The sequence below is a fragment of the Pseudomonas sp. NPDC089406 genome (assembly GCF_044900265.1).
GTDB lineage: Bacteria > Pseudomonadota > Gammaproteobacteria > Pseudomonadales > Pseudomonadaceae > Aquipseudomonas > Aquipseudomonas fakonensis.
On sequence record NZ_JBJDNC010000007.1, the window covers coordinates 56638 to 111244 of the forward strand.

Annotated in this window: 55 protein-coding genes, 2 tRNA genes and 1 pseudogene (1 of these 58 cut by a window edge); 41 read left to right on the forward strand and 17 right to left on the reverse strand. The window is 64.6% G+C overall.

Features of this window, described 5'->3' with window-relative positions; genetic code table 11:
• Positions 1–460, reverse strand: partial view of an NUDIX hydrolase gene (locus ACI2KK_RS07020; RefSeq protein ID WP_404668391.1) — the 5' portion only. It extends 242 nt beyond the left edge of the window; the window shows 460 of its 702 coding nt (coding positions 1–460); the start codon lies at positions 458–460; its stop codon lies beyond the left edge, outside the window.
• A gap of 144 nt (positions 461–604) precedes the next feature.
• On the opposite strand from ACI2KK_RS07020, the gene ACI2KK_RS07025 reads away from it, so the two are divergent.
• From ACI2KK_RS07025 to ACI2KK_RS07050, 6 genes are all read left to right on the forward strand, one after another.
• On the forward strand, positions 605–1255 hold the full coding sequence (locus ACI2KK_RS07025; RefSeq protein WP_404668392.1) for a nicotinamidase: 651 nt from the start codon (positions 605–607) through the stop codon (positions 1253–1255).
• Positions 1252–2451, forward strand: a complete 1200-nt coding sequence (gene pncB, locus ACI2KK_RS07030) for a nicotinate phosphoribosyltransferase (protein ID WP_404668393.1) — start codon at positions 1252–1254, stop codon at positions 2449–2451. Before ACI2KK_RS07025 ends, pncB begins: the two co-directional genes overlap by 4 nt.
• A 233-nt stretch (positions 2452–2684) precedes the next feature.
• Positions 2685–4058 (forward strand): nucleotide 5'-monophosphate nucleosidase PpnN, encoded by a 1374-nt coding sequence (ppnN, locus tag ACI2KK_RS07035; protein ID WP_217843057.1) that lies wholly within the window; start codon positions 2685–2687, stop codon positions 4056–4058.
• A gap of 405 nt (positions 4059–4463) precedes the next feature.
• Positions 4464–6299 (forward strand): diguanylate cyclase domain-containing protein, encoded by a 1836-nt coding sequence (locus ACI2KK_RS07040; protein ID WP_404668394.1) that lies wholly within the window; start codon positions 4464–4466, stop codon positions 6297–6299.
• Between the two features lie 103 nt (positions 6300–6402).
• Complete coding sequence (locus ACI2KK_RS07045) at positions 6403–7083, forward strand: response regulator transcription factor (protein ID WP_217843055.1); 681 nt, start codon at positions 6403–6405, stop codon at positions 7081–7083.
• A complete protein-coding gene (locus ACI2KK_RS07050; RefSeq protein ID WP_404668395.1) occupies positions 7061–8452 on the forward strand; it encodes a sensor histidine kinase in 1392 nt (463 codons plus the stop codon). Before ACI2KK_RS07045 ends, ACI2KK_RS07050 begins: the two co-directional genes overlap by 23 nt.
• Positions 8453–8592: 140 nt before the next feature.
• On the opposite strand, the gene cysS is transcribed toward ACI2KK_RS07050, so the two are convergent.
• Together cysS and ACI2KK_RS07060 are read right to left on the reverse strand one after the other, a co-directional pair.
• The gene (gene cysS / locus ACI2KK_RS07055; protein ID WP_217843053.1) at positions 8593–9975 is read right to left on the reverse strand and encodes a cysteine--tRNA ligase; all 1383 of its coding nucleotides are present in this window, start codon (positions 9973–9975) and stop codon (positions 8593–8595) included.
• 9 nt (positions 9976–9984) lie between these two features.
• Entirely contained in the window at positions 9985–11688 is a 1704-nt protein-coding gene (locus ACI2KK_RS07060; RefSeq protein WP_404668396.1) for a glutamine--tRNA ligase/YqeY domain fusion protein, read from the reverse strand.
• Positions 11689–11949: 261 nt separating this feature from the next.
• Here ACI2KK_RS07060 and ACI2KK_RS07065 point away from each other — a divergent pair, with 261 nt between their 5' ends.
• The 3 genes from ACI2KK_RS07065 (at position 11950) to ACI2KK_RS07075 (ending at position 13641) form a co-directional block, all read left to right on the forward strand.
• Positions 11950–12450, forward strand: a complete 501-nt coding sequence (locus ACI2KK_RS07065) for a peptidylprolyl isomerase (protein ID WP_404668397.1) — start codon at positions 11950–11952, stop codon at positions 12448–12450.
• Positions 12447–13169, forward strand: coding sequence for a UDP-2,3-diacylglucosamine diphosphatase (locus ACI2KK_RS07070; RefSeq protein WP_404668398.1), 723 nt, complete (start codon positions 12447–12449; stop codon positions 13167–13169). The genes ACI2KK_RS07065 and ACI2KK_RS07070 overlap by 4 nt, the downstream gene beginning before the upstream one ends.
• A 253-nt stretch (positions 13170–13422) precedes the next feature.
• Positions 13423–13641, forward strand: coding sequence for a DUF2970 domain-containing protein (locus tag ACI2KK_RS07075; protein WP_404668399.1), 219 nt, complete (start codon positions 13423–13425; stop codon positions 13639–13641).
• Positions 13642–14039: 398 nt separating this feature from the next.
• Here the strand turns inward: ACI2KK_RS07075 and ACI2KK_RS07080 are convergent, their stop codons facing one another.
• On the reverse strand, positions 14040–15116 hold the full coding sequence (locus tag ACI2KK_RS07080) for an ABC transporter substrate-binding protein (protein ID WP_404668400.1): 1077 nt from the start codon (positions 15114–15116) through the stop codon (positions 14040–14042).
• A 215-nt stretch (positions 15117–15331) separates the two neighbouring features.
• Between ACI2KK_RS07080 and ACI2KK_RS07085 the strand changes: the two genes are divergently transcribed.
• The 7 genes from ACI2KK_RS07085 (at position 15332) to ACI2KK_RS07115 (ending at position 25328) form a co-directional block, all read left to right on the forward strand.
• Positions 15332–16984: a nitrite/sulfite reductase gene (locus ACI2KK_RS07085; RefSeq protein ID WP_404668401.1), complete on the forward strand. Its 1653-nt coding sequence runs from the start codon at positions 15332–15334 to the stop codon at positions 16982–16984.
• Positions 16968–17462 carry a DUF934 domain-containing protein gene (locus ACI2KK_RS07090; protein WP_217843046.1) on the forward strand — a complete coding sequence of 165 codons (495 nt, stop codon included), beginning with the start codon at positions 16968–16970 and terminating at the stop codon, positions 17460–17462. The genes ACI2KK_RS07085 and ACI2KK_RS07090 overlap by 17 nt, the downstream gene beginning before the upstream one ends.
• A gap of 537 nt (positions 17463–17999) precedes the next feature.
• Positions 18000–19208: an alpha-xenorhabdolysin family binary toxin subunit A gene (locus ACI2KK_RS07095; RefSeq protein ID WP_404668402.1), complete on the forward strand. Its 1209-nt coding sequence runs from the start codon at positions 18000–18002 to the stop codon at positions 19206–19208.
• 77 nt (positions 19209–19285) lie between these two features.
• Positions 19286–21685: a hypothetical protein gene (locus ACI2KK_RS07100; protein ID WP_404668403.1), complete on the forward strand. Its 2400-nt coding sequence runs from the start codon at positions 19286–19288 to the stop codon at positions 21683–21685.
• Between the two features lie 56 nt (positions 21686–21741).
• Complete coding sequence (locus tag ACI2KK_RS07105) at positions 21742–22731, forward strand: hypothetical protein (protein ID WP_404668404.1); 990 nt, start codon at positions 21742–21744, stop codon at positions 22729–22731.
• A 29-nt stretch (positions 22732–22760) separates the two neighbouring features.
• Positions 22761–23654 carry a hypothetical protein gene (locus ACI2KK_RS07110; protein ID WP_404668405.1) on the forward strand — a complete coding sequence of 298 codons (894 nt, stop codon included), beginning with the start codon at positions 22761–22763 and terminating at the stop codon, positions 23652–23654.
• A 114-nt stretch (positions 23655–23768) separates the two neighbouring features.
• Positions 23769–25328, forward strand: coding sequence for a hypothetical protein (locus ACI2KK_RS07115; RefSeq protein ID WP_404668406.1), 1560 nt, complete (start codon positions 23769–23771; stop codon positions 25326–25328).
• Between the two features lie 46 nt (positions 25329–25374).
• Here the strand turns inward: ACI2KK_RS07115 and ACI2KK_RS07120 are convergent, their stop codons facing one another.
• The 3 genes from ACI2KK_RS07120 to ACI2KK_RS07130 all read right to left on the reverse strand — a co-directional run bounded on the left by ACI2KK_RS07120 (position 25375) and on the right by ACI2KK_RS07130 (position 27438).
• The gene (locus ACI2KK_RS07120; protein ID WP_404668407.1) at positions 25375–26286 is read right to left on the reverse strand and encodes a c-type cytochrome; all 912 of its coding nucleotides are present in this window, start codon (positions 26284–26286) and stop codon (positions 25375–25377) included.
• The gene (locus tag ACI2KK_RS07125; protein ID WP_404668408.1) at positions 26283–26933 is read right to left on the reverse strand and encodes a c-type cytochrome; all 651 of its coding nucleotides are present in this window, start codon (positions 26931–26933) and stop codon (positions 26283–26285) included. The genes ACI2KK_RS07120 and ACI2KK_RS07125 overlap by 4 nt, the downstream gene beginning before the upstream one ends.
• A 145-nt stretch (positions 26934–27078) precedes the next feature.
• Positions 27079–27438: a hypothetical protein gene (locus tag ACI2KK_RS07130; RefSeq protein WP_404668409.1), complete on the reverse strand. Its 360-nt coding sequence runs from the start codon at positions 27436–27438 to the stop codon at positions 27079–27081.
• A 161-nt stretch (positions 27439–27599) separates the two neighbouring features.
• Here ACI2KK_RS07130 and ACI2KK_RS07135 point away from each other — a divergent pair, with 161 nt between their 5' ends.
• The 8 genes from ACI2KK_RS07135 to csrA all read left to right on the forward strand — a co-directional run bounded on the left by ACI2KK_RS07135 (position 27600) and on the right by csrA (position 33358).
• A complete protein-coding gene (locus ACI2KK_RS07135) occupies positions 27600–27902 on the forward strand; it encodes a DUF1883 domain-containing protein (RefSeq protein ID WP_217884608.1) in 303 nt (100 codons plus the stop codon).
• Positions 27903–27909: 7 nt separating this feature from the next.
• Positions 27910–28080 carry a hypothetical protein gene (locus ACI2KK_RS07140; RefSeq protein ID WP_217843042.1) on the forward strand — a complete coding sequence of 57 codons (171 nt, stop codon included), beginning with the start codon at positions 27910–27912 and terminating at the stop codon, positions 28078–28080.
• 27 nt (positions 28081–28107) lie between these two features.
• On the forward strand, positions 28108–29205 hold the full coding sequence (locus tag ACI2KK_RS07145) for an NAD(P)H-dependent flavin oxidoreductase (protein ID WP_404668410.1): 1098 nt from the start codon (positions 28108–28110) through the stop codon (positions 29203–29205).
• 103 nt (positions 29206–29308) lie between these two features.
• Entirely contained in the window at positions 29309–30067 is a 759-nt protein-coding gene (modA, locus tag ACI2KK_RS07150; RefSeq protein WP_369990955.1) for a molybdate ABC transporter substrate-binding protein, read from the forward strand.
• Positions 30067–30747: a molybdate ABC transporter permease subunit gene (gene modB, locus ACI2KK_RS07155; protein WP_217884604.1), complete on the forward strand. Its 681-nt coding sequence runs from the start codon at positions 30067–30069 to the stop codon at positions 30745–30747. Before modA ends, modB begins: the two co-directional genes overlap by 1 nt.
• A 1-nt stretch (position 30748) precedes the next feature.
• Positions 30749–31840, forward strand: coding sequence for a molybdenum ABC transporter ATP-binding protein (gene modC, locus ACI2KK_RS07160; RefSeq protein WP_404668411.1), 1092 nt, complete (start codon positions 30749–30751; stop codon positions 31838–31840).
• A gap of 55 nt (positions 31841–31895) precedes the next feature.
• Complete coding sequence (locus ACI2KK_RS07165) at positions 31896–32906, forward strand: DNA topoisomerase IB (RefSeq protein ID WP_404668412.1); 1011 nt, start codon at positions 31896–31898, stop codon at positions 32904–32906.
• Positions 32907–33166: 260 nt separating this feature from the next.
• Positions 33167–33358 (forward strand): carbon storage regulator CsrA, encoded by a 192-nt coding sequence (gene csrA, locus ACI2KK_RS07170; RefSeq protein ID WP_217843036.1) that lies wholly within the window; start codon positions 33167–33169, stop codon positions 33356–33358.
• Between the two features lie 74 nt (positions 33359–33432).
• Here the strand turns inward: csrA and ACI2KK_RS07175 are convergent, their stop codons facing one another.
• Genes ACI2KK_RS07175 through ACI2KK_RS07185 form a run of 3 tightly spaced genes read right to left on the reverse strand, consistent with a single transcriptional unit; the run spans position 33433 to position 36405 of the window.
• On the reverse strand, positions 33433–33786 hold the full coding sequence (locus ACI2KK_RS07175; protein WP_404668413.1) for a response regulator: 354 nt from the start codon (positions 33784–33786) through the stop codon (positions 33433–33435).
• Between the two features lie 12 nt (positions 33787–33798).
• Complete coding sequence (locus ACI2KK_RS07180) at positions 33799–35244, reverse strand: ATPase domain-containing protein (RefSeq protein ID WP_404668414.1); 1446 nt, start codon at positions 35242–35244, stop codon at positions 33799–33801.
• 6 nt (positions 35245–35250) lie between these two features.
• Positions 35251–36405 (reverse strand): nitrogen regulation protein NR(II), encoded by a 1155-nt coding sequence (locus ACI2KK_RS07185; RefSeq protein ID WP_404668415.1) that lies wholly within the window; start codon positions 36403–36405, stop codon positions 35251–35253.
• 145 nt (positions 36406–36550) lie between these two features.
• On the opposite strand from ACI2KK_RS07185, the gene ACI2KK_RS07190 reads away from it, so the two are divergent.
• The 3 genes from ACI2KK_RS07190 to ACI2KK_RS07200 all read left to right on the forward strand — a co-directional run bounded on the left by ACI2KK_RS07190 (position 36551) and on the right by ACI2KK_RS07200 (position 37462).
• Positions 36551–36763 carry a hypothetical protein gene (locus ACI2KK_RS07190; RefSeq protein ID WP_404668416.1) on the forward strand — a complete coding sequence of 71 codons (213 nt, stop codon included), beginning with the start codon at positions 36551–36553 and terminating at the stop codon, positions 36761–36763.
• Positions 36764–36857: 94 nt separating this feature from the next.
• Positions 36858–36942, forward strand: a tRNA-Leu gene (locus tag ACI2KK_RS07195).
• A 106-nt stretch (positions 36943–37048) separates the two neighbouring features.
• Positions 37049–37462, forward strand: a complete 414-nt coding sequence (locus ACI2KK_RS07200) for a DoxX family protein (RefSeq protein WP_404668417.1) — start codon at positions 37049–37051, stop codon at positions 37460–37462.
• Between the two features lie 22 nt (positions 37463–37484).
• Here ACI2KK_RS07200 and ACI2KK_RS07205 read toward each other — a convergent pair whose 3' ends face one another.
• A complete protein-coding gene (locus ACI2KK_RS07205) occupies positions 37485–37673 on the reverse strand; it encodes a hypothetical protein (protein ID WP_404668418.1) in 189 nt (62 codons plus the stop codon).
• 243 nt (positions 37674–37916) lie between these two features.
• Between ACI2KK_RS07205 and ACI2KK_RS07210 the strand changes: the two genes are divergently transcribed.
• From ACI2KK_RS07210 to ACI2KK_RS07220, 3 genes and pseudogenes are all read left to right on the forward strand, one after another.
• The gene (locus ACI2KK_RS07210; RefSeq protein WP_404668419.1) at positions 37917–38591 is read left to right on the forward strand and encodes a polysaccharide lyase family 7 protein; all 675 of its coding nucleotides are present in this window, start codon (positions 37917–37919) and stop codon (positions 38589–38591) included.
• A 210-nt stretch (positions 38592–38801) separates the two neighbouring features.
• Positions 38802–39167, forward strand: a complete 366-nt coding sequence (locus ACI2KK_RS07215; protein ID WP_404668420.1) for a hypothetical protein — start codon at positions 38802–38804, stop codon at positions 39165–39167.
• 1465 nt (positions 39168–40632) lie between these two features.
• Positions 40633–40754: pseudogene (locus ACI2KK_RS07220) on the forward strand (integrase); the annotation flags it as partial.
• 105 nt (positions 40755–40859) lie between these two features.
• On the opposite strand, the gene ACI2KK_RS07225 reads toward ACI2KK_RS07220, so the two are convergent.
• Positions 40860–40933, reverse strand: a tRNA-Cys gene (locus ACI2KK_RS07225).
• A 145-nt stretch (positions 40934–41078) separates the two neighbouring features.
• The gene (gene sohB / locus ACI2KK_RS07230) at positions 41079–42095 is read right to left on the reverse strand and encodes a protease SohB (RefSeq protein ID WP_404668421.1); all 1017 of its coding nucleotides are present in this window, start codon (positions 42093–42095) and stop codon (positions 41079–41081) included.
• A 198-nt stretch (positions 42096–42293) separates the two neighbouring features.
• Here sohB and ACI2KK_RS07235 point away from each other — a divergent pair, with 198 nt between their 5' ends.
• The 4 genes from ACI2KK_RS07235 to ACI2KK_RS07250 all read left to right on the forward strand — a co-directional run bounded on the left by ACI2KK_RS07235 (position 42294) and on the right by ACI2KK_RS07250 (position 45565).
• Entirely contained in the window at positions 42294–43007 is a 714-nt protein-coding gene (locus ACI2KK_RS07235; protein ID WP_404668422.1) for a histidine phosphatase family protein, read from the forward strand.
• Between the two features lie 55 nt (positions 43008–43062).
• Positions 43063–43380, forward strand: coding sequence for an SCP2 sterol-binding domain-containing protein (locus ACI2KK_RS07240; protein ID WP_217843022.1), 318 nt, complete (start codon positions 43063–43065; stop codon positions 43378–43380).
• Between the two features lie 317 nt (positions 43381–43697).
• The gene (locus ACI2KK_RS07245; RefSeq protein WP_404668423.1) at positions 43698–44765 is read left to right on the forward strand and encodes a phosphotransferase family protein; all 1068 of its coding nucleotides are present in this window, start codon (positions 43698–43700) and stop codon (positions 44763–44765) included.
• Positions 44766–44797: 32 nt separating this feature from the next.
• Positions 44798–45565, forward strand: a complete 768-nt coding sequence (locus ACI2KK_RS07250; RefSeq protein ID WP_404668424.1) for an SDR family oxidoreductase — start codon at positions 44798–44800, stop codon at positions 45563–45565.
• 3 nt (positions 45566–45568) lie between these two features.
• Here ACI2KK_RS07250 and ACI2KK_RS07255 read toward each other — a convergent pair whose 3' ends face one another.
• Positions 45569–46393 (reverse strand): class I SAM-dependent methyltransferase, encoded by an 825-nt coding sequence (locus ACI2KK_RS07255; protein ID WP_404668425.1) that lies wholly within the window; start codon positions 46391–46393, stop codon positions 45569–45571.
• 101 nt (positions 46394–46494) lie between these two features.
• Positions 46495–46845 carry a hypothetical protein gene (locus ACI2KK_RS07260; protein ID WP_404668426.1) on the reverse strand — a complete coding sequence of 117 codons (351 nt, stop codon included), beginning with the start codon at positions 46843–46845 and terminating at the stop codon, positions 46495–46497.
• A gap of 168 nt (positions 46846–47013) precedes the next feature.
• Between ACI2KK_RS07260 and ACI2KK_RS07265 the strand changes: the two genes are divergently transcribed.
• The 6 genes from ACI2KK_RS07265 to ACI2KK_RS07290 all read left to right on the forward strand — a co-directional run bounded on the left by ACI2KK_RS07265 (position 47014) and on the right by ACI2KK_RS07290 (position 52078).
• Positions 47014–47259 (forward strand): RcnB family protein, encoded by a 246-nt coding sequence (locus ACI2KK_RS07265; protein ID WP_404668476.1) that lies wholly within the window; start codon positions 47014–47016, stop codon positions 47257–47259.
• A 118-nt stretch (positions 47260–47377) separates the two neighbouring features.
• A complete protein-coding gene (locus ACI2KK_RS07270; RefSeq protein WP_217884586.1) occupies positions 47378–47518 on the forward strand; it encodes a hypothetical protein in 141 nt (46 codons plus the stop codon).
• Positions 47519–47686: 168 nt separating this feature from the next.
• Entirely contained in the window at positions 47687–47869 is a 183-nt protein-coding gene (locus ACI2KK_RS07275; RefSeq protein ID WP_217884585.1) for a hypothetical protein, read from the forward strand.
• A gap of 73 nt (positions 47870–47942) precedes the next feature.
• A complete protein-coding gene (locus tag ACI2KK_RS07280) occupies positions 47943–48335 on the forward strand; it encodes a glycine zipper domain-containing protein (RefSeq protein WP_404668427.1) in 393 nt (130 codons plus the stop codon).
• 286 nt (positions 48336–48621) lie between these two features.
• Entirely contained in the window at positions 48622–50451 is a 1830-nt protein-coding gene (locus tag ACI2KK_RS07285) for an SLC13 family permease (RefSeq protein WP_404668428.1), read from the forward strand.
• Positions 50452–50653: 202 nt separating this feature from the next.
• Positions 50654–52078, forward strand: a complete 1425-nt coding sequence (locus tag ACI2KK_RS07290; protein ID WP_404668477.1) for a diguanylate cyclase — start codon at positions 50654–50656, stop codon at positions 52076–52078.
• Here the strand turns inward: ACI2KK_RS07290 and ACI2KK_RS07295 are convergent, their stop codons facing one another.
• Positions 52079–52840, reverse strand: a complete 762-nt coding sequence (locus tag ACI2KK_RS07295; RefSeq protein WP_404668429.1) for a sulfite exporter TauE/SafE family protein — start codon at positions 52838–52840, stop codon at positions 52079–52081.
• 98 nt (positions 52841–52938) lie between these two features.
• On the opposite strand from ACI2KK_RS07295, the gene ACI2KK_RS07300 reads away from it, so the two are divergent.
• Positions 52939–53844, forward strand: a complete 906-nt coding sequence (locus ACI2KK_RS07300) for a LysR substrate-binding domain-containing protein (RefSeq protein ID WP_404668430.1) — start codon at positions 52939–52941, stop codon at positions 53842–53844.
• Positions 53845–53977: 133 nt separating this feature from the next.
• On the opposite strand, the gene ACI2KK_RS07305 is transcribed toward ACI2KK_RS07300, so the two are convergent.
• A complete protein-coding gene (locus ACI2KK_RS07305; protein ID WP_217843010.1) occupies positions 53978–54169 on the reverse strand; it encodes a hypothetical protein in 192 nt (63 codons plus the stop codon).
• Positions 54170–54607 lie beyond the last annotated feature (438 nt).

A 54607-nucleotide genomic window follows, 5' to 3' on the forward strand; every position in this document is an offset into this window, starting at 1 on the left:
ACAGCGGCAGGCTGGTATACAAACTCTTGGCCGCCAGGCGCTCGACCGCCCGTTCCAGCAGCAAACGATGATCGAACGGCAGCGCCTGCTTGCCGGTCAACAGGCTGCCCAGGTCGTGAAAGGCCAACTGCGGCCCCTGCACCTGCGCGGCGGGGTCGAGCAAGGCCAGGTAGTAGGTGCTCAGCGACCAGCCCCGCGGGTCACGCACGGCATTGCCCTCGGTGCCCACCTGCTCCAGGTGCTGCGGCTGCACCTGCGCCTTCTCGGCCAACGCCCTGGCAGCGGCGGCATCAAGGCTGGCGTCGGCGCTGCGGCCATTGACGATGACACCCGGCAACGCCCACTGCCCGATATGGGGCTCACGCTCGCGCTGGTGCAGCAGTACCTGCAGGTGCTGGCTGCCTGGCGACAGGCGCAGGGCGATAATGTCCACGCTGGCCAAAACTTCTGCTGTGCTCACTTGGCGGCTCCCCTCTGAAAACTTGCATATATTCCACCAGGGCAAATAAATAGCGCAAGTAGCAAATCCATCACAGAATGGCGCTTGACACACTTAATGCACCAGGTGGATTATGTGCGCATTCCAGCCGAGGAGACGCCCCAGATGAAAATCGCCAGTTTTGACGTCGACGCCCAGAACGGCTTCACCTGCAACGCCGCGCAGGAGCTACCGGTACCCGGTGGCGAGCTGATCGCCCCGGCGCTCAACGTTATGGCCCGCCGCGCCCAACTGCGCCTGGGCAGCAAGGATGCGCACCCGGCCAACGCCGCCTGGGTGGTGGCCGAGCCCGGGCAGATGCTGCAGCCGCTGGCACTGGCCAACGCCGACCTGACCTGGGTCAGCCACTGCGTCCCCGGCACCCCGGGTTTCGAGCTGCTGCCCGGCCTGCCCGCCCCCATCGACTACGACTACTTCGTCTGGAAAGGTGTCGAGCCCGACCTGCACCCCTACGGCGCCTGCTACCACGACCTGGCCGAACGCCGCTCCACCGGCGCCATCGAATACCTCAAGGTGCAACAGGTGCAGGCGATCATCGTCGGCGGCCTGGCCCTGGACTACTGCGTCAAGACCACCGCCCTGCAACTGCGTCGCGCCGGCTTCGAGGTGCTGCTTTACTTGCCGGCCTGCGCCGCCCTCACAGCCGACGGCGCCCGCAGCGCTTGCGACGACATGCAGGCCGCCGGCATCCGCCTGTGCACCGACGAGCAGGCCCTGGACACCCAACTCACCGCCCTGAAGGAGGCTCGCCCATGAGCGACAGCGTTTTCGGCCCGAGAATCATCCAGAACCTGCTGGACACCGACTTCTACAAGATCACCATGATGCAGGCGGTGCTGCACAACTACCCCAACGCCGAGGTGGAGTGGGAATTCCGCTGCCGCAACAGCGAAGACCTGTCGCCGTACCTGGCCGAAATCCGCTACCAGGTGGAACAACTGGGCGAGGTGTCGGTGACCCTCGACCAGCTCGCCTACCTGGAGAAGATCCCCTTCATCAAGCCGGACTTCATCCGTTTTCTCAGCCTGTTCCGCTTCAACCTGCGCTACGTGCAGGTGGGCCTGGACGATGCCGGCCAGCTGGCGATCCGCGTGCGCGGGCCCTGGTTGCACGTGATCCTGTTCGAAATCCCGCTGCTGGCCATCGTCAGCGAGGTGCGCAACCGCTACCGCTATCGCGATGTGGTGATCGAACAGGTCGGCGAGCGCCTGTACCAGAAGCTCGACTGGCTCAGCGCCGAGGCCAGCGCCGATGAACTGGCCGGCCTGCAACTGGCCGACTTCGGTACCCGCCGGCGCTTCTCGTACCGGGTGCAGGAAGAAGTGGTGCACATCCTCAAGCGCGACTTCCCCGGGCGCTTCGTCGGCACCAGCAACGTGCACCTGGCCCGCGAGTACGAGCTCAAGCCCATCGGCACCATGGCCCACGAATGGTTCATGGCCCACCAGCAGCTCGGCCCGCGGCTGGTGGACAGCCAGGCGGCGGCGCTGGAGTGCTGGGTGCGCGAGTACCGCGGCCTGCTGGGCATCGCGCTGACCGACTGCATTGGCATGGACGCGTTCATGCAGGACTTCGACTTGTACTTCGCCAAGCTGTTCGATGGGTTGCGCCACGACTCGGGGGACCCGCTGGTGTGGGCCGAGAAAGCCATTGCCCACTACGAGCGGTTGGGTATCGACCCGCAAAGCAAAACGCTGATTTTCTCCGACGGCCTGGACTTTGCGAAAATGCTCGAGCTGTACCGGGCATTGAACGGGCGCATCCACGTAAGCTTCGGCATCGGCACCAACCTCACCTGCGACATCCCCGGGGTGGCGCCGATGAACATGGTGATCAAGATGACCGCCTGCAACGGCGCGCCGGTGGCCAAGATCAGCGACAGCCCGGGCAAGACCCAGTGCCGGGACGAGAATTTTGTCGCCTACCTGCGGCATGTGTTCAAGGTTGCCTGATAGCGCTTTGGCACATACAGCGTGGGAGCGGGCTTGCCCCGCGATGGCATCAGACCTGAACCGACGCCATCGCGGGGCAAGCCCGCTCCCACGCATCCCTTTGTAGCGCCAGTGTTGAGCGAAGGGATGCCAGCCCTCCCCCAGCCTTTTTCAAAGCCCCCCTCGTTACCCCGCACATTTGCTTGTATGGTGTTGTCAAAGAAGGATGTTTTACCCGCACAGGAAAGACTTAGATGCCCCAACGCAATGTCATCAACGCCTCCGTCAGCCCCAAGGGCAGCCTGGAGACGCTGTCGCAACGTGAAGTCCAGCAACTGAGCGAAGTCGGTACCGGCAGCCTCTACACCCTGTTCCGCCAGTGCGCCCTGGCCATCCTCAACACCGGCGCCCATGTCGACAATGCCAAGACCATCCTCGAGGCCTACAAGGACTTCGAGGTGCGTATCCATCAACAAGACCGCGGCGTACGCCTGGAACTGCTCAATGCCCCGGCCGACGCCTTCGTCGATGGCGAGATGATCGCCAGCACCCGCGAAATGCTGTTCAGCGCCCTGCGCGACATCGTCTATACCGAAAGCGAACTGGCCAGCCAGCGCATCGACCTGGAAAGCTCCCAGGGCCTCACCGACTACGTCTTCCACCTGCTGCGCAACGCCCGCACCCTGCGCCCGGGCGTGGAGCCGAAAATGGTCGTGTGCTGGGGCGGCCACTCGATCAGCACCGAGGAGTACCAGTACACCAAGAAGGTCGGCCACGAGCTGGGCCTGCGCAAGCTGGATATCTGCACCGGCTGCGGCCCGGGCGTAATGAAAGGCCCGATGAAGGGCGCCACCATCGCCCACGCCAAGCAGCGCATGCACGGCAGCCGCTACCTGGGCCTGACCGAGCCCGGCATCATCGCCGCCGAGGCGCCCAACCCGATCGTCAACGAGTTGGTGATCCTGCCAGACATCGAGAAGCGCCTTGAAGCCTTCGTGCGGGTCGGCCACGGCATCATCATCTTCCCGGGCGGTGCCGGTACCGCCGAAGAGTTCCTGTACCTGCTGGGCATTCTCATGCACCCGGACAACCAGGACCTACCGTTCCCGGTCATCCTCACAGGGCCGCGCAGCGCCGAGCCGTTCCTGCTGCAACTGCATGCCTTCGTCGGCGCAACCCTCGGCGAAGCCGCCCAGGCCCATTACCAGATCATCATCGACGACCCGGCCGAAGTGGCCCGACACATGGTCGAGGGGCTCAAGGCGGTCAAGCAGTTCCGCCGCGAGCGCAACGACGCCTTCCACTTCAACTGGCTGCTGAAGATCGCTGAAGGCTTCCAGCACCCCTTCGACCCCACCCACGAAAACATGGCCAACCTGGCCCTGCGCCGCGACCTGCCGCCCCACGAACTGGCCGCCAACCTGCGCCGGGCGTTTTCCGGCATCGTCGCCGGCAACGTCAAGGACAAGGGCATCCGCCTGATCGAGGAGCACGGGCCGTACCAGATCCGCGGCGACGCGGCGGTGCTCGACCCGCTGGGCCGGCTGCTGCAGGCCTTCGTCGACCAGCACCGGATGAAACTGCCAGGCGGTGCGGCCTATGTGCCGTGCTATCAGGTGGTCACCTGACCGGGTAAGCAGGCACACCCCCTGTAGGAGCCGGCTTGCCGGCGATCGGGCCGCAAACCCCGGCACGCTGCCCTAATGCTGTTCACTTAGAATTGCCGGGGCCGCTTTGCGGCCCATCGCGACACAAGGCCGCTTCCCACAGCTACTGTGCATGGCTTGGTAATGCAGCCTTGAGCAGTACCTGTGGGAAGCGGCCTTGTGTCGCGATGGGCTGCGTAGCAGCCCCAACCCAGGCGACGCCTCTCTTAAGTGAACAACATTACGGCGGCCCGGCCTGATCGCCGGCAAGCCGGCTCCTACAGGTCATTGCAGCGCCTTTGAGAGCCTCGCCCCGCGACACTGCGGTTGCACTGCCACACCAGGCCGCTATCGTTGCCTATCAGGATTTTCACGAGCGCGCGCCCCATGCAGATCGCCCCCTCCCCCCTCAACGAGGCCGAGCGGCTTTGCTTCTTGCAGAGCCTGGACATACTCGACACCCCGCCCGAGGAAGGTTTCGACCGCATTACCCGGCTGGCCAGCAGCCTGCTCGACGTACCCATGGCGCTGGTGTCGCTGGTGGACGTGAACCGCCAGTGGTTCAAGTCGCGCCACGGCCTGGACGCCGAACAGACCAGCCGTGACGTGGCGTTTTGCGCCCACGCACTGCACGCCGAAGACGCCCTGGTGATCCCCGATGCCCTGGCCGACGCGCGCTTTGCCGACAACCCGCTGGTGGTCGGCGCTCCGTTCATTCGCTTCTATGCCGGCATCCCGCTGCGCTTTGCCAACGACCTGACCCTGGGCACCCTGTGCGTGCTCGACACCCGCCCGCGCACCCTCAGCGGCGAGGCCCTCGAGCGCCTGAAAGACCTGGCCCGGCTGGTGGAGCAGCAAATGCTGCAACGCAGCCAGGCGCAAGGTGGGCCGAAGGTGCAGGCGGCCCAGCGCAATGCCCTGGCGAGCAGCGAATCGCGCTTTCGCCAGGTGTTCCGGCAAAGCCCCACCAGCAAGGCGCTGGTGGGTATCGACGGGCGCATCCTCGAACCCAACCGCGAATTCAGCCAGTTGCTCGGCGTGGCCCCGGAAGCCCTGGTGCTGCTGCACCTGCCCGAGCTGCTGGTGGCTGAGGACCGCGACAAGCTGCAGCAGCCCTGGCAGGCGCAACTGGACGGCCAGCAGCCGGCCAGCGTGCTGGAAGTGCGCATGGCCCGCCAGCTCAAGGGTGCGGTGTGGGTGGAACTGAGCCTGTCGGCGCTGCGCGGCGAAGACGGCCATGCCGAGCAGGTGGTGGTGTTCGCCCGCGACATCAGCGAACGCCGGCGCCGCCAGCACCTGCTGCAACGCTACCAGGCCACCCTGGAGCAACAGGTGGAACAGCGCACCGAAGCGCTCAAGCGCAGCCAGCAGACGCTGCAGGCGATTGCCGACAACCTGCCGGTGCTGATCGCACAGATTGGCAACGACCTGGAATACCGCTTCAACAATGCCGTGTACCGGGAGATCTTCGGCCTCGACCCCACCGCCCTCAAAGGCCGTAAGGTCGAGGACGTGCTGGCGCCGGAGGTTTACCAACAGCTGTTGCCCTGCTTCAACCAAGCCCTGGCCGGTGAGCGGGTAGAAGCCGACAACGTGCGCTACCGCCTGGACGACCCGCGCATCTGGCACGCCAGCTACGTGCCGGACGTACGCAATGGCGTGGTGGAGGGGTTTTTCGTCATGTCGCTGGATGTGACCGAGCGCAAGCGCCGCGAACAGACCCTGCTCGACCAGGCCACCCTCGACCCGCTGACCGCCCTGCCGAACCGCTCGGCGCTGTTCCAGGCGCTGGACTACCTGCTGCAGCAGCGCGCGCCCTTCGCCCTTTACTTCATCGACCTGGACGGCTTCAAGCAGGTCAACGACAGCCACGGCCACGAAACCGGCGACCTGTTGCTGCAAGCGGCCGCCGAGCGCATGCTGGCGGCCATGCGCGCCGATGACCTGGTGGCGCGCCTGGCCGGCGACGAGTTCGTGGTGATCGCCCGTGCCGTGGCCAGCGCCCCTGCGGCGCGGGAGATCGGGCGCAAATTGTGCGACGCCCTGGCCGCCTGCTTCACCCTGGAGGGCCGACAGTTGCAGATCGGCGCCAGCATCGGGGTGTACCTCAACCAGCCAGAGCAAGCACTGCTGAACGCCGAAGATGCCCTGGCCGAGGCCGACCAGGCCATGTATGCAGCCAAGCGCGGCGGGCGCAACCGGGTGTGCATGGCCGGTAGCTGAAGCGCCTGGCGCGCGCCTTGCAGGCCCAGATGAATTTTTCTTAAATCGCCGTTTGGCTATTCTTTGGCACAATCAAGCCTCAACTCGCAGCCCAGGAACCAGCATGCCTCGCGTACTGACCATTGAAGACGACGCCGTCACCGGCCAGGAAATCGTCGCCGAACTCTCCAGCCACGGCCTGGACGTGGATTGGGCCGACAATGGCCGCGAGGGCCTGGCCAAGGCCATTGCCGGTGGTTATGACCTGATCACCGTGGACCGCATGCTGCCGGAAGTCGACGGCCTGACCATCGTCACCACCCTGCGCAGCCTGAAAATCGCCACGCCGATTCTGATGATCAGCGCGCTGTCGGACGTGGACGAGCGGGTGCGCGGCCTGCGCGCCGGCGGCGACGACTACCTGACCAAGCCGTTTGCCTCGGACGAGATGGCCGCCCGGGTAGAAGTACTGCTGCGCCGCAACAGCACGCCGATGACCCAGACCCGCCTGCAGGTGGCCGACCTTGAGCTGGACCTGATCAGCCACGAAGCGCGCCGCGGCGACAACTCGCTGAACCTGCTGCCCACCGAATACAAGCTGCTGGAATACCTGATGCGCCACTCCGGCCAGGTGATCACCCGCATGATGATCTTCGAGGAAGTCTGGGGTTACCACTTCGACCCGGGCACCAACCTGATCGATGTGCACATCGGCCGCCTGCGCAAGAAAATCGACTCCCCCGGCCAGACCCCGCTGATCCGTACCGTGCGGGGCTCCGGCTATGCCATTGCCGAACCCGTCTAAGGGCTGGAGTTCGTCCACCAGCCGCCTGCTGGCGCTGTACAGCTTCCTGTTCGTGGCCTGGAGCAGCATCCTCATGGGGGTGCTGTACTTCGAGGTGTCCAGCTACCTGAACAAGCTCACCCGCCACTCGATGATGCAGCGCCAGCACCTGTTCACCCACATGAGCGGCAAGCAGCTGGACGATGCACTGATTGCAAGCCAGGCCTTCGAAGAGCGCAGCTTCGACGCCTACGGCCTGTTCGACCCGCAGCTCAACCCGATTGGCGGGCGCATCCGCGCCATCCCGCCAGACCTGGGCCTGGACGGCAAGATCCACGAACTCAAGCGCTGCCTGGACGCCGACGACCCGCGCCTGCCCCGTAACAGCTGCGATGCGGTGGCGATCCGCGTGCAGGATGGCCGCTGGCTGGTGCTGGTGCGCGACAACGGCTCGCTGTTCGTGGTCACCCGGATCATCCTGCATGCCTTGCTGTGGGGCATTTCGCTAACCCTCATACCCGGCTTTGCCGGCTGGTACCTGCTACGCCGGCGCCCGCTCAAGCGCATCCGCGCGATCCAGGCCCAGGCCGAGCTGATCGTCTCGGGCGACCTTACTCACCGCCTGCCGCTGTCGGCCCGGCGTGACGAGCTGGACATGCTGGCAGCCATCGTCAACGCCATGCTCGACCGCCTGGAGCGGCTGATGCACGAGGTCAAGGGCGTGTGCGACAACATCGCCCACGACCTGCGCACCCCGCTCACCCGCCTGCGCGCGCAGCTGTACCGCATTCGCCAGCAAAGCGGCGCAGACTCGGCCGAAGGCGAGGCGCTGGACCAGGCGATCGCTGAAACCGACACGCTGATGGCGCGTTTTCGTGGCCTTTTGCGCATCAGCGAGCTGGAAGACCGCCGCCGCCGCGCCGGCTTTCAGCAACTGGACCCGCACACCCTGCTGGCCGAGATGCACGACTTCTACCTGCCCCTGGCCGAGGATGGCGGTATTCGCCTGGCACTGGAGCAGCCCGAACACCTGGCAGCCCTGCATGGCGACCGCGAACTGTTGTTCGAGGCGCTGGCCAACCTGGTGGGCAATGCGATCAAGTTCACCCCGGAGGGCGGCCAGGTACGCATCGCGGCGCAGCAGGACGAGGACGGCGTGCACATTGCCATCGAGGACAGCGGGCCGGGCATACCAGAAGATGAGCGCGAGGCGGTGTTGAAGCGTTTCTACCGCAGCGAGGAAGGCCATCGCCACCCGGGCTTCGGGCTGGGGTTGTCGATCGTTGCGGCGATCGTCGACTTGCATGGCTTCGGGCTGGAGGTGGGCGCCAGTGCGCTGGGTGGCGCGAAGCTGGTGTTGCATTGCCCGCTGGCGGGGCCAGCCAAATAAAAAGGGGCCGCCATGCGGCCCTTCGCGGGTAAACCCGCTCCCACAGGATTTGCGCCCCATTCAGGCCAGCGCAATATCTGTGGGAGCGGGTTTACCCGCGAAGGGCTGCAAAGCAGCCCCTTCTTACTGACTGACGTTGATCAGTCAGCCAAACGCCAGGTCGTCGCGCCCTTGCTGTCTTCCAGCACCACGCCCATGGCGGTGATCTGGTCGCGGATGCGGTCGGACTCGGCCCAGTTCTTGTCGGCACGCGCCTGCAGGCGCGCGGCGATCAGCGCTTCCACTTCAGCGGCATCGACCTTGCCCTCGGCCCCTGCGCGCAGGAAGTCATCGGCCTCCAGCTGCAATACACCCAGCACATCACCCAGCTCACGCAGGCGCCCGGCCAGGCCGGCGGCGGCTTGCGGGTCGCTGTCGCGCAGGCGGTTGATTTCGCGCACCAGGTCAAACAGCACGGCGCAGGCTTCGGGGGTGCCGAAGTCGTCGTTCATCGCCACGCTGAAGCGCTCGACGTATTCCTCACCACCTTGCGCGGCAACCCGCGGCAGGCCACGCAGGGCGTGGTAGAAGCGCTCCAGGGCGCCCTTGGCATCGCGCAGGCTGTCTTCGGAGTAGTTGATGGCGCTGCGGTAGTGGCTGGCCACCAGCAGGTAGCGCACCACTTCCGGGTGGTACTTTTCGAGCACGTCGCGAATGGTGAAGAAGTTGTTCAACGACTTGGACATCTTCTCGCCGTTGATGCGGATCATGCCGCAGTGCATCCAGGCGGCCGCGTACTGCTTGCCGGTGGCCGCCTCGCTTTGCGCGATCTCGTTCTCGTGGTGCGGGAACTCCAGGTCGCTGCCGCCACCGTGGATATCGAAACTCTCGCCCAGGCAGCAGGTGGACATCACCGAGCACTCGATGTGCCAGCCCGGACGGCCAGGGCCCCACGGCGAATCCCAGAACGGCTCGCCGGGCTTGGCGCCCTTCCACAGCACGAAGTCCAGCGGGTCCTGCTTGGACTCGCCCACTTCGATGCGGGCACCGATGCGCAGGTCTTCGATCTTGCGCCGCGACAGCTTGCCGTAGCCGACGAACTTGCCGACCCGGTAGTACACGTCGCCGTTGCCCGGCGCGTAGGCGTAGCCCTTGTCGATCAGGGTCTGGATCATCGCGTGCATGCCGGGGATATGGTCGGTGGCACGCGGCTCCAGGTCCGGCTTGAGGATGTTCAGGCGGCGCTCGTCTTCGTGCATCGCATCGATCATGCGGGCGGTCAGCGCGTCGAACGACTCGCCGTTTTCGTTGGCCCGGTTAATGATCTTGTCGTCGATGTCGGTGATGTTGCGCACATAGGTCAGCTCGTAGCCGCTCTTGCGCAGCCAACGGGTGATCAGGTCGAACGCCACCATGCTGCGGCCGTGGCCCAGGTGGCAGTAGTCGTACACGGTCATGCCGCAGACGTACATGCGCACCTTGTTGCCATCGAGCGGCTTGAAGGCTTCCTTGGTCTTGCTCAGCGTGTTGTAAAGGTTAAGCACGGTGGTTCCTCAGCTGCCCCAGGAGTCACGCAGGGTGACGGTGCGGTTGAACACCGGGCGGCCCGGCTGGCTGTCTTTCAGGTCGGCGCAGAAGTAGCCTTCGCGCTCGAACTGGAAGCGGTCCTCGGCCTGGGCCTGGCCCAGCGAAGGCTCGGCGCGGCAACCGGTGAGCACCTGCAGCGAATCGGGGTTGATGTTGTCGAGGAAGCTGCCGCCGTCTTCGGTCTTTTCCGGGTTGGCGGAGCGGAACAAGCGGTCGTACAGGCGCACTTCGCACTCGACACTGCCCTCGGCCGGCACCCAGTGGATCACGCCCTTGACCTTGCGGCCTTCAGGGTTCTTGCCCAGGGTGTCCGGGTCGTACGAGCAGCGCAGCTCGACGATGTTGCCGTCGGCATCCTTGACAGCTTCGTCGGCGCGGATCACGTAGCTGCCGCGCAGGCGCACTTCACCGGCCGGTTCCAGGCGCTTGTAGCCTTTCGGTGGCTCTTCCATGAAGTCGTCGCGGTCGATGTACAGCTCGCGGGCGAACGGCAGCACGCGCACGCCCATGTCTTCTTTGGGGTGGCGCGGCAGTTCGAGCTGCTCGACCTGGCCCTCTGGGTAGTTGGTGATGACCACCTTCAGCGGGCGCAATACGCACATGGCGCGTGGCGCGCTGCGGTCGAGGTCGTCACGGATGCTGAACTCGAGCATCGACATGTCTACCACGCCGTCGGAGCGGTTGGTGCCGATCATGTCGCAGAAGTTGCGGATCGAAGCCGGGGTGTAGCCGCGGCGGCGGTAGCCCGACAGCGTCGACATGCGCGGGTCGTCCCAGGCCTGTACGTGACCTTCATCCACCAACTGCTTGAGCTTGCGCTTGGAGGTGATGGTGTAGTTCAGGTTCAGGCGGCTGAACTCGTACTGGCGCGGGTGCGCCGGTACCGGCAGGTTGTCGAGGAACCAGTCGTACAGCGGGCGATGGCCTTCGAACTCCAGGGTGCAGATGGAGTGGGTGATGCCTTCGATGGCGTCCGACTGACCGTGGGTGAAGTCGTAGTTGGGGTAAATGCACCACTTGTCACCGGTCTGGTGGTGGTGGGCGTGGCGAATGCGGTAGAGGATCGGGTCGCGCAGGTTCATGTTCGGCGAGGCCATGTCGATCTTGGCCCGCAGCACGCGCTCGCCGTCCTTGAACTCGCCAGCCTTCATGCGGGCGAACAGGTCCAGGCTCTCTTCGACGCTGCGCTCGCGGAACGGGCTGTTCTTGCCAGGCTCGGTGAGGTTGCCGCGGTATTCTTTGGCTTGTTCAGGGGTCAGGTCGCAGACATACGCCTTGCCACGCTTGATCAGCTCGACGGCCCAGTCGTGCAGTTGCTCGAAGTAGTCCGAGGCGTAACGCACCGAGCCCGCCCACTCGAAGCCCAGCCACTTCACATCGCGCTGGATGGCGTCGATGTATTCCTGGTCTTCCTTGGCCGGGTTGGTGTCGTCGAAACGCAGGTGGCAGGCACCGCCGAACTCCTTGGCCAGGCCGAAGTTCACGCAGATCGACTTGGCATGGCCGATGTGCAGGTAGCCGTTCGGTTCTGGCGGGAAACGGGTGACGATGCTGCTGTGCTTGCCCGAGTCCAGGTCGGCCTGGACGATCGGCCGCAGGAAGTTCGCAGGGACGGCGGGGGCGCCTTTGGCAGCGGCGTTGGGCGCGTTTTCGGCAGTGGGCTTGCTCATAGTGTCCTTGAATGCTGGTAGCCGGCCGGGTAGGCCGATTGAATCAAAGGGCCTATCATAGCCGAAGCAGTCAAGCCGCCGACAGCCGCGTGCGGACAATCTGACGTGATTTGTCGCAGCATTTTGTCGCCGCCGCGGGTCGAAACCGGCACAATGGCCGCCGCGCGCCACTGGCATGTGTCGCGGTCGCCTGGCCATGCGTCAGGTAACCCGAGCGCCTTGCGCACCCTATTCCCGAATGCCTTGAGAGCGAACTTAAGCATGTCCAAAGTCAAACTGAGCACCAACCACGGCGAAATCGTCCTGCAACTGAACGCCGAAAAAGCCCCGCTGACCACTGAGAACTTCGTTCAGTACGTTAAAGATGGCCACTACGACGGCACCGTGTTCCACCGCGTGATCAAGGGCTTCATGATCCAGGGCGGCGGCTTCGACGCCAGCATGGGCCAGAAGAAAACCCGCGCCAGCATCCAGAACGAAGCCGACAACGGCCTGAAGAATACCAAGTACAGCATCGCCATGGCCCGCACCATGGAGCCGCACTCCGCCTCGGCGCAGTTCTTCATCAACGCCTCCGACAACGACTTCCTCAACCACAGCGGCAAGAACGTGCAGGGCTGGGGCTACGCGGTGTTCGGCGAAGTGATCGAAGGCCGTGAAGTGGTCGACGCCATCGAGAAAGTCGCCACCGGTTCCAAGGCTGGCCACCAGGACGTACCGAAGGACGACGTGGTTATCGAGAAAGCCGAGATCATTGAGTGATCCTGCTGATCTCCGATCTGCACCTGCAAGAAGAACGCCCGGACATTTCCCGGGCGTTTCTTGATCTGCTCGACGGCCGCGCGCGCCACGCGCGGGCGCTGTACATTCTTGGCGACTTCTTCGAGGCATGGATCGGCGACGATGCCATGACGCCGTTCCAGCAGTCGATCTGCCAGGCCCTGCGCCGGCTCAGCGACAGCGGCACGGCCATCTACCTGATGCACGGCAACCGCGATTTCCTGATCGGCCAGCGCTTCTGCGAAGCTGCCGGCTGCACCCTGCTGGCCGACCCGAGTGTGGTCGAACTGGGCGGCGAACAGGTGCTGCTGATGCATGGCGACACCTTGTGCACCCGCGATGTGGGCTACATGAAGCTGCGCCGTTACCTGCGCAATCCGCTGACCTTGTGGGTCCTGCGGCACCTGCCGCTGGCCACCCGGCACAAGCTGGCCCGCAAGCTGCGCAGCGAGAGCCGCTCGCAGACGCGCATGAAAGCCACCGAGATCGTCGACGTGACCCCTGAAGAAGTACCGAAGGTCATGGCCGCCCACGGCGTGCGCACCCTGGTGCATGGCCACACCCACCGCCCGGCGATTCACAAGCTGGTGGTCGAGGGCGAGCCGGCCCGGCGCATCGTGCTGGGCGACTGGGACCGACGTGGCTGGGCGTTGCAGGTGGACGAGCAAGGCTTTCAGCTGGCGCCGTTCGAGTTTGCCTGAAGGCCCGGGGCGTTATCGCACAATTGTCTTGCAGAAGCTCTAGACGCAGGCGTGATTTCTGTAGGAGCGGGCTTGCCCGCGAACACGGGCAAAGCCCGTGCCACACCCCGCAGTGCATGGCACTGGCTGCGCCAGTGTTCGCGGGCAAGCCCGCTCCCACAGAGTCCAGCGATCCTACAGAGAGTAATGGCCGGCCTCCCTGCCCTACCCCTTCTACACTGTCCCTGATTGCCCTGCGCTCAAGGAGCCAAGCATGGACGACCCCACCCCAGGCAAACCGCCGACCTTCTGGCAAATGCTGCACAGCATCCTCGCTGCCGCCTTTGGTGTGCAAAGCGGCAAGAACCGCGCCCGCGACTTTACCCATGGCAAGGCCAGCCACTTCATCGTGATGGGCACGCTGTTCACCCTGGTGTTCATCCTGGTACTGGTGGGGTTGGTGCAGTTGGCGATGCACCTGACCACCCGCTGACCCTGCACCGCCGCCCCTCTGTAGGAGCTGGCTTGCCAGCGATAGGGCCATCGGCACCCATGCAAGAATTGGCGTTTCCAGGCCTGGCCCTATCGCCGGCAAGCCGGCTCCTACAGAGGCTGGCCAACCCGAATACGAGAACGCCCGCAGGATTCCCTCCCGCGGGCGTTCGGCTTGCTTCACGGTCTTGAAACTAAGGCTACTGGTGGCTGACCCAATACACGGCAGTGACCACCACCAGCACGATCAGGCACAGGATCGCCCAGGCGTCGACACTGCTGTCAGCTTTGCGGACCTTGGTAGAGTTGCCCATTGCATTGCCTCTTGTAGTGATTATGGGAATGCACTTCACCAGCAGCAGTTAAGTCCAGCAATGTCCTTTGCTCAAGCAGGGGCTTTCAATAGTCGACGGGTGACGTAAGAAACGGGTACTGGAAGTTCGCCGGCCGGCCCTCGGCGCTGTAACGCTTGAAGTCGACACCGTAGTCGTCGTGCTCCAGCAACTTGAGCCAGCGCCGCGCCTTGTTTGCATCGATCGACTGCAACACCGGCACCTGGTGCTCGCGCAGCCCGTCACGGGCCAGGTTGATGCCGTGGGCATCGTCGTGCAGCATCACCATGGCCCAGCCGCCCAAGGCGAAATGCCCGCCCATCAACACCCCCAGGCGCCCCTCGATGCGTGCACGCAGGGCCTCGGGCGAGCTGTTGACGGCGCTGAATACCACGTCACGGCCCGGCACCCGGCCGGCCTCCTCGAAGGCACGCATGGCGCCGAACGCCATCTGGTCGTTGGCCGACCATACCAGCCGGGTTTCGGGGTAGCGCTGCAGCAGCATGGCCGCCTGTTCACGGGCGCGCTTGCGGCTCCAGCCGCCGTATACCACCTGGCGCAAGCGCACCTGGGGGAAGTCCGCCAAGGCCCGGCGCATGCCCTGCTCACGCAGCTGCGAGGCTGGCGTGTTCTTGACCCCGGCAAAGGCCACCAGGTCCACCGGGCCGCTGTTGCGCGGCAGCAAGGCGACCATCTGGTGCAGCATCTGGTAGCCGGCCTGCTCGTCATTGACGGTGAGCGTGCCGAGTATGGGCGCATATTTGTCGGGCTGGGCCTGGATGCTGCGCGCCTGGTTGGCGGTCAGGCCGTTGTTGACCAGAAACAGCTTGACCCCGGTGCCGCGGGACAGGCGGATGATCTCTGGCGCCACGTACAGTTCATTGACCAGCACCAGGTAGTCAGGGCGTTGCGGCCCCTCGAGAACCTCCCGCGCCTGCGCCATGGCCGCCTCGGCGCTGCGCTCGCTGTAGCGCACCTGCAGGCTCAGGCCCAGGTCATCGGCAGCGGCCTGCATGATGCGCGTATAGCTGGCCCAGAACACCTCGTTGGGCGTGCCGGGGTTGAGGAATACCACCGAGGCTGCCTGCGCGGTAGCCGCCAGCGGCAGGCTCAGGCACAAGCTTTGGCACAGCGCCTTGAGCATGCGATTACACCCTTTGAAACAAACCCGGGAGTATAACCCTCTTGCCCTGGCTGCCGAACAAATGCCAGTCAGTCTCACTTAGTCCGTTTGGTTCTTTTCATATGCAAAAACATCACTTTAGCGCATAAACCCAACCTGCTATCGTTCCCCGGCTCCGAACCGGAGTGCGCGGCCGTGCGCGCGAATAGCTGCATGCAGCCTGAGACAGGACTTTTATGTACGTATACGACGAGTACGATCAGCGGATCATCGAGGACCGCGTCAAGCAGTTCCGTGATCAGACCCGCCGCTACCTGGCCGGTGAGCTGAGCGAAGAAGAATTCCGCCCTCTGCGCCTGCAGAACGGCCTTTATATCCAGCGTTTCGCCCCGATGCTGCGCGTGGCCGTACCGTACGGCCAGTTGAGCGCACGCCAGGTCCGCACCCTGGCCAAGATCGCCCGCGACTACGACAAGGGCTACGCCCACATTTCCACCCGCCAGAACGTGCAGTACAACTGGCCGGCTCTGGAAGACATCCCGGATATCCTGGCAGAGCTGGCCACCGTGCAGATGCACGCGATCCAGACCAGCGGCAACTGCCTGCGCAACACCACCACCGACCAGTTCGCCGGTGTGGCTGCGGACGAAATCGTCGACCCGCGCCCGTGGTGTGAAATCGTCCGCCAGTGGACCACCTTCCACCCGGAATTCGCCTACCTGCCGCGCAAGTTCAAGATCGCCATCAACGGCTCGAAAGAAGACCGCGCCGCCATCGAAGTGCACGATATCGGCCTGGAGCCGGTGCGCAACGCGGCCGGCGAGCTGGGCTTCCGCGTGCTGGTGGGTGGCGGCCTGGGCCGCACCCCGGTGGTGGGTTCGTTCATCAACGAGTTCCTGCCCTGGCAGGACCTGATCAGCTACCTCGACGCCATCCTGCGCGTGTACAACCGTTACGGTCGCCGTGACAACAAGTACAAGGCGCGCATCAAGATCCTGGTCAAGGCGCTCACCCCGGAAGTGTTCGCCGAGAAGGTCGAGGCCGAGATGGCCCACCTGCGCGGCGGCAGCACCACCCTGACCGAGGCCGAAGTGCAGCGCGTGTCGCGCCACTTCGTCGACCCTGAATACCTGGCCCTGGACAACCTCGAGTACAGCACCCAGGACGCCGAGCACCCAGGCTTCGCCCGCTGGCGCTCGCGCAACACCCGTGCGCACAAGCGCCCTGGCTATGTTGCCGTGACCCTGTCGCTCAAGCCCACCGGCGTCGCCCCGGGCGACTTGACCGACAAGCAGCTGGACACCGTCGCCGACCTGGCCGAGCGCTACAGCTTCGGTTTCCTGCGCACCTCCCACGAGCAGAACATCATCCTCGCCGACGTCGAGCAGCGCCAGCTGCACGCACTGTGGCTGGAGCTGCGCGAAAACGGCTTCGCCACCCCGAACATCGGCCTGCTGACCGACATCATCTGCTGCCCGGGTGGTGACTACTGCTCGCTGGCCAACGCCAAGTCGATCCCGATCGCCGAATCCATCCAGCGCCGCTTCGACGACCTGGACTACCTGTTCGACATCGGCGAGATCGACCTGAACATCTCTGGCTGCATGAACGCCTGCGGCCACCACCACGTCGGCCACATCGGCATCCTCGGTGTGGACAAGAAAGGCGAGGAGTTCTACCAGGTATCGCTGGGCGGCAACGCCGCACGCGATGCATCGCTGGGCAAGATCCTCGGCCCGTCCTTCGCCCAGGACGCCATGGCTGACGTGATCGAGAAGCTGATCGCCGTGTACGTGGAACAACGTACCGAGGAAGAGCGTTTCATCGACACCTACCAGCGTATCGGCATCGACCCCTTCAAGGAACGCGTCTATGCAGCGAATCATTAAGCACAACCAGATCGTCGACGAAACCTGGCACCTGCTGCCCAAGGACTTCTCGTTCGACGAGCTGACCAACTGCGACGACTACATCGTCCCGCTGCAGATGTGGCGCGACCATGCCCACGTGCTCAAGGCCCGCGACGGCGGCCTGGGCGTGTGGCTGGACAGCGACGAGGAAGCCGAAGAGATCGGCGAAGACGTGCAGCACTTTCAGGTCATCGCCCTGAACTTCCCGGCCTTCACCGACGGGCGCAGCTACTCCAACGCGCGCCTGCTGCGTGACCGCTACAAGTTCAAGGGTGAGCTGCGCGCCATCGGCGATGTGCTGCGCGACCAGCTGTTCTTCATGGCCCGCTGCGGTTTCGATGCCTTCGCCATCCGTGCCGACAAGGACCCGGAAGACGCGCTGCAAAGCCTGAAGGACTTCTCGGTAACCTATCAAGCTGCCACCGACGAGCCGCTGCCGCTGTTCCGCCGCCGCTGATCGTTAACTGCACTACCGAACGGCCCGCCTTGCACCCAAGGCGGGCCGTTTGCGTTACAGGCACAAAGTTCATCAAACGCTGCCAAGTTAAAGCCAACCCTAATAAAAGCAGCGAACTTGTTACTGTTAAAAACAGCCCCGTTATTGCAAATAACGCCTGTCTCGCTACGCCACTAAAATGTCTCGTCAAGCTATGCGATAGGGCAAATAGCACCTTGCCATTATCGGTGCCGGCGCCAACACTACAGCTCCCGGCTACCGCCTGCGTAGCGCAAGGAAGCACCGCCATGCACAACGCCAACGCCCCACCCCCGGGCGCCTGACGAACCTCGGTTCGCCCCCTTCAATATGCACTTGCACTGACGGCCCGCGCACTAATGCGTGCCGCTGGATGCGTGCACTTTGAATAATGCCTGAACCGGTAAAACTGGTGACCCGATCATTAATGAGCGGGTCGACGCGCACACTTGCGCACCTAGAAAGTTGGTATCAGTAAGTTCACGTGTTTCATCAACCCACAACCAAGGAAGATCGATCATGACCCTGCCAGCCAACACTACCGTCACCACCCTCGCCCCACCCAGCGGCCTCGTCGTGGCCAACCCCACCCCCGGCTCGCCTCCCCTGTTCTGCCTGTTCACCAAGGACTGGCTGACCATGCAGGCATTCATCGCCCAGGCCATCCAGCTGCCCATCGCCGTGGGCGACTTCCAGAGCAAGTACGGCACCTTCAGCGACGAGGCCGAGGTCAAGGGCTGCGTGGCGGCCATGCAAGCCGTCCAGGCGCTGGGCACCACCTTCGGCGACCCGGTGGCACTGGTCAAGCAACTGGCCAGCAACCCGGCGATCCTGCAGACCGACACCGCGCCCGACCAGCTCTACGTGCATATCGTGTGGTTCGCCACCAAGCTGTACCAAACCGCCACCAGCTACAACCAGACCCTCGCGCAGTTCATGCAGGTGCTCAACGCCGTACCGGCCAACCAGCTGCAGGAAGTGGTCACGCAGATCCTGGTCGGCCCGGGCGGCCTGCAGTCCAACGCCGATACCATGAAAAGCCTGACCAACGACCTGATCCAGAAACTGGCCCAGTTCACCAGCCAACTGAACCCGGCGGTGACCACCATGAACACCTACACCGCCAACTCGTCGAAGTTCTACAAGGACGTCAACGACGCCATCGGCGCAGACGCCGAAGATGTGAAGACCTTCCAGCATGAAGCCGATGTGGCCTACAAGCTGTGGCGCGACCTGACCATCTCGGCGGTGACTACTTCGGTGGGCGTCATGGTGCTCACCGCAGGCCTTGCCTGGCCCATTTCCGCCACTCTCGCAGGGGTGCTCGGAGACCAGGCCAAAAAAGCCCGGGACGCCTATAACAAGGCCTGCCAGGAACGTGACGACGCGGCCAGCGACGAGCAGAAGAAGATGACCCTGCTGAACGACCTTGGCGCCTTCAACAGCAAGTCCGCCGATGCCAACACCGCCGCACTGGCCTTCAAGCAGGACCTGGAGCAAGTACTGGGGGTGTGGACCACCATCGGTTCCAACCTCGACTTCATCGCCAAGAACTTCACCCCCGACAAGTTCGACGGCCTGCCGGCCTGGCGCGACGCCATGATGCTCGATCAGGCCACCCAGGACTGGCACACCATCGCCGACAAGGCCAACGAGTACACGGCCAACTCGCTGGTGTCCTACAACATCGTGCCGTTCGGCCAGCAAGTGCCCGACCCGGCCAGCTGACAGCGCCTGCCCGCAGCCGGGCGCCCTGGCGCCCGGCCCCTTCGCCGTACCCATCGTTTCAATCATGGAGAACCCCCATGGCGACCCTCCCGAGCAACAGCGCGCTCGACTGGCCGGCACTTGCGCAACAGGCAGCCCCCTTCACCAGCCTCGCCAGCGTCACCGACCCGGTCAGCGGCCTGGTCGACCTGACCTGGTGCGGCCTCAAGACCAGCCTTTCGGCAATCCTCAAGAACCAGCCAGCCAGTGGCCTGCACAGCCTGGCGATTTTCGCCGACACCCTGGTGCTGGATGTTCCGCAGGTAAACACCAGCGGCCTGCTGCTGGTGGTCCGCGAGCTGGACGCCAGCGCCCTGGGCGACCAGCCGCTGCGCATCCAGCCCGGGGCTGATGGCAGCATCGTCGCCCAGGTGCTGGTAGGCGATGTCGGCGCCGGCAGCTTCTGCCTGGCCGCCAGTGGCCAGGACACCACGGTCAGCCCGCCCACCAGCACCGGCCCGCTGCTGGCCACCACTTACCTTGCCAACCGCAACGAGCCCCTCAGCGCCCTGGCGCCCGACCAAGGCAGCCGGCTGAGCACCCTGCTGGGCTACTCGTGGAACGTCAACAGCCTGTACTCAAGCTTCAGTGCCGCCGCCTGGCTGATGGACGAGCGCGACAACCCGCTTGCCAGTGCCACCGCCAAAGCGATGCTGGCCTGGGTGGTCGCCAGCAGCGCCGGGCTGGTCAACCAGCAGCAACTGCCCAGCGACTACGGCCAGCTGTACAGCCAGGCTGCCGCTCTGCTGGTCACCCTGAACGTCGCCGACGGCGCGACCTTCGTCCCCGTGCTGTCCTCGGCCTGGTACTCGCAGCAGATGGACGCCGCCCTGGGCATCATCCGCAACTACGAAGGCCAACTGGCGACCCTCGACACCCAAGGCGACATCGCCCAGGCCATCGCCACGGTCAGCGCCACCTTGCAGGGCACAGCCAACGACGAGATCGCCCCGCTGCAGACGCAACTGGACAACATCAACCTCAACACCGCCGCACTGCTGGATGACATTCGCCAGTTGCGCAGCGACTTCACCCTGCAGACGCAACGGGCCAACACCGCGCTGGGCGTGCTGAAAAACCAGATTGCCCTGCAGACCATCAAGGACCAGCTGGCGGCCGAACTGGGCCTGGCCATGAACGTGCTGAGCCTGGCATTCGACGCGGCCAAGCTCGAAGCCGGCGACGCAACGGCGGTGAAGGATGCGGTGGAGCACGGGGTCAAGGCGATCAAGTCGCTGGTCGAAGTCATCGAAAGCGGCCAGGGTGCCAACCCCGACAACCTGTCGCAGGCGGCGGTAGAGCTGCTGCAGAACCAGGCCGCGATGATGAACACCGTGCTCGATGGCAGCCTGCTCTGGGCCCAGGCCATCGCCCAGCAAAGCGGCGGTGTGCTGCCCACCGACCTGGCCGCCATCACCCTGGACCCGGTGACCGACTGGGACAACTACCTGGCTGCGGCCGAGGCCAACATCACCTCGCTGCAGCGGGATATCGGCGGCGGCGCCCTGCCGGCCTCCGACACCTACCTGGCCAGCCTGAAAATCCTCGCCAGCTACGGCAAGGCCATCGGCGGCAAGTTCGTCGCCTACGTGGCGCAACTGGTGCAGGCCACCGTGGTGATCGCGCAGATCAAGGCCGCCCGGGACGTGGAGGCGCGCTGGCAGGCAACCGAGGCTGGTGCCAGCTCCGACGTGCAACGGCTGGCAGCGCTCAAGGCATTGGTGCTGGGCCGGCAACAGGCGATCAAGCGCGCCCTGTACCAGGCCTGGAGCTATTACGCCGCCTCCTACTTCTACCTCAACTTCCAGTCCCCGCCGCGCAACCTGCACCTGGACATGGACGCCGCGGCCCTGCAAGCCGCGCTGGCGGGCGTGGCCGACTGGGTGGCGGCGGCGCTGGGCAACGCGCCAGGCGGCGATACCGTGCAACTGCCCAGCACCAATGCGCACATTGAGCTGGACTACGCCATCCTCGCCGAAGGCGCCAGCGCCGGCGCCTCCGACACCGCACTGCTCGACCAGGCCGCCGACGGCAGCTGGAACCTGGCCTTCAGCCTGCCGCTGGGCAGCGCCCAGCTGGACGGCGTGCTGCCCAACCGCGGCCAGTGCGCCATCTGGATTCGCGAAGCGGCGTTCTTCCTTGACGGCATCACCCCCAACAGCAAGGGCAACGTGATCGCCAGCGTCACTACCTCGGGCACCTACCAGAACGGCCTGTCCACGCAAGACGCCTACACCTTCGTCACCAAGCGGCTCAGCGGCAACTACGCCTACGCCGTGGCCGACCAGCGCGTGTACAGCCCCTGGGCAATCGACGCCGCGGTGTACATGACGCCGACGCCCTACACCCAGTGGACGCTCAACCTGGCGCCAGGCAGCGGCGACCCGAGCACCGCCAGCCGCCTGCGGGTCAAGCTGGTCATCGCCTACCGCGCCTGAACCTGCCCACCACGCGTGCAACGCCCAGGCGTTGCACGCCAACCTGGAACATCACCATGCAAGCACTCGACTTCGCCTGCCCGCCAGGCACCAGCCAGTTCAGTACCACCAGCGAGCGCCGACCAGCCGCTGACTACCGCCCTTCCTGCTGCACCGCCGATGCCGTCGGCGGCGCCCAGGCCAACGCCCTCGCCGCCATGGCCGCACTCGCCAGCACCTGCAACGATGCCGTCGGTTTGATCAACCAGAACCCTTTGGGCCGCTATCAAAACAACGGCTCATGCAGTTACGACTGCGGTTTTCGCGAGCAGACCTGGAGCTGGTGGGCCGACTACCGCCCGACCAACGCCAACCTGGCCTCGCAGGTGAACGGCATGAACCTCGCCGCCCCCTATGCCACGGCCTTTCAACCGACCCGGCAGTGGCTCGAAGGCGCCCTGCCCGGCAATGCTCGCCAGTTGCAGGAGCAACTGGCGCTGATTGCCAGCATCGATGCGGCCATCGCCGCCAGCGGCCAGCAGACACCCGAGCAGCAAGCCCAGCTGGCTCAAGCCTTCACCGCCCTGAGCAACCTGCTGGCAAGCAACCTTGGGCAGGCCAACCAGGCCTTGGGCAACCTGGCGTCGTTCCTTTCGTGGGCGCAACCGGCCACCTCGGGCCTGGCCGACTACGTCAACAGCTGCAAAGCCTACATCCAACAGAGCGCCATCAACCTGGAAAACGACCTGATCGGCAAGATCGCCTGTGGCGCCGGGGATGTGCGCAACACCATCAATGGCATGCTCAGCGACGTGGGGGCCAAGTTCGCCAGGATGCAGCCTGGCTTCGATGCGGTGAACGCCCGCGAAGTCAACGCCCTGCAGGCCGGCGACGCGGTGGCCGGAGTGTTCCTGGGCCTGCAGGCGGACAGCCAGCTGGTCGGCCAGCAACTGGACCTCGCCCGCACCTTCGAACCCGCCAGCCCGCTGAGGCAGATGCACCTGAACATCGCCGGCAGCACCTGGAACCATTTCGTGCAACAGGCCGACAGCCAACTGCAAGCCTGACCCACCGCCCTCTGCCAAGGATGATCGCGATGAACCCGACCACCTCCACCCCGCCAGGCGCCAGCGCAAGCCTGTGCATGCCCGATGCCATGAACGTCCCCGGCATCTGCCGCGGCGCGCTGACCCAGTGGCCGCAACTGCACGCAGCGCTTGCCCGCCTGGCCACCACTGACGCTGCACCGATGGCCGCCCACCAGGCCGGTGGCCCGGAGCAGTTGCAGGCCGCCCTGCGCCTGGACCCCGGCTACCTCACCCAGCCCACACCCCCGGCGGACCTGTACGGCCATTTCGTCTGGCTGGCGGTGCGCGTGCTAAAAGCCGCCCGGCGCTTCAACCTGACCCTGCAGCACCTGCCGGACCTGTTCAGCATGGCCCCCGGCAGCAGCGCCAGCGAGCGCGGCGGCTGGGTCAGGCAAGTGCTGGCCGGCGCGGACGGCCTGCTCGCCGAGGCCCAGGCACTGACGGCCCAAGCCAGCGCCTTCGGCCACCCGCTACACAGTGCACAGGCCAGCGCCCAGGCCAGCCAGGCCCGCTGGCAACCGGCTAGCGTCCAGAGCGAACCCACCCCCGCAGACAACCCTGGCCCGGCCCTGCATGCCTTCAGCCAGGCCCAGGCCCGCGCCCGCAGCGAGCAGTACCAGTCCGAGCGGTTGCAACTGAGCGCCGCCAACCAAACGGTGGCAGCTGCGGTCGGCAACATGGCCAGCGCCATCGAGACCCTGGCCACGGCCTGGCAAGCGATGGTCGCCCAGTTGCAGGCCATCGCTGCCCACCCGCCGGCCGAGCTGGGTAGCCTCGACTACCTGCGCACAAACCTGGCCCTCGACCAGGCGGTGGCGCAATGGGGCAGTTTCGCCGGCACGCTGGAACAGTTCGTCGCAGGTTCCCTGGGCAGCAGCCGGGTGATCGCGCGTACGGCCTGATGACCCGGGCAGCTCAAGCGGGGCACCTGCACGCCCCGCTTGACCTGCAGCTCAAGTTAATGGCTGGCACGCCGATATCATTGCTGTATTCATTACTGCGCAAGGACAGCGATGATGATCTCTGCCATCTCCGGTTTACGGATCGTGCCCCAGCAGGCCGCCACCGCAACGCTGGCCGCCAGCGTGAACCAGGCCGCAACCGTCACCGACACCCCCGCCACCCAGGTCACGCTCGGCCAGGACACCCGCATCACCGATGCCGACACCTATTCGTCCCTGCGCACCCCAGCCGTGCGCTATGCCTGGCAGAACGAAAACGCCCTCGACAAGCTGAGCATGAAGATGTACGGCAGCGTCACCGGCACCAGCATCGGCGCACGCTTCCAGGGCCTGGGCGCCTCGCTGATCGAACAACTGGCCGCCAACGGTGGCCAGCGGGTTTCGCAATCGGCTCTGGTGGTGAGCGACAGCAGCGCAACCACCCCAGGCGCACTCGAGCTGCAACGGGCCCACCTGCGCGAGCACGCCAGCAACAGCATCACCCTCAACCTCACCACCGCCTCTGGCGCCACCGTCAGCATCGGCCTGTACAGCGACGAGCAAGGCCTGGCCGTGGACGCCTCGGTCGCCAACGGCGAGCTGAATGCAGCAGAACTCAAGGCGCTGGCAAAAATTGCGGACGGCTTCCAGCAGGCCGTTGACGGCCTCGCCCAGGACACCCCGAGCCTGAAGCTCGACGGCCTGCTGCAGGTCGACCAGAGCCTGTTCAGCGGCGTGCAGATGAATGCCAGCCTGAAGCTTGCCAGCGGTGAGCAGCAAACCTTCGACCTGCGCCTGGACGGCAGCCAGCGCAGCCTGAGCCTGCAAGGCCCAGACGGCCAGGTAAAACTCGAACTCGACAGCCAGGATGGCGCGCTGCTGGGTAACCAGGCGCAACGCTCAGCGGCGCTGAACAACTACCTCACCCAGTTCGACGCGGCCCGGCAACGGGGCCAGGGTGACAAGCAGTTGAACACCCTGTTCAAGGATGCCTTCCGCCAGCTCAACAGCGTGGATGACGACAGCACCCGCCCGGCCAACCACGACTGGAAGATGAACACCCTGAGCCGTTCGTTGCTGAGCGGCCTGGCCGACTTCAAGGCATCGATCAGCCAGACCACCGACGCCCCCAACCCGATCCGCCAGAATGAAGTGGACCACTTCGACTACAGCGTTTCGCAGAGCACCAGCAAAGTCGGCAAGGGCAACAACTTCTCGGTGCAGCAGGACCAGCAGTCAAGCCTGAAGGCTGCCTGGCACACCAGCCTGGACCCAAGGGTGGATCTGCTGCTGACCCGCGACAACAAAACCCAGAACTACCGCTACTACCAGGTAAACGACCAGGCCAGCAGCAGCACCCGCACCAGCATCGTCGACGGCGCCCTGCAGGCCGCCAGCACCACCCGCGAGGCCAGCCAGAGCGAGCGGGTGCAGGAGTACGTGAAGGGTGACCTGAAGTCCGACAAGACCACCGCCGACAGCGAGCGCAAGGCGCAAGACCAGCGCAACCTGATCGATACCCTGCTGGAGCGCGATGCACGCTCGCGCAAGCTCAAGGGCATCTCGAGCTTTGCCCAGGACATGGCCAGCAACAGCCGGCAGTGGCTGCTTCAGGGCAACCCTTCGCGCCTCTGAGTAACGCCGGCCGGCGCGCCACATAAGCGCGCCGGCCGACGCAGTTTCAGCGGGTGCTGCCCTGCCCGATCAGTACGCCATCGACCTTTTGCCCGTACAGGTTGACGCCGTCATTGGCGTGGAACTTCAAGCGGGTCTTTTCCACCGAACCTTCCACCAGGCGCGGGTCCTGCGGGCGCTCGTGGCGGTTGACCCAGGCCGCCACATCCCACGCCTGCTGGTCGCTCAGGCTGCCGGGCCGGCCCAGCGGCATGTTGTACTTGATGAACGAGGCCGCCGTGTTGATCCGGTGCATGCCCGCGCCCCAGTTGTACGAGTCATTGCCCCACAGCGGCGGCATCACGTACTCGCCGGCCACCTTCTGGCCTTCGCCATTGGCCCCGTGGCAGATCGCGCACTGCTCGGCGTACACCTGCTGGCCACGCTTGAAGTCGTAGCCTTGCGCCGGCTGCGGCACTTCGGGGTAGCCGCGCCCGGCCAGTTCCACCGCGGTCGGCGCCTGGGTCGAGAGCCAATAGGCATAGACGCTCAATGCCGTCATCTGCGGGCTGTCGGCGGCAGGCGGCTTGCCGTTCATGCTGAACTGGAAACAACCCTGGATGCGCTCGGCGAAGGTGTTGACCTTGTCGTTTTTCTTGCGATAGGCCGGATACATCGGGTACGCGCCCCACAGCGGCGCTGAATGGGCCATGCGCCCCTGATCGAGGTGGCAGTTGCTGCAGTTCATGCCATTGCCCACGGCCTCCGGCATCAGCCGCCGGGTATCGACGAACAACGCGTGGCCCTCACGGACCAGCTTGCCGAAGGCATTGTCGGGGATCGTGCTTTCCGCTGGCGGTACAAACTGCGGCGCGCTACCAACGCCCGGCACCTTGAGCTGCGACTGGTCCGGCATGGCAATGGGTGTGGCCTGGGCGCTGGCCATGAACAGCAACGAGAGTGGCAACAGTGCTTTCATGGCCTGGCCTCCTGGTGAGCGGGCTGGGCGAAGTAGCCGGCCAATGCGTCGACCTCGCTGTCGCTGAGCGCCTTGGCGACGTTGACCATCAACTGGTTGGGGTCGTTGCTGCGGGTACCCATGCGCCAGGCCTTGAGTTGCGCCGCCAGGTAGGCCGCCGGCTGCCCGGCCAGGGGCGGGAAGTGCTCGCCGACGCCACTGCCGCCCGGCCCGTGGCACTGCACGCAACCGGGCAGTTGCCGGCCCCAGTCGCCATACAGCGCCAGGCGGGTCAGCGGGTCTGTGGCTATCTGCTGGCGGCGCAGGTCGGGTGCCGGGTCTGCCGGCATTTGTGCAAGGTAGCGGCTGACAGCGTCGATTTCCGCCTCATCCAGCGCCTTGGCCAAGGGCTCCATCACCGCCTGCTTGCGGCTGCCCTGGCGAAAATCACGCAATTGCTTGGCCAGGTAACCGGCCGGCAACCCGGCCAGGCGAGGGAAGCCGGCGGCGGCGATACCTTTGCCATCCGCCCCGTGGCAGCCCATGCAGGCCATTGCAGCGGGGTTCTGGCCACCCCGGTTGAAGATCGCCTGGCCATCGGCGGCATGCGCCAACGGCCCGGCCAGGATCAGCAGGCTGCCGATCGCGACGCGACTCAATGGGTTCATCACGGAGGTTCCTTTTCCTTGTTATAAGCTTAGACTCAAACGGCATAAGCCAATGAATACTAGGCCCCATCGCCGGCGTGCGACAACCTGCCGCCGGTAAGGAAAAGGGCGGAACCCCCGCTATTCACGCATTTACTGAGCTGGATCAACTACCAGAGATACAAGCCGTCGCAGCTTCGCGCACATCGCCCAGGCGCAGCGGGAAGTTGCTCAACCGCTCGTGCACCTTGATCGCGCTGCCGCTGCCGCGCTTGTCGATGTCCAGCAGCGCCGCAGGGCCGGCATTGGGAGTCAGCTTCTGCGGCACGATCAGGCGCAGGTCATCGCCGTGCTGTTCTTCCTGCAACGCATCACGGCTGCCGTGCAGGCGCTGCTTGACGCAGTCGGCGTACTCGCGCGGCGTCTTGCCCGACATCACATCCAGGGTTTCATGGGTCTGCTCAAGGTCCGCCACACTCGAGCAGCCACCCACCATCAAGGCAAAACCCATCACCAGCCATTTCATGCAAACGCTCTCCCACTTCAAATTCATGCTCTGACCACAGCTGGGCGGATTTGCTCCCCGATGTGGCAGAAATCTCATCGCCCGGGCCAGCCGGGGCGCAAGTGTACCCTCACATCGTGATATCTTTCCTGTTTGCTGAACCAATCCTTGCGGAGCACCCCATGAAATTCGTACACCAGCGCGAGCATCTGAACGAAGACGACATCGTCGTCGTCGAGGGTTCCCAGCGCTGCAATATCCGCCTGATGAACGACGCCAACTTCCGCAGCTTCAAGAACGGCGGCCGCCACACCTACCACGGCGGCCACTTCGACAAACTGCCGGCGAAGATCAACGTGCCCAGCACCGGCTTCTGGAACATCACCATCGACACCGTGACCACACGGCCGATTTCGGTGACCCGCAAGCCCGCCTCCACCTACAAGATCAAGATCATTCGTCGCTCGTCGTCGAAACTCGGATGAAACCTGCATGACCCAGACCACCAAGTACGTTATCAAATACAAGCTCGACGGCCAGCGCCGCTGGGATTTCGCGCTGATGCCCGACGCATCGCTGGAACAGGCCCAGGAGGCCCTGCGCAAGATCCACGGCGAAGACGCCGAGAAGATCAGCGACATCCAGGTCAGCAAAGCGCTGTAAACACCCGCCGCACTCAAGGAGTCGCCCATGATCACCTGGCAAGACCGCCGCATCCTCGACCTGCTGAACATCGAGTTGCCCATCCTCCAGGCGCCCATGGCCGGCGCCAGCGGCTCGGCCATGGCGATTGCCGTCGGCAACGCCGGCGGCCTGGGCGCCCTGCCCTGCGCCATGCTCAGCGAAGCGCAACTGCGCAGCGAGATCGCGGCCTTTCGCAGCGCCTGCCAGGGCCCGCTGAACCTGAACTTCTTCTGCCACCAGCCCCCGGCCCCGGAGCCTGAGCGCGATGCGCGCTGGAAGCAGGCGCTCAAGCCCTACTACGACGAACTCGGCGCCGACTACCAGGCGCCGACGCCGGTGTCCAACCGCGCGCCGTTCGACGAGCAGGCCTGCCGGCTGGTGGAAGAACTGCGCCCGGAGGTGGTCAGCTTCCACTTCGGCCTGCCCGAGGCTGGCTTACTGCAACGGGTCAAGGCCAGCGGCGCCAAGGTGCTGTCCAGTGCCACCACGGTGGAAGAGGCGCTGTGGCTGGAGCAACACGGCTGTGATGCGATCATCGCCATGGGCCTGGAGGCCGGTGGCCATCGCGGCATGTTCCTGAGTGACGACATCACCAGCCAGGTCGGCACCTTCGCCCTCGTGCCGCAGATCGCCGACGCCGTGGGCCTGCCGGTAATCGCCGCAGGCGGCATCGGTGACCATCGCGGGCTGCGCGCTGCGCTGGCCCTGGGCGCCTCGGCGGTGCAGATCGGCACCGCCTACCTGTTCTGCCCCGAGGCCAAGGTATCGCCGGCCCACCGCCGGGCGCTGGACAGTGCGCCGGCCAGCGATACCGCATTGACCAACCTGTTCACCGGCCGCCCGGCCCGTGGCATCAACAACCGCATCATGCGCGAGCTGGGGCCGATGAGCCCGCTGGCGCCGCGCTTCCCTTTGGCCGGCGGCGCGCTGATGCCGTTGCGGGCGATCAGCGAGCCGCAGGGTAACAGTGAGTTCAGCAATATGTGGGCTGGCCAGGGGTTGCGGCTGGGGCGGCAGATGGGGGCTGGGGAGTTGACCCGGGAGATTGCTGAGATGGCCGCTGGCCTCATCGCCGGCAAGCCGGCTCCTACAGGGGCCGTGTAAGGGCCGGCTTGCCGGCAATCAAGCATTCTCCCCTTCCCGACGGATGGCTTATCGCTATATATTCAGATACATAACGATAACCCGCCCCCAAGGAGCCTGCTTCATGCGTATTCGCCTGTCCCACCTGGCCGCCACTGCCCTGGCCAGCCTGATCTCCCTCAACAGCGCCTGGGCCGATGAAGTACAGGTCGCGGTAGCCGCCAACTTCACCGCGCCCATCCAGGCCATCGCCAAGGACTTCGAGAAGGATACCGGCCACAAGCTGGTCGCCGCCTATGGCGCCACCGGCCAGTTCTACGCACAGATCAAGAACGGCGCGCCGTTCGAAGTGTTCCTGGCTGCCGACGACACTACCCCGGCCAAGCTTGAGCAGGAAAAAGAGATCGTTGCAGGTTCGCGCTTCACCTACGCCATCGGCACCCTGGCCCTGTGGTCGGCCAAGCCTGGCTACGTTGACGCCAAAGGCGACGTGCTGAAGAAGAACGAATTCAAGCACCTGTCCATCGCCAACCCGAAAGCTGCCCCCTACGGCCTGGCCGCTACCCAGGTGCTGGACAAGCTGAAGCTGACCGAGGCCACCAAGGCCAAGATCGTCGAAGGGCAGAACATCACCCAGGCCTTCCAGTTCGTCTCCACCGGTAATGCCGAACTGGGCTTCGTCGCCCTGTCGCAGATCTACAAGGACGGCAAGGTCAGCGAAGGTTCGGCATGGATCGTACCGTCCAGCCTGCACGACCCGATCCGCCAGGACGCCGTCATCCTCAACAAAGGCAAGGATAACCCTGCCGCAAAAGCCCTGGTCGAATACCTCAAAGGCCCGAAAGCCGCTGCGGTGATCAAGTCGTACGGTTATGAAATCTGATGCCGCTGGATGCCAGTGACCTGGGTGCGGTCTGGCTGACCATCAAACTGGCCAGCCTTACCACCGCCATTCTGCTGGTGGTGGGCACGCCCATCGCCTGGTGGCTGGCGCGTACCCGCTCCTGGCTGCGCGGGCCGATCGGTGCGGTGGTGGCCCTGCCCCTGGTGCTGCCACCGACGGTGATCGGCTTTTACCTGCTGCTGGCCCTGGGGCCCCATGGCTGGATCGGCCAGGGGCTGCAGGCGCTGGGTTTGGGCACGGTAGTGTTCAGCTTCACGGGGCTGGTGATCGGCTCGGTGGTGTATTCCATGCCCTTCGTGGTGCAACCGCTGCAAAATGCCTTCGGTGCCATCGGCCAGCGCCCGCTGGAAGTGGCGGCCACCCTGCGCGCCAGCCCCTGGGACACCTTCGTCCACGTGGTGCTGCCGCTGGCCCGGCCCGGTTTCATCACCGCCAGCATCCTCGGCTTTGCCCACACCGTGGGCGAGTTCGGCGTGGTGCTGATGATCGGTGGCAACATCCCCGACAAGACACGCGTGGTCTCGGTACAGATCTTCGATCACGTCGAGGCCATGGAATATGCCCAGGCCCACTGGCTGGCCGGGGCAATGCTGGTGTTCTCCTTCCTGGTGCTGCTGATGCTCTACGCTGGCCGCCGTGGCAAGGCTGGCTGGAGCTGAAATGAGTGCATCGATACAGGCGCGGCTGAAACTGGCGCGCGACGACTTCACCCTGGACGTCGACTTGCAGTTGCCCGGGCGCGGCATCAGCGCCTTGTTCGGCCACTCCGGCTCCGGCAAGACCTCCTGCCTGCGCTGCCTGGCCGGGCTCGAGCGCGCTGCCAGCGCCTACATCGAGGTCAACGGCGAAGTCTGGGAAGACAGCGCCAACGGCCTGTTCATCGCCCCGCACAAGCGCCCGGTGGGCTACGTGTTCCAGGAAGCCAGCCTGTTCCCGCACCTGTCGGTGCGCGGCAACCTGGAGTTCGGCTGGCGGCGCATTGCGCCCAACGAACGCAAGATCAGCCAGGACCAGGCCTGCCAGCTGCTGGGCATCGGCCACCTGCTCGAACGCAAGCCGGCCACCTTGTCCGGCGGTGAAGCACAGCGGGTGGGCATCGCCCGGGCCTTGCTCAGCAGCCCGCGGCTGCTGCTGATGGACGAGCCATTGGCCGCGCTGGACAGCGCGCGCAAACGCGAAATCCTGCCGTACCTGGAGCGCCTGCACGACGAGCTGGACATCCCGCTGGTGTACGTCAGCCACTCGCAGGATGAAGTGGCGCGGCTGGCCGACCACCTGGTGTTGCTGGAGCACGGCAAGGCCGTGGCCAGCGGCCCGATCAGCCAGACCCTGGCGCGCCTGGACCTGTCGCTGGCCCAGGGCGAGGACGCCGGCGTAGTGCTCGAAGGCGTGGTGGTCGGGCACGACCCGCATTACGGGCTGTTCGAGCTGCGCCTGCCCGGTGGTGAAGGCCCGTTGCTGCGCATCGCCCACCCCGATCTGCACGTGGGCAGCACCCTGCGGCTCAAGGTGCAGGCCCGCGACGTCAGCCTGGCGCTGGCCGCCGACAGCGCCTCGAGCATCCTCAACCGCCTGCCGGTGCGGGTGCGCGAGTGCCGCGCCGCCGACAACCCGGCCCACGTGCTGGTGAGCCTGGAGGCCAGCGGCAGTGCGCTGCTGGCACGCATCACCCGCTACTCGGCAGAGCAGCTCGGGGTGCGGCCCGGCCAGGCGCTGTGGGCGCAGATCAAGTCGGTGGCGCTGCTGGGCTGAGCAACCAGGCAGCAGGCGTTGTCCATTGAGCAGAGCCACCCGATGGACTGCGCCGATGAGCGACTGCCCGCTGCCTGCCAGCCTGCATTATGTAGACGACACCCTGCCCGGCCTCAGTCGCCGCCGCTGGCGTGACCGTTTTCACTATTTCGATGCCGAGGGCGCGCGCATCCGCGACGCCGATACCCTGGCGCGCATCGCCGCGCTGGTGATCCCGCCGGCCTATACCGAGGTGTGGATCTGCGCTGACCCGCAGGGCCATCTGCAGGCCACCGGCCGCGATGCCCGCGGGCGCAAGCAGTACCGCTACCACGCGCAGTGGCGCGAACTGCGCGATGGCCACAAGTACGGGCGCATGCTGGCCTTCGCCCGAGCGCTGCCGGGCCTGCGCAGGCAGCTGGAAACACACTTGGCGCGCCCGGGCCTTGACCGGGAAAAAGTCATGGCTCTGGTGATCAGCCTGCTCGACAGCACCCTGATCCGCATCGGCAACCGCCGCTACCTGCGCGACAACCGCTCCTACGGCCTGACCACCCTGAACAACCGCCACGTCAAGGTGCAGGGCAGTACCATCCGCTTTCAGTTCCGCGGCAAGCGCGGTGTGGAGCACGATGTCACCCTGCGCGACCGGCGCCTGGCGGCGTTGCTCAAGCGCTGCATGGAGCTGCCCGGCCAGGCGCTGTTTCAGTACCTGGATGCCGACGGCCAGCGCCACAGCATCGGCTCCACCGAGGTCAACCAGTTCCTCCAGCAACTGACCGGTGCCGACTTCACCGCCAAGGACTATCGCACCTGGGCCGGCAGCAGCCTGGCGCTGAGCCTGCTGCGGCCGCTGGCCTGGGAGCCGGACAGCGAGGCCCGGCGCCAGGCTGCGGGCATCGTGCGCCAGGTGGCCGCACGGCTGGGCAATACCCCGGCCGTGTGCCGACGCTGCTACATCCACCCCGCCGTGCTGGAGCACTTTCACCTCGGGCGCCTGACAGCGCTGCCGCGTGCCCGGCAACGCAAGGGGCTGGAGGCGGACGAGGTGGCGCTGCTTCGATTCTTACAGGCACTGGCGCCCTAACGTTGATTGACGCACGCTATTTACCCCATCACGCAAGGAAATTTCCCATATCCGGCCATTCCCCCTATCCTTGCCACCGAGCACCTTCGCCAATGAATCACTGCGACTTTCATTGGCACCTGCAAAAGAAGACACGCAACAGAATTTGTCTGCCGGGGAATTACTAACCGCCGAAAGCGTCTTTAATGAGAAGGAAGAGGGACAGGCTCCCACCGCAGGGCAAAGGCCTCGCGGTTTTCTACATCACCAAGGAGAACTACATGCTGATACTCACCCGCAAGGTTGGCGAAAGCATCGTCATCAACGATGACATCAAGGTCACCATTCTGGGCGTCAAGGGGATGCAAGTGAGGATCGGTATCGATGCACCGAAAGATGTCCAGGTGCACCGTGAAGAGATTTTCAAGCGTATCCAGGCGGGCAGCCCGGCACCTGAAAAGCACGACCAGTAAACTGACAGCCAACGCATCGAGCCGCACGGACGCGCCTGATCGAATGCCCGCCCACGCGGGGAGCCTCCTGAACCTCAGGTGCCCAGCAATTCGCGCACCTTGGCGATCATCCTGTCCATGTCGAACGGCTTGTCGAACGCGGCAGTGAACAGCCCGGGGCTCGCCTGGTTCGCCTGTGCGCCACTCATGAGAATCACCGGCAGATGCTCGAGCTGCGGCTCGTCACGTATTGCCCGCGCCAGCTCCTCGCCATTGAGCACCGGCATCATGTAGTCGGTGATCACCAGGTCCACATGCTTTTCCTGCAGGGCATCCAGCGCCTTGCGCCCGTTGCTGGCCTTCTCCACCAGATAACCTTCATCTTCCAGGGCAAAGCCGAGGATGTCGGCAATCAGGTACTCGTCATCGACGATCAGGATGGTGTTCATGGCCCTGTCCCGTCAGCGGTCCCCGTTGGGAACCGCCGTCCCGCTGAGCACCCCGGCGGTACCCTCGAAAGCTGGCCTGAGGGTGATGCCCTGGGCGCTCAGGTTAAGCGCCTGCAGGGACGGATCGTGGTCGCTGTCGCGCACCTTGACGATCGACAGCACCCGGTGCAGGCGTGCCTCAAGCTCGGCCAGGCGCAGCAGAACCAGGTTGTCGACGATGCTCGACAGGTCTGGCGCCGGCGCGGTGATCTCGGCGCCGAAAATATCGCGCATTTCCCAGGTCAGCAGCACGGTCACATCCCGCGCCCGCAACTCGCCGGTCAGGGCGCGGAAAAACGCATTCAGGCGTGGCGGGTCGAGCGCCAGCCGGCCAAAGGCTCCCAGGCTGTCGATGACCACGCGCTTGGCTCCCGAGGCCTGCACCTGCTCCAGCAAACGTGCGCCCACCTGGTCGAGCAAGCCTTCGGTGGTGGGCTGCCAGCACAATTGCACGGCGCCGCTACTCTCCAGCTCACCCAGGCCCAACCCCAGGGCCTGCGCCTTCAGCCGCAGCCGCGCCGGGGTTTCGTAGAAGCCAAAATGCAGCCCCCGAGACTCCCGGCTGGAGGCTGCCAGAAAAGCGATGCCCAGTGCGGTCTTACCAACCCCGGAAGGCCCCATCAGCAGGCTGACCGAGCCTTGGGCCAGGCCGCCACCGAGCATGCGGTCGAGGTCGGGCACCCCAGTGCCGACCTTGTCGAGGGTCTGCCCGCCAGGTTGGCTGGGGTGGCTGTACAGCGACTCCAGGCGTGGAAACACCTGCAGGCCATCCTCACCGATCAGGCATTCGTGGCGCCCCGACAGCGCAGCACTGCCGCGGGTCTTGCGCAGTTGCACATGGCGTACGGCGGTGTTGCCGACCAGGTGTTCGCTGAGCTCGATCACCCCGTCGACCATGGTGTGTTCGGGGCTGCCCTCCTCCAGCCGGGCACTGGTCAGCAGCATCACCGTGCAGCCGGCAAAAGCGGCGTGCCCCTGCAATTCGGACACGAACTTCTTGGTGTCCAGGCTGGTGGTCGCGCGGGTGCGCGCGTTGAGCAAACCGTCGACGATCAATAATGAGGCCTGATGCCGGGCGATCTCCTGACGCAACAGGCGTACCACGGCATCCAAGCCGTCCTGTTCGAGGGTGTCGAAGGCACTGACGAACTGGATGGTATCGCCCACCTGCTGGCGGTCGAAAAAGCTCAAGGTCGACAGGTACTGGAACAAACGCTCGTGGGATTCGCTGAGCAAGGTCGCCACCAGCACCCGCCCGCCCTCGCGCGCGTGGTTGCAGGCCAACTGGTTGGCAAGGATGGTCTTGCCCGAGCCCGGGTGGCCCTGGACGATATAGGACGCCCCCACCACCAGGCCGCCCTTGAGCAGGGCATCGAGCCCGTGGATGCCGGTGCGCAGGCGCTTGAGTTGTTCAACCATGGCAATCTATCCGTCAGTCGGGTTGGCATCGAGGCAGGCCGGCAGGTAGAGGCTCATGCAGGTACCCTCCCCTGGCTGGCTGCTGACGCAGATGGCGCCGTTGCTTTGCTTGGCGAAACCGTACACCTGGCTCAGGCCCAAGCCCGTGCCTTTACCGAAGGCCTTGGTGGTGAAAAAGGGTTCGAAGATGCGCGGCAGCACCAGCGGGTCGATGCCCTGGCCATTGTCATGCACGGCAAAACGCACGAAATCGCCATGCAAACCTTCAACTTCGCCGGCCAGCTGTACCTGCTCCACCCACAGGCGGATCTGCCCCTGCTCGGGGATGGCATCACGGGCGTTGAACATCAGGTTGAGCAACACCATCTGCAGTTGCCCGGCGTCGACCTCGATCATCGGCAAGCCAGGCTGGACGCTTTCAAGCAGCTCGATATCCCGGGGCAAGGCATGCTCCAGCAGGCTGCGGGTAGCCTCGACCACCGCCGCCGGGGCAATGCGCGCCTCGGTCAGTTGCCGGTGGCGGGCGAAGCTGAGCAGTTGCTGGGTCAGCTCGGTGCCCCGCTGGCCGGCATCGAGGATGTGCTCGAGCAGGCGCTGGGTACGTGCCGGGTCCTGGCTGGTGGCCGCCAACCGGGCCGAGCTGAGGATGATGGTCAGCAGGTTGTTGAAGTCATGGGCAAGGCCCCCGGTCAGTTGCCCCAGTGCTTCGAGCTTTTGCGCCTGGAACAGCTGCGCGCGCATGGCATCGAGCTGCAACGCCGACTCGCGCCGGTCGGTGATATCGCGGGTAATCTTGGCCAGGCCGATCACCTGGCCCTGCTCGTCGCGAATCACATCCAGCGCCGCCAAAGCCCAGAACTGCGTGCCATCCTTGCGCACCCGCCAGCCTTCGTCCTGGGCCACGCCCTGCTCCAGCGCCTGGCGCAACAGCCAGGCCGGGCGGCCGTCGGCGCAATCCTGCTCGGTGAAGAACAGCGAAAAGTGCCGGCCAATCACCTCGTCGGCGCGGTAACCCTTGATGCGCTGGGCACCGGCGTTCCACGACACCACGTGGCCGGTGGGGTCGAGCATGTAGATGGCGTAGTCCACCACGGCCTGAACCAGCTGTTCATAGCGCGTTTCAGGCATGACGGAATGGGCGGGGCGGTCCGCTGAAACCATGGGAGCTCCACAAGCACCGCAAAAGGACATACTGAGCGTAGTCATAAAGTGCTGGCGGCACCGTGACTATCGACAGCTCAGGGCATGGTCGCCCGCGTACATTTTCCCTATAGTGGGCCGGCACCGCCCACCACAAGGACGTCCCATGCCATCGAACCCCCGCATGCAAGGGCTGCAGACCGACCTGCTGCGCACCGCCAGCGACCTCGACCTATTGTCCGAAGCCCTCGATGGGCACGCCCGCTACCTGCGCCACTCCATCCACAAAGCCGACGCGCCCGTGCTCGATGAACACGCCCAGGGGCTGCGCGACTCGGCCGGCAACATGCGCGAGCTGGCCGGCACCATCACACCCTGATGCGGCTGGCTGATTGACGCTTGTATATCAATAGGTTATAAAGCGCGCTTGATTGCAAAGGCCTTCTGATATCGAAGCCTGGGCGGTCAAACGTGCGAGTGTGGTGGAATTGGTATACACAGCAGACTTAAAATCTGTCGGCGTGAGCCTTGCGGGTTCGAGTCCCGCCACTCGCACCAAATTATTGTCGTTGAAGGCGCCCTTGCGGCGCCTTTTTCGTGCCCGCCGGAAATCCGCCACCCAGCTGCTAGAGTGGACAGTGTCACCGTCCACCGGAGCGCCACCATGCGCCATGCACTGCTCGAAGGGCAACGCGACATCGTCCTGCTGCTCGCCCGTGTTCTGCTGATGATTTTGTTCGTGCTTGCCGGCTGGGGCAAGCTGACCGGCTTCGAGGGCACGGTCGGTTACATGACCTCCCTCGGCGCGCCCGTGCCAACCCTGGCCGCCGCAGTGGCGGTGATCATGGAATTCGTGGTCGGCATCTTGCTGATCCTGGGGTTCTACACCCGGCCGCTGGCGCTGCTGTTCGCCCTGTTCGTGCTGGGCACCGCGCTGATCGGCCACCCGTTCTGGAGCATGGTCGACCCTGAGCGCAGCGCCAACATGACCCAGTTTCTGAAAAACCTCAGCATTATCGGCGGGCTACTGGCCCTGGCCGTTTCCGGGCCTGGGCGTTTCTCCCTCGACAAAGGCTGACGCAGGATGGGCGACTGCGGCGTCAATCGTCGCAGTCGTCGTGCCAGGCCGGGTGATCGTCGTCTTCGTCGAAATCATCCTGCAGTTCTTCGTCTTCCTCGACCTCGTCCAGTGCGCCGTAGGCGTCGGCTTCGGGGTCGTAGCCGTCATGAAATTCAGGGTCGAGCAGGTGATCGTGCTCGGGTTCGTGCAGGTCGTCTTCGTCGTGCATCACAGGCTCCGCTTGTACAGGCGTGCCTGTATAGGCCCATGCGCGCCGCCGGTCAATGGCCAGCGGCGTTAACCCTCACTTAACCGACAAGGCGCAGCCTTGAGGCTCTCCCTTCAATACGTCCTTTGCCCGCCCTCCCCTGGCGGGCTTTTTTTTGCCCCTCATCCATTGCCTTGAACTTTGCTCCCGCTTGCTTGGATCGCACAGGTGCAGGACCTGTTTTTTCTTCAAGGAGAAAGCGAAATGGCTGTGAATATAGACAACCTCATCATCACCACCCCGGTGCCGAAATCGCCGACCAACCCCGTGGCCCTGGAAGTCACCGGCGCCCAGGCGCTGGCCACCCTCAGCAATGTGGTGAGCCGCCTGAGTGACGGCTCGGTACGGCTGAGCGCCCCGACCAAAGGCGCCTCGAGCAAAAGCACCCACCGCACCCGCTGCGAATGGAAGGAGGCCGTGTACTGGGCGCTCGGCAGCGCCGCTCGCCACCGCAACCACCAGCGCATGCTGCTGGAAAAGGTCAACGCCGCGAAAAAAGTGGTGATTTCACAGATGCACGTGAAGGACGACGACAGCCCGGTGATCAAGGTGTTCTGGAACAACGGCAAGATCACCCTGGGCTTTCGCCAGGACTTCAACCAGGTGACCCCGCTCAGCGCCAACGTGCTGGCTGAAGTACCGCTGGGCACGCCGTTCGACATTACCATCGAGACCACTTCTGCAGGCGTCGCGACAGTCACCGCCACCTGCAACGGCCGCACGGCAGGCTCCGGGCCGCTGCAAATGGCCGCCAGCTGGAATGCGCGTACGTTCAACTTCCATGGCGGGGTGTACAACCAGGTGGACTACAGCGAGACCACACCGGCTGATGAGGGGTCGGTGTGCGTGATCAGCCAGCTTGAGCTGAGCCACCAGTAACGCTAACAGGCCACGCCTGCGGGCGTGGCCACCGCCGCCGTACATTTGCCGACAACAACAGTGAGGCACGTGGCCATCATTTGCTGCAGGATGCCGTCGCCCGCCCCGGAGCGCGGGGCAAACCATTGAAAACCAAGGAATTACAATGCCCTTGATGCGCCACCTTTTTGCGCCTGCCTGATCGCCCTGACCACCGGGTGCGCCACCGGGTTGAACTCCGTACAAGAGCAGGAGCTGGGTTACTACCGCGCGCAGAACATGGCCGTCGAAGAGAAGAGCCCCGGTGGCGCCGCTGCCTTTGGCCTGCTGCCAGGTGGCGGATCGTTCTATGGTCGGGCGTACGGGTATGGCGTGGTCAACCTGCTGCTGTGGCCCATTTCGATCCTGTGGGACCCGGTCAGCGGCTACAACGCTGCAGAATCGCTCAACTACCAGGCCAGCCGCGCCCACGTCTCACGCCTGAAGAAGAGCAAGATGGACGACTTGGACGGCCAACTGCTCGGCGAAGCCATCACGGCGCAGCAGTACACCATCGAGAAACGCAAGATCAATGAAAAATTCAGTAACGGTTATTGAGGGGCCAGCGCCGGGGGATTTCACGAAATTCTGACATTGGTGAAGGCAGACTGGCCTGGCTTCGATACGTTCTGTTCAACCCGCCAGCGCTTGTTGGCGGGTTTTCTTTTGTCTGTTTTTAGCCAATGCATCCACTGCAGGGATAACTGGCCGTTGGGGTGCCGCGTGCCAGGCAGCAGCCAATCGAGTAGTCCTGTCGCATTGGTGCGCCCCTCTGTTAACAGCATCCCAACGGTGGAGTCACCGCCAAGATGATCATGGATGAAGTGCTTGCGGTACCGCCGCATGCATGGGGCAGAGGGTTCCAATTACTGCCAATAAAACCACGATCCGATAGGGTCGCTGGATGCTTGTTCGCACGCCCATCCTTCCTTTGGCTTTTTGGTATATCTCCGCTCGGGCAGTTACGCCGACGGCGACCTCTTCATGAGGTTAGACCGGTAGACCGACAAGGGTTTCAAAAGGTGTATAGACATCGTGCCTAAATAAGGAAATACGATAGACATCTATCTTGATGATATCGACAGGCTCGATACGTCCAAAACGGCACCCGACTTAATTGCTCGTTTGAAACAGCGCCCTGCGCGGCCTGCTCCCTCCGGGAAATAAGCCGATCTGACTGACGCGAACACATGTCACCACGCGTTATCGTCGACGATTACGGCAAGCGCATAAGCTGAAAGGCGTTGTTCATAGGTAGCCATGACGCGGGGCTTGTCGGGGTTATTCGTGACACGCCTTTTCCTTCGGTGCCCCGGTTTGATCCCAAAGCGGGGCCACGGGACAATCCGCAGGCACAAGAAAAACCTGCATTCGTGGATGTTTCTACATTGCTTTTTATTCCGCAGCAACTGGCTCAACGGAAGACTGACAATACCTGCACTTTACGGCCTCCTTCCTGATTGCCTCGGCGCAGAATGGGCATTTCCGGTGAGTTGATGATTCCCCCATTTCAACGGTAGCGCTCTGGCTATCATCTGCAGTCTTAGATTCCAGCTTTGGGAGAACTTCAACCAATATCATGCCGACAACTGGAAGGCAAAGACCTATTACAAACCACGCATATACATTTCGAGACTTCTCTGCAGCAGTTTTCGCAGTGATGACTGCGCACCAGCCCCATAAAGATATAATTAAGTATTTGTGCTCGTGAAACAGTTGCATGGCATCCCTCCCAAAACAGCGGATTTTACCAGATTACGCCCACTCCAACATCGTCTGCCAAAGCGTGGCTCCCGGCCAATCACGGCTGGGCAGTTTCAGTTTCAAGATATCCGACCTAGGGTTTGTACGAAAAGTCGCCGAGCGGCGATCAGGCAAGGCGAAAACAGGCGAGGAACGGCCGGGGTCGCGTTCGACCGGAGTCGCGCTCGACTTTACGGGTTGTAAATGAGCATTCCGACCGGGCTGGCGCACCAGCCTGTTTTCAACGCAGCATGATCGTCGCGCAGGCACTTTTCTTACAAAGCCTAAGGCCGCATCGGAGATCGAAGACCTCAGTCACGCCAGCAGGCTCCTGGGGCACTCGAAAGAGGAGATCACAAAGTGGGTTACCGGCGCGTTGACGAGGTCGTCAGCCCGACCAAGTATACCGCCGATGCGGAAATGATCCCGGTTAAGGCGGAAATGATCGGGTTTTCTGGCGCACAAATAAAAACCCCGCAGACCTAGATCTGCGGGGCTTTCGAATAGTGGAGGCCGAGGTCGGAATCGAACCGGCGTAGACGGATTTGCAATCCGGAGCATAACCACTTTGCTACTCGGCCTCAAAGTTCGGAGTCAGCTTTCGCTATCTCCTTGAAACCGCTGGGCTTTTTCAAGCTAGCTGCGTTTCGATGGACGCCATTATGTCGGCATTCGATGCACCTTGCAACCCCCTTCAAGAAAAAAATCTTCAAGGGGTTCAAGGTGTTAGCGCAACCGCCCGAGTTTGCTCCACAAACCCACCAAGGTGTTCTCCACCGCGCCGCTGGCGGCGACGCCAATGCGCTCCTGCAGGCTCTTGCGTTCGGCGTAGCGCAGGTGGAACAGGCTGGCGTCGCGGGCGCGGCGGCTCAAGTACTCGTCGCTGGTGCCCAACTCGTCCACCAGTTGGCGGTTGAGTGCGGCAACGCCCAGCCAGACTTCGCCGGTGGCCACCTCGTCGATATGCAACTGCGGGCGGTAGCGGGCGACGAAGTCCTTGAACAGCTGATGAGTGATGTCCAGGTCTTCCTGGAACTTCTCCCGGCCCTTTTCAGTGTTTTCGCCGAACACGGTCAGGGTGCGCTTGTACTCGCCGGCGGTGATCACCTCAAAGTCGATGTCGTGCTTTTTCAGCAGGCGGTTGACGTTGGGTATCTGCGCCACCACGCCGATGGAGCCGAGCACGGCGAACGGCGCGCTGACGATTTTCTCGCCGATGCAGGCCATCATGTAGCCGCCGCTGGCAGCGACCTTGTCGATGCAGATGGTCAGCGGGATGCCGGCTTCGCGGATGCGCGCCAGCTGCGAGGCGGCCAGGCCGTAGCTGTGTACCATGCCACCGCCGCTTTCGAGGCGCAGTACCACTTCGTCGCGGGGGGTGGCGAGGGTGAGCAGCGCGGTGATTTCGTTACGCAGGCTTTCGGTGGCCGAGGCCTTGATGTCGCCGTCGAAGTCGAGCACGAACACCCGGCCCTTCTCTTCGGGCTTTTTCTTCTTCTGCTTTTCTGCCTTTGCCTGCTGCTTGCGCAGGGCCTTGAGCTCGGCCTTGTCGAACAGGCCCGACTCCAGGCGTTCGCGCAGCTCTTTATAGAACTCGTTCAGCCGGGTGACCTGCAACTGCCCGCCCGGTTTGCGCCGGCGGTTGCCACGAAGGCCGGCGATGGCCGACAGCACCACCAGGATGGCGATCACCAGGGTGGCGGTTTTGGCGAGAAAGCTTGCGTATTCGGCAAGAAACTCCACATTGACTCCTTGATAGACCAGCGCCCCTCGGGCGCGAAACGTAGCCAAGCATACCGATGCGCAAACCCCTCTGCCAGCCAGGGAAAACGCCGGCAACACAGTTCAAACAAGCTTTTCAAACGCTTGTATGTTTTTTCGTTGACAGCCTGCCTGGGGCATCCTACCCTCGCAGCAACTCCAACCGGGCCGGACCTTACCGTGGGCAACCTCTACCTGATCCGACATGGCCAAGCCTCCTTCGGTGCCGACAACTACGACGTGCTGTCGCCCGTAGGCGAACGCCAGAGCGTGGCACTGGGTGAACACCTGGCCCGGCTCGGCCTGCGTTTCGACCGTTGCCTGGCCGGTACCCTGCGCCGCCAGCAGGATACCGCCCGCCTGGCGCTGCACGCCATGAACGAGCAAGGCGTCGACGTACCTGCCATAGAGACCGACCCTGCATTCAACGAGTTCGACGCCGACGGCGTGATCCGTGCCCTGCTACCTGGCCTGCTGCCGGACGAGCCCGAAGCCCTGCATATATTGCGCAACGGTGCCCAGCACCGCAGCGAATTCCAGCGCCTGTTCGCGCTGATGGTGCAGCGCTGGCACGCCGGCGAGCATGCCGACGACGCCCACCTGGAAACCTGGCAAGCCTTCACCGGCCGGGTTGGCACCGGCCTGCAACGCTTGCTGGCAAGTGCCGCCAGCGGCGACGACATCGCCCTGTTCACCTCCGGTGGCACCATCGCCGCCCTGCTCCACCTCACCACCGCAATTACGCCGGCCCAGGCCTTCGCCCTGAACTGGCAGATCATCAACACGTCGCTCAGCCATTTGAAGTTCCGTGGCCGCGACGTGGCCCTGGCTTCCTTCAACAGCCAAGCCCATGTGCAGTTGTTGAGGGCGCCGGAGCTCATCACCTATCGATGAGCCCGGCCTGTTTTGTCCCTGTGGGACGCGAATATCACTCTATAAGGAATGCGCCATGACCTCCGTAGCTGATGCCGTGAAGAAGATGCAAGAGAAGTTCAACCCAGCCGCTGCCGCCGGCCTGGACCTGGTGTTCGGCTTCAACATCACCGACGAAGGCAAGCAGTACGCGCTGATCGTCAAGGACGGCACCTGCGACCTGCAGGAAGGTGAGAACCCAGACGCCAACTGCACCCTGGTGATGGACAGCGAAACCCTCAAAGGCATCGTCAGCGGCGAGACCGACGGCATGCAGGCCTTCATGGGCGGCAAGCTGCGCGTCGAAGGCGACATGATGCTGTCGATGAAGCTCAGCGAACTGTTCCCGTCCTGATCGGCGCTGCTGATTGCGATGCAAAAAACCGAAGCCTTGAGTGCTTCGGTTTTTTTTGCTCCGGCGGAAGTAAGGCCCTGTAGGAGCGGCCTTGTGTCGCGATGGGCTGCAAAGCAGCCCCGGCGGCCTTGCATGAAGCTGAGATCCTGGGGCCGCTTCGCAGCCCATCGCGACACAAGGCCGCTCCTACAGGGCAGCATCAAGGCCATTGATCCACCAGCAACACCCCGGCCAATAAGCCATTGGCACGCTTGTACCAGCAACAGCAGGAAATTAGATTAGCCAATAGTCCTTGCTACAGATCATAAGGAAATCGCATGACGCTCACCGACCAGTCCACCCAGGTACGCCCCGGCGAAGAACTCGATGCCGGCGTCATCGACCCTTATCTTAAAAGCCACATCCCAGGCCTTGCCGGCACGGCCACCATCAGCCAGTTCCCGGGTGGTGCGTCGAACCTCACCTACCTGGTGGCCTACCCGGACCGCGAGTTCGTTCTGCGCCGCCCACCGTTCGGGCAAAAAGCCAAGTCGGCCCACGACATGGGCCGCGAGTTTCGCATCCTCAACCAGCTCAACGCAGGCTTCCCCTACTGCCCCAAAGCCTATGCCCACTGCACTGACGAAAGCCTGATCGGCAGCGAGTTCTATGTGATGGAACGGGTCAAGGGCATCATCCTGCGCTCGGACATCCCCGCCGAACTGGGCCTCGACGCCCAGCGCACCGAGGCGCTGTGCAAGAGCTTCATCGAACGCATGGTCGAGCTGCATCAGGTGGACTACAGCGCCTGCGGCCTGGCCGACCTGGGCAAGCCCGAAGGCTATGTGCAGCGGCAGATCGAAGGCTGGGCCGGCCGCTACGAAAAAGCCCTGACCCCGGACGCACCGCGCTGGGAGCAAGTCATCACCTGGCTGCGTGAAAAAATGCCAGCCGACCACCCGCGCCCCGGCATCGTGCACAACGACTACCGCTTCGACAACGTCATCCTCGACAGCGCCAACCCCATGCGCATCATCGGCGTGCTGGACTGGGAGATGGCCACCATCGGCGACCCGCTGATGGACCTGGGCAACAGCCTGGCCTACTGGATCGAGGCCGGCGACCCGGCCCCGGTGCAGTTGATGCGCCGCCAGCCCAGCAACGCCCCCGGCATGCTCACCCGCCAGCAGTTCGTCCAGCATTACGCCGAACGCGCGGGCATCCGCATCGACAATTTCGACTTCTATTACTGCTACGGCCTGTTCCGCCTGGCCGGCATCGTCCAGCAGATCTACTACCGCTTCTTCCACGGCCAGACCCAGGATAAACGCTTCGCCCAGTTCATCCACATGAACCGCCTGCTGGAGCAGATGAGCCTGCAACTGATCGGCAAGTCCGCCCTGTAACCCTGGCAACGCCCACAACAAGGAAAACCGGCATGTCCAAGACCCACCTGTTCGACCTCGACGGCAAAGTCGCTTTCGTTTCCGGCGCCAGCCGCGGCATCGGCGAGGCCATCGCCCACCTGCTGGCCCAGCAAGGTGCTCATGTGATCGTCTCCAGCCGCAAGCTCGAAGGCTGCCAGCAAGTGGCCGAGGCCATCATCGCCGCGGGCGGCAAGGCCACCCCGGTGGCCTGCCACATCGGCGAGATGGAGCAGATCCAGCAGGTGTTCGCCGGTATCCGCGAGCAGTTCGGCCGCCTCGACATCCTGGTCAACAACGCCGCCACCAACCCGCAGTTCTGCAACGTGCTGGACACCGACCTGGGGGCCTTCCAGAAAACCGTCGACGTGAACATCCGCGGCTACTTCTTCATGTCGGTGGAGGCCGGCAAGCTGATGCGCGAGCACGGCGGCGGCAGCATCATCAACGTGGCCTCGATCAATGGCGTCTCCCCGGGGCTGTTCCAGGGCATCTATTCGGTCACCAAAGCTGCGGTGATCAACATGACCAAGGTGTTCGCAAAGGAATGCGCGCAGTTCGGCATTCGCTGCAACGCCCTGCTGCCAGGCCTGACCGACACCAAGTTCGCCTCGGCGCTGGTGAAGAACGACGCCATCCTCAATGCCGCGCTGCAGCAGATTCCGCTCAAGCGCGTGGCCGCCCCCGAAGAGATGGCCGGCGCCGTGCTGTACCTGGCCAGCGATGCGTCCAGCTACACCACCGGCACCGCGCTCAATGTGGACGGCGGCTTTCTGTCCTGAACCTCAGCCCTTGACCGCCTGCAGCGTGTAACTGAGCGGCAGGCGCCAGGGCGCATCCACCAGGCGCCACTCACCGTCGGCGCCTTTGTGCATCTGCCCCGGCAGCGCCTCCCAGGGAATGCTCTGGTGTTCCTCCAGCGCAGTCAGGCGCAGGCCGTTGGCCAGCAGTGCGCTGATCACCTCGCCCAGGCCGTGGTTCCACTCGTGGGTTTCGGTCTGGGTCAGCGCCTGCTCGGTATCGACGTAGGTCTGGTCGCTGTGCCACACGGTCGGCGCCTCGCGCTCGAAGTACGGGTAATCCAGCTGCAGGCGGTCGGGGTGGTCTTCGTTGACCGCCATCAGCATCGGGTGGCCGTCACGCAGAAACAACCGCCCGCCGGGCTTGAGCAATGTCGCCACGGTGTGCGCCCAGCGCTGGATGTCGGGCAGCCAGCACAGAGCGCCGATGCCGGTGTAGACGAGATCGAAGCTGCCGGCCGGCAGTACCTGATGCGCCTGGTAGACATCTGCCTCGACATACTCGATGGGCGTGACGCAGCGCTCGGCCAGCCGGCGCGCCTGGGCCAGGGACGCTGCGGAAAAGTCCAGGCCGCAGACCTCGGCGCCCAGGCGGGCCAACGACAAGGTGTCGGTGCCGATATGGCATTGCAGGTGTACCGTGCGCAGGCCATGGATATAACCCAGGCGCGGCAGGTCGAAGCGCACCACCTCGGACAGGTGGCCGGGCTGGCTGGCGAAGGTTTCCACCTCGTAGTCCTTCGAGGCGGCGTGCAGCGGGGCGCGTTCGTCCCAGCTGGCGCGGTTGAGTTGTTGCGAGCGGTTATTCATGGTGGCCTCCTTGCCTTTGTTTGTGTGGCCTGTGATGGCCTCATCGCCGGCAAGCCGGCTCCTACAGGTACAGCGCGGGCCTGGAGGTCTGCGCGGGTCGATTACAGGCAGGTCGCCGCTGCCGCGCGGCGGCGTTGGGCGGTCATGTCGTCTTTCTGCGCGTAATAGTCGACCCGCGTGCCGCCGGCCTGGGCGTACACATCCACGAACGACTCGGCTTCGCGGGTGTACACAGTGAAGCCCCCCGCCTTGCGCGCCTCCAGGTAGCCACTGGCATCCACGCCAAAGGCCTTTTCTTCCTGCCAGCTGAACTGGATGCACTGGGCGACCACGTCCGGGGGCTTGTGCGAGTCCAGGCGCGCGGTGGGCGCGCCGTTGCGGGCCGCCTCCATGGTCGACGACGCACAGCCCACCAACAGCAGCACCACGGTCATCGGCAGAATCGCTCGCATGTTCCATCCTCGGGGTAAAAAAGAAAGCGACTCTAGCACCACGGCGCAACAGAGTGAATTGTCAGGCCCGGGCCGCTGTCGCAGAACAGGACAGCCTTGAAAACCAAAGGAGCCACCATGAACCTTCGCCCTCTGCTCTGCGTCCTGCTGCTCACCAGCGCCCTGCCCATGGCGGCAACCGCTGCCCAGTCCGCCGAAGAAAGCATTCAGGCCCCTGAAACCCACAACCGCGAACTCAAGGTCGGCGACAAGGCGCCCGACCAGTACAAGCGCGACGATCAGGCCGTGCACGACTGGCAGGCCAAGGGCCTGCCCGAGCCTGAGAAGGAAAGCCACTGGGTGCGTATGGGCGAACACTACGTGCTGGTGCAGATCACCAATGGCGTGGTGTTGGCCATCCACCCCGCCAGCTGAAACCCGCGCCACGCCGCCCATCGCCTGGGCGGCAAAACCTGGCCCTGCGAAGAACCAGATCGAACCCGCCTGGTCTGATGAAGTGTCCGGTAATCCCTTACCGTTCAAGGACCCCATCATGATCAAGCGCGTGTTTTGCGTTTCGCTGGTCGCCGCCCTGCTGAGCCTGGGTGGTTGTGTCTACTACCCCTATCACCACGACCATGGCTGGCACGGCTGGGGCCACCCTTACTACCATCACGGCTACTACCGGCGCTGAGGCGCCATCGCGGGGCAAGCCCGCTCCCACGCCCCCATCCAAATAACTCACTACTCACCTGGCCGAGGCTTTTTGCGGTGCAAAAATTTTGCGCCGCAAAGAACCAAATCGAACCGGCCTGGTCTCAGGGTGTGTCCGGTAAACCCTTGCTGATCAAGGACCTATCTCATGCTCTCGCGTATTGCCAGCCTGTCGCTGGTCGCTACCCTGCTGTCGCTCGGCGGCTGCTACCACCACCATTACCACGACGATGACCGTGGCTGGCGCGACGGCGATCACCGCCATCACCAGCGCTACGACCGCGACCGTGACGATGACAACCGCCAGTACCGTGACCGCTACCACCGCTGAAGCGTCTTCCCAATCCCTGACTGGCCGCCGGTAACGCGGCAACTCCCCTATTGATTGCTCTGAGGTTCACAACATGCGTCTGACTCTGCCCTCCCTCGCCCTTGGCCTGCTGCTGTGCCAGGGTGCTTTCGCCGGTGACGGCACCGCGGCCATCGGCGGCGGCCTGGGCGGCGCCCTGGGCAACGTGGTCGGCAAACAGATCGGCGGCAGCACTGGCGGCGTGATCGGCGCAGGCCTGGGTGGCGCGGCCGGCAGCGCCGTCGGCGCGCGCAAGGGCAACCGCGCCGAGGCGGCCATTGGCGGCGGCCTGGGTTCGGCAGGCGGCTCCTACCTCGGCGGCAAGATGGGCGGTTCCACCGGCTCGACCATCGGCGCGGGCCTGGGCGGCGCGGCAGGTGGTGCGCTGGGCAACCACATGGGTGACAACGACGGCAGCAAGCACAAGAAGCGCCGCCACCGTCACTGATCGCGCACCCTGCTGATCGCCAGGCAAACGATGCGCTGCCTGGCACCGCCTGCGCCGGTGTTCGCGGCTAAAGCCGCTCCCACAGGGACCGCATAAGCTTCAGGCCTGCGCCGTACCTGTAGGAGCCGGCTTGCCGGCGATGAGGCCGGTACAGGCAGCGCAAGACAGCCCCGCGATTGCTTCGCCCCGGCAAAAACATTGCAGCACATCAACGACGCCCGCCGTCCGAGCTGCCACACTGGTGCCACTGCCTGACCGTGCCCCGTGTGAAGGAACACCCCTCCCCATGAACCATGAGTTGCTCTGGGTCCTTGGCCTGCTGGCCGCCGTCGTCACCTTGTTCATCATCAACCGCCCGCGCATGGACGTGGTTGCCCTGCTGGTGATCGTCATCCTGCCGCTGTCCGGCATCCTTACCGTGGAGCAGGCCCTGGCCGGCTTCAGCGACCCCAACGTGGTGCTGATCGCCGCCCTGTTCGTCATCGGCGAAGGCCTGGTGCGCACCGGCATTGCCCTGCGCATCGGTGAATGGATGAGCGAACGCGCCGGCAACAGCGAGGCGCGCCTGCTGGTGCTGCTGATGGTGGCGGTGGCAGGGCTGGGCTCGGTGATGAGCTCCACCGGCGTGGTGGCGATCTTCATCCCGGTGGTGCTGAGCATCGCCGCGCGCCTGAACATCTCGCCCAGCCGGCTGATGATGCCGCTGAGCTTCGCCGGCCTGATCAGCGGCATGCTCAGCCTGGTGGCCACCCCGCCCAACGTGGTGGTGCACAGCGAGCTGGTGCGCCATGGCCACACAGGTTTCAGCTTTTTCAGCTTCACCCCGTTCGGCCTGGTGGTGCTGGTGCTGGGTATCGGCTACATGCTGCTGACCCGCCACTGGCTCAACGGCGAGGTGCGCAAGGATGGCCGCGGGGAAACCCGGCGCACCCTGCTGGACCTGGTGCTGGACTACAAGCTCAACGGCCGCGAACGGCGACTGCGTATCCGCCCGGGCTCGCCGCTGATCGGCCACACCCTCGGCGAGCTTGAGCTGCGCACCCGGCATGGCGCCAACGTGATCGGCATCGAGCGCCAGCACAAGTTCACCACCCGGGTGATCACCGCCGACTCCGCCACCCTGCTGCAACAGGGCGACGTATTGCTGCTCGACCTGTTCGCCAACCGCGACGATCTGCGCAGCCTGTGCCAGACCATGCAGCTGGAGCCGCTGCACTTCAAGGCCGCCTACTTCATTGACCAGTCGCAGGAGCTGGGCATGGCCGAAGTGTCGCTGCCGCCGGGCTCGCAACTGATCGGCAAGAGCATCCTGGAGCTGGCCTTCCGCACGCGTTACGACCTCAACGTGGTGGGCCTGCGCCGCGACCAGCTGGCCGTCGAGGAGCAACTGGTGGAAGAAAAGCTGCGCCTGGGCGACACCCTGCTGGTGGTGGGCCCGTGGAAGGCCGTGCGCCAGCTGCAAACCAAGCCTCGCGACTTCCTGGTGCTGAGCCTGCCGGCCGAGATCGACCAGGTCGCCCCGGCACGCACCAAGGCGCCTCTGGCCCTGCTGAGCCTGGCAGTGATGGTGGGGCTGATGGTCAGCGGCCTGGTGCCGAATGTGATCGCTGCGCTGGTCGGCTGCCTGCTGATGGGCGCCGGGCGCTGCATCGACATGAACAGCGCCTACCGCGCCATCCACTGGCAGAGCCTGGTGCTGATCGTCGGCATGCTGCCGTTCGCCCTGGCGCTGCAGAAGACTGGCGGCATCGATCTTGCGGTAGGCGCGCTGGTCGGTGTGCTGGGCGGCGCCGGGCCCGCTGCAATGCTGGCCTGCCTGTTCGCCCTGACGGCGGTGATCGGGTTGTTCATCTCCAATACCGCCACCGCCGTGCTGATGGCGCCGGTGGCGATCAGTACCGCGCAGCAGTTGGGGATGTCACCTTACCCGTTCGCCATGACCGTGGCCCTGGCAGCCTCGGCGGCGTTCATGACCCCGGTGTCCTCGCCGGTCAACACCCTGGTGCTGGGGCCGGGGCAGTACCGCTTCGGCGATTTCGTCAAGGTTGGCGTGCCCTTTACCCTGCTGGTGATGCTGGTGACCGTGGTGATGGTGCCCTGGGTGTTCGGCCTGTAGGAGCCGGCTTGCCGGCGATGGGGCCTGACCTGCCTTGTGCTGCCCGTACTGGCCTCATCGCCGGCACGCCGGCTCCTACAGGGACCGCGCCTGGCCTGGGTTGCGGGTGTTCAGGCGAATTGACATCAATCGCCGACTTGCAACACACTTCCAGACCATCGTCCCAGGTGCCTGTAGTCGTTTTCCTGGATTTCATCCTCGCCTGCCGGTCGAATCCATGGTGTTTCCAGCCTCGTCGCGCCTGTTGCCTGTTGCGGCCCTGTTCGGCCTGACCCTCGCCCTGACCCTGGCCGGCATCCTCGCCCGGCCGATCGAATCCCTCTCGCTGTTCTGGCCAGTCAATGCCGTGCTGGCCGGCGTGCTGCTGCGCAACCCGCGCCTGGCCGGTGCGCCTGGTTTCGTGCTGGTGTACCTGGGCATGGTGGCGGCGGACCTGGCAACCGGCAGCGCCTGGCCGCCGGCCTTGTGGTTCAACCTGTGCAACCTGGGCGCCATCGTCACCATCTGGTACCTGATGGCGCGCCTGCCGCGTATCCACCGGCGCCTGCGTACGCCCCACGGTACCCTGACCCTGTTCGGCGCCTGCGCAGCCGGAGGCATGGTCGCCGCCACCCTGGCCTGCGTGATGGCAGCGCCATGGTTCGAGCAGTCGCTGCGCGCCACCTGGCTGGCCTGGTTCAGCGAGCAGTTCTCCACCAGCGTGCTGGTGCTACCGCTGCTGCTGACCGCCCCCTCGCCCCGCGCCTTCAGCCGCAGCACCAGCCAGCCGGTGCGCCTGGCGCCGCTGCTGGTGTTGCTGGCCTCGTTGGGGTTGAGCATCGCCTTCGGCGGGCCGGGCGCCATCGCCTTCCCCATCGCCGCACTGCTGTGGTGCGCGCTGAGTTATTCGCCGTTTCTGGTTTCGCTGCTGACTCTGACCGCCGGCAGCACGCTGATCGTGGCCGTGGCGCAAAACCTCATGCATTTCAGCGTGCCGCAAAGCGAACCCGGGGTGACCACCCTGATGTCGGCGCGCCTGGGCATCGCCATGCTGGTGCTCGGGCCGCTGGTGGTGGCTTGCGTCAGCCATGCCAACCGCAGCCTGATGGCGCGCCTGGCCCAACAGGCGACCGTCGACCACCTCACCGGTGCCCTCACCCGCAGCGCCTTCACCCGCCGCGCCAACGCCTTGCTCGATGCTCGCCAGCAGCAGGGCCAGCGCGCCCCGCTGACCCTGATGATGCTGGACATCGACCACTTCAAGCTGATCAACGACCAGCACGGCCACGCCGTGGGCGACCAGGTGCTGCGCCAGTTCGCCCTCACCGTGCAGGACCAGTTGCACGAAGGCGAACTGTTCGCCCGCCTGGGCGGTGAAGAATTCGCCATCGTCGTGCCCGGCCTTGCCCCGGAGCTGGCCCGCTTCACCGCCGAGCGCCTGCGCCGCGCGGTGCAGGACCTGCCCTTCAGCGAGGCCGGCGAGCCGGTGCAGATTACCGTGAGCATCGGCCTGGCCGGCTGCGCCTTCAACGCCGCCGCCCCCAGCCTGGACGTACTGCTGGCCGAAGCCGACCAGGCGCTGTACCGGGCCAAGGCCCAGGGCCGCAACCGCATCGAGCAGGCCGAGCCGTACCGCCAGCGGGTCTGATCAGGCCACCAGCAAGTCCCAACTGAGCTTGGCGATCAGCACGCACAGCAGCACCAGGAACAACCCGCGCACAAACCCCGCCCCCTTGCGTACCGCCAGCCAGGTGCCGGTCAACGCCCCGAGAATGTTGAACACCGCCATCGGCAGGGCAATGGCCCACAGCACGTTGCCCGACGGAATGAAGAACACCAGTGCCGCCAGGTTGGTGGCAATGTTGACCAGCTTGGCCGAAGCCGAGGCGTGCAGGAAGTCCAGGGCGAAGAAGCGGATGAACAGGAAGATCAAGAAGCTGCCGGTGCCCGGCCCGAACAGGCCGTCATAAAAACCGATGGCGCCGCCGATCAGCACCGCCAGGCACTGCTCGCGCCGGCCGATGGCGGTGGGCTTGTGCAGGGTGCCGAAGTCCTTCTTGCAGAAGGTGTACACCGCCATCAGCACGATCATCACCAGCACCATGGGGCGCATCACGCCAGCCGGCACCAGCGACACCGTGGCCGCGCCGAAGAACGACATGACGAAGGCGCTGAGCGCCGCCGGCACGATCAACCCCCAATCCAGCTTGACCTTGCGGATGAACGAGCGCGCCGCAAAGCTTGTGCCGCACACCGAAGCCAGCTTGTTGCTGCCCAGCAGTGCTGCCGGCTGCGCGGTGGGCAGCACGTTGAACAGCGCCGGGATCTGGATCAGCCCGCCGCCGCCAACAGCGGCGTCGATCAGGCCGGCGGCAAAAGCGAACAGCGAAAGCAGGGCGATATCCATCATGGTCGGGTCCGGGCAGCGGTGAACAGGCGGCCAGACTAATCAAAGCGCGGCAATTATGTTGAAATGCCACGTTGCGAAAACTGCAATGAGGAACCGCCATGGCCTTGGACATGTTGCGCGAGATACAAGCCTTCGTCAGCGTTGCGCACAAGCGCAGCTTCGTCACCGCCGCCCGTGCCCTGGGCCGCTCGCCCAGTGCCGTGACCCGTGCAGTACAGGCGCTGGAAGACAACAGCGGGGCCCGGCTATTCAACCGCAACGCCAACGCCGTGACCCTGACCGAAGCCGGCGAGCGCCTGCTGCCTCACGCCGAACGCTTGCTGGATGTGCAACGCGATGCCGCCGACGAGCTGGCGGCCCTGACCGGTAACGCCCAGGGCTGGATACGCCTGGCCGCCCCCGAGGTGCTGGCCAGCCGCGTGTTGCCGCAGGTACTGGCCGAATTCTCCCAGCGCCACCGGCAGATCACCCTGGATGTGCAGTACAGCGACCAGGCCCTCGACCCGCTGCAAGGGCGTTTCGACTTCGTCATCCGCGGCGCCTTCGCCCAGTCCAGCGAACTGATCGGCTACCCGCTGTGGGCCTACCGCCGGCACCTGTACGCAAGCCCCGAATACCTGGCCCGCGAAGGCATGCCGCAAGGCATCGAGGCGTTGCATGAACATGCGCTGATCCTGCACACCGCGCCGCGCATCCTCAAGGCCTGGCACTTCTGCCGTGAAGGGCGCATCACCAGCCTGCGGCCGCAGCCACGGCTGCGCCTGGGTTCGGGGGTGGCGGTGCTGCAAGGCACCCTGGCCGGGGCCGGTATCGCTCGCCTGGCCGACTGGCTGGCGGAGCCTGAGGTGAAGGCCGGGCGGTTGGTGCGGGTGTGCCCCGATTACCGCCTGACGTCGAGTACCGGGCAGGACCCGCAGATGCACGCGGTGTACCCCGCAGGGGATGTACCGGCGCGGGTTCGCGAGCTGCTGCAGGCCCTGCGCGAAGGCCGGCCGAGGGGGTGATGGCAGCCTTGGGCAAGGCTGCTCAATTTCTACTCAATCTGACAGGGGCCTTATAAATACTGGCCTGTAGCGTTTTATCCACAGACCTACCCACGTTTTTTGTGGACAGTTTCTTCAAGGCTTGCAGGAATTTTTACAGGCGCAACAACGCGGCGTTGGCCAGCCTGACCAACTCGACCCACTCACTGGTGCTGATGACTCCGGAATGCTCGAGCTCTTCGGCACGTCGCAACGCCTGGTCGTAGTCTTCTTCCTGCAGGATGCCTTCTCCGAGAAAACGACTGCGCCACTCCAGCATTGCTGCAGTGCCTTTCTTGCATTCCATAGTGTTGATCGACTCCAAGGCAGGGGACGGCCCGTAATGCCGGGCCCGTTGACGGGGGCCGGAGATTACACGAGCACCTTGGGCTTGAGAATGACTTGCAGCTACCGCCTGTCCAGCGGTAGTAAAAGCAGGCCAGATGCCAGTATGACGGGGGCTGGAGGCCAATTTGCAGGGAATGACCCATGCATGGCGCCGCGAAGTGACTTGTCAGTCACGCGGAGGATAGCACCGGCTGCGCCGGTGATCGCGGCTAAAGCCGCTCCTACAGGTACAGCGCCTGATCCAGGCTTCGCACAATCCTATGGGAGCGGGCTTGTCGGGGTGCCGAACCACCGCGAAGCAGACGACGCGGTGCATGGCACCGGCTGTGCCGGTGTTCGCGGCTAAAGCCGCTCCTACAGGTACAGCGCCTGACTCAGGCTTCGCACAATCCTGTGG

Bases quoted from the DNA above. Each gene is read 5' to 3' on its own strand.
- ACI2KK_RS07025 (WP_404668392.1), top strand. From the start codon at position 605: ATGAAAATCGCCAGTTTTGACGTCGACGCCCAGAACGGCTTCACCTGC.
- pncB (WP_404668393.1), top strand. From the start codon at position 1,252: ATGAGCGACAGCGTTTTCGGCCCGAGAATCATCCAGAACCTGCTGGAC.
- ppnN (WP_217843057.1), top strand. From the start codon at position 2,685: ATGCCCCAACGCAATGTCATCAACGCCTCCGTCAGCCCCAAGGGCAGC.
- ACI2KK_RS07040 (WP_404668394.1), top strand. From the start codon at position 4,464: ATGCAGATCGCCCCCTCCCCCCTCAACGAGGCCGAGCGGCTTTGCTTC.
- ACI2KK_RS07045 (WP_217843055.1), top strand. From the start codon at position 6,403: ATGCCTCGCGTACTGACCATTGAAGACGACGCCGTCACCGGCCAGGAA.
- ACI2KK_RS07050 (WP_404668395.1), top strand. From the start codon at position 7,061: ATGCCATTGCCGAACCCGTCTAAGGGCTGGAGTTCGTCCACCAGCCGC.
- ACI2KK_RS07060 (WP_404668396.1), bottom strand. From the start codon at position 11,688: ATGAGCAAGCCCACTGCCGAAAACGCGCCCAACGCCGCTGCCAAAGGC.
- ACI2KK_RS07065 (WP_404668397.1), top strand. From the start codon at position 11,950: ATGTCCAAAGTCAAACTGAGCACCAACCACGGCGAAATCGTCCTGCAA.
- ACI2KK_RS07075 (WP_404668399.1), top strand. From the start codon at position 13,423: ATGGACGACCCCACCCCAGGCAAACCGCCGACCTTCTGGCAAATGCTG.
- ACI2KK_RS07080 (WP_404668400.1), bottom strand. From the start codon at position 15,116: ATGCTCAAGGCGCTGTGCCAAAGCTTGTGCCTGAGCCTGCCGCTGGCG.
- ACI2KK_RS07085 (WP_404668401.1), top strand. From the start codon at position 15,332: ATGTACGTATACGACGAGTACGATCAGCGGATCATCGAGGACCGCGTC.
- ACI2KK_RS07090 (WP_217843046.1), top strand. From the start codon at position 16,968: ATGCAGCGAATCATTAAGCACAACCAGATCGTCGACGAAACCTGGCAC.
- ACI2KK_RS07095 (WP_404668402.1), top strand. From the start codon at position 18,000: ATGACCCTGCCAGCCAACACTACCGTCACCACCCTCGCCCCACCCAGC.
- ACI2KK_RS07100 (WP_404668403.1), top strand. From the start codon at position 19,286: ATGGCGACCCTCCCGAGCAACAGCGCGCTCGACTGGCCGGCACTTGCG.
- ACI2KK_RS07105 (WP_404668404.1), top strand. From the start codon at position 21,742: ATGCAAGCACTCGACTTCGCCTGCCCGCCAGGCACCAGCCAGTTCAGT.
- ACI2KK_RS07110 (WP_404668405.1), top strand. From the start codon at position 22,761: ATGAACCCGACCACCTCCACCCCGCCAGGCGCCAGCGCAAGCCTGTGC.
- ACI2KK_RS07115 (WP_404668406.1), top strand. From the start codon at position 23,769: ATGATCTCTGCCATCTCCGGTTTACGGATCGTGCCCCAGCAGGCCGCC.
- ACI2KK_RS07120 (WP_404668407.1), bottom strand. From the start codon at position 26,286: ATGAAAGCACTGTTGCCACTCTCGTTGCTGTTCATGGCCAGCGCCCAG.
- ACI2KK_RS07125 (WP_404668408.1), bottom strand. From the start codon at position 26,933: ATGAACCCATTGAGTCGCGTCGCGATCGGCAGCCTGCTGATCCTGGCC.
- ACI2KK_RS07130 (WP_404668409.1), bottom strand. From the start codon at position 27,438: ATGAAATGGCTGGTGATGGGTTTTGCCTTGATGGTGGGTGGCTGCTCG.
- ACI2KK_RS07135 (WP_217884608.1), top strand. From the start codon at position 27,600: ATGAAATTCGTACACCAGCGCGAGCATCTGAACGAAGACGACATCGTC.
- ACI2KK_RS07140 (WP_217843042.1), top strand. From the start codon at position 27,910: ATGACCCAGACCACCAAGTACGTTATCAAATACAAGCTCGACGGCCAG.
- ACI2KK_RS07145 (WP_404668410.1), top strand. From the start codon at position 28,108: ATGATCACCTGGCAAGACCGCCGCATCCTCGACCTGCTGAACATCGAG.
- modA (WP_369990955.1), top strand. From the start codon at position 29,309: ATGCGTATTCGCCTGTCCCACCTGGCCGCCACTGCCCTGGCCAGCCTG.
- modB (WP_217884604.1), top strand. From the start codon at position 30,067: ATGCCGCTGGATGCCAGTGACCTGGGTGCGGTCTGGCTGACCATCAAA.
- modC (WP_404668411.1), top strand. From the start codon at position 30,749: ATGAGTGCATCGATACAGGCGCGGCTGAAACTGGCGCGCGACGACTTC.
- ACI2KK_RS07165 (WP_404668412.1), top strand. From the start codon at position 31,896: ATGAGCGACTGCCCGCTGCCTGCCAGCCTGCATTATGTAGACGACACC.
- csrA (WP_217843036.1), top strand. From the start codon at position 33,167: ATGCTGATACTCACCCGCAAGGTTGGCGAAAGCATCGTCATCAACGAT.
- ACI2KK_RS07175 (WP_404668413.1), bottom strand. From the start codon at position 33,786: ATGAACACCATCCTGATCGTCGATGACGAGTACCTGATTGCCGACATC.
- ACI2KK_RS07180 (WP_404668414.1), bottom strand. From the start codon at position 35,244: ATGGTTGAACAACTCAAGCGCCTGCGCACCGGCATCCACGGGCTCGAT.
- ACI2KK_RS07185 (WP_404668415.1), bottom strand. From the start codon at position 36,405: ATGGTTTCAGCGGACCGCCCCGCCCATTCCGTCATGCCTGAAACGCGC.
- ACI2KK_RS07190 (WP_404668416.1), top strand. From the start codon at position 36,551: ATGCCATCGAACCCCCGCATGCAAGGGCTGCAGACCGACCTGCTGCGC.
- ACI2KK_RS07200 (WP_404668417.1), top strand. From the start codon at position 37,049: ATGCGCCATGCACTGCTCGAAGGGCAACGCGACATCGTCCTGCTGCTC.
- ACI2KK_RS07205 (WP_404668418.1), bottom strand. From the start codon at position 37,673: ATGCACGACGAAGACGACCTGCACGAACCCGAGCACGATCACCTGCTC.
- ACI2KK_RS07210 (WP_404668419.1), top strand. From the start codon at position 37,917: ATGGCTGTGAATATAGACAACCTCATCATCACCACCCCGGTGCCGAAA.
- ACI2KK_RS07240 (WP_217843022.1), top strand. From the start codon at position 43,063: ATGACCTCCGTAGCTGATGCCGTGAAGAAGATGCAAGAGAAGTTCAAC.
- ACI2KK_RS07245 (WP_404668423.1), top strand. From the start codon at position 43,698: ATGACGCTCACCGACCAGTCCACCCAGGTACGCCCCGGCGAAGAACTC.
- ACI2KK_RS07250 (WP_404668424.1), top strand. From the start codon at position 44,798: ATGTCCAAGACCCACCTGTTCGACCTCGACGGCAAAGTCGCTTTCGTT.
- ACI2KK_RS07255 (WP_404668425.1), bottom strand. From the start codon at position 46,393: ATGAATAACCGCTCGCAACAACTCAACCGCGCCAGCTGGGACGAACGC.
- ACI2KK_RS07260 (WP_404668426.1), bottom strand. From the start codon at position 46,845: ATGCGAGCGATTCTGCCGATGACCGTGGTGCTGCTGTTGGTGGGCTGT.
- ACI2KK_RS07265 (WP_404668476.1), top strand. From the start codon at position 47,014: ATGGCGGCAACCGCTGCCCAGTCCGCCGAAGAAAGCATTCAGGCCCCT.
- ACI2KK_RS07270 (WP_217884586.1), top strand. From the start codon at position 47,378: ATGATCAAGCGCGTGTTTTGCGTTTCGCTGGTCGCCGCCCTGCTGAGC.
- ACI2KK_RS07275 (WP_217884585.1), top strand. From the start codon at position 47,687: ATGCTCTCGCGTATTGCCAGCCTGTCGCTGGTCGCTACCCTGCTGTCG.
- ACI2KK_RS07280 (WP_404668427.1), top strand. From the start codon at position 47,943: ATGCGTCTGACTCTGCCCTCCCTCGCCCTTGGCCTGCTGCTGTGCCAG.
- ACI2KK_RS07285 (WP_404668428.1), top strand. From the start codon at position 48,622: ATGAACCATGAGTTGCTCTGGGTCCTTGGCCTGCTGGCCGCCGTCGTC.
- ACI2KK_RS07295 (WP_404668429.1), bottom strand. From the start codon at position 52,840: ATGATGGATATCGCCCTGCTTTCGCTGTTCGCTTTTGCCGCCGGCCTG.
- ACI2KK_RS07300 (WP_404668430.1), top strand. From the start codon at position 52,939: ATGGCCTTGGACATGTTGCGCGAGATACAAGCCTTCGTCAGCGTTGCG.
- ACI2KK_RS07305 (WP_217843010.1), bottom strand. From the start codon at position 54,169: ATGGAATGCAAGAAAGGCACTGCAGCAATGCTGGAGTGGCGCAGTCGT.